The 51,440-nt window shown below is 67.1% G+C and carries 50 protein-coding genes and 1 pseudogene (1 of these 51 cut by a window edge); 32 read left to right on the top strand and 19 right to left on the bottom strand.

Going from position 1 to position 51,440, the window contains the following annotated elements; all coding sequences use genetic code 11:
• A partial coding sequence (locus NX1_RS14875) for an acyl-CoA dehydrogenase C-terminal domain-containing protein (protein ID WP_169812235.1) occupies positions 1 to 407 on the top strand: 407 nt, incomplete at its 5' end.
• Positions 408 to 890: 483 nt separating this feature from the next.
• Positions 891 to 1,295 carry a hypothetical protein gene (locus NX1_RS14870; RefSeq protein WP_068058767.1) on the top strand — a complete coding sequence of 135 codons (405 nt, stop codon included), beginning with the start codon at positions 891 to 893 and terminating at the stop codon, positions 1,293 to 1,295.
• A gap of 206 nt (positions 1,296 to 1,501) precedes the next feature.
• Here NX1_RS14870 and lipP1 read toward each other — a convergent pair whose 3' ends face one another.
• The gene (lipP1, locus tag NX1_RS14865; protein ID WP_218024131.1) at positions 1,502 to 2,455 is read right to left on the bottom strand and encodes a LipP1 family hormone-sensitive lipase; all 954 of its coding nucleotides are present in this window, start codon (positions 2,453 to 2,455) and stop codon (positions 1,502 to 1,504) included.
• Positions 2,456 to 2,505: 50 nt separating this feature from the next.
• Here lipP1 and NX1_RS14860 point away from each other — a divergent pair, with 50 nt between their 5' ends.
• Entirely contained in the window at positions 2,506 to 2,916 is a 411-nt protein-coding gene (locus tag NX1_RS14860; protein ID WP_068058765.1) for a MerR family transcriptional regulator, read from the top strand.
• A 54-nt stretch (positions 2,917 to 2,970) separates the two neighbouring features.
• Here NX1_RS14860 and NX1_RS14855 read toward each other — a convergent pair whose 3' ends face one another.
• Positions 2,971 to 3,330 carry a chorismate mutase gene (locus NX1_RS14855; protein ID WP_218024130.1) on the bottom strand — a complete coding sequence of 120 codons (360 nt, stop codon included), beginning with the start codon at positions 3,328 to 3,330 and terminating at the stop codon, positions 2,971 to 2,973.
• Between the two features lie 62 nt (positions 3,331 to 3,392).
• Here NX1_RS14855 and NX1_RS14850 point away from each other — a divergent pair, with 62 nt between their 5' ends.
• Both NX1_RS14850 and NX1_RS14845 read left to right on the top strand, forming a co-directional pair.
• Positions 3,393 to 3,986, top strand: coding sequence for a hypothetical protein (locus NX1_RS14850; RefSeq protein ID WP_068058761.1), 594 nt, complete (start codon positions 3,393 to 3,395; stop codon positions 3,984 to 3,986).
• A 221-nt stretch (positions 3,987 to 4,207) separates the two neighbouring features.
• A complete protein-coding gene (locus NX1_RS14845) occupies positions 4,208 to 4,570 on the top strand; it encodes a fucose-binding lectin II (protein WP_068058759.1) in 363 nt (120 codons plus the stop codon).
• Positions 4,571 to 4,637: 67 nt separating this feature from the next.
• Here the strand turns inward: NX1_RS14845 and mftR are convergent, their stop codons facing one another.
• On the bottom strand, positions 4,638 to 5,252 hold the full coding sequence (mftR, locus tag NX1_RS14840) for a mycofactocin system transcriptional regulator MftR (protein WP_068058799.1): 615 nt from the start codon (positions 5,250 to 5,252) through the stop codon (positions 4,638 to 4,640).
• Positions 5,253 to 5,324: 72 nt separating this feature from the next.
• On the opposite strand from mftR, the gene mftA reads away from it, so the two are divergent.
• From mftA to mftF, 4 genes are read left to right on the top strand one after another with little or no spacing between them, the layout of a single operon-like run.
• Positions 5,325 to 5,435: a mycofactocin precursor MftA gene (mftA, locus tag NX1_RS14835; protein WP_068058757.1), complete on the top strand. Its 111-nt coding sequence runs from the start codon at positions 5,325 to 5,327 to the stop codon at positions 5,433 to 5,435.
• On the top strand, positions 5,425 to 5,715 hold the full coding sequence (mftB, locus tag NX1_RS14830; protein ID WP_068058755.1) for a mycofactocin biosynthesis chaperone MftB: 291 nt from the start codon (positions 5,425 to 5,427) through the stop codon (positions 5,713 to 5,715). Before mftA ends, mftB begins: the two co-directional genes overlap by 11 nt.
• A 19-nt stretch (positions 5,716 to 5,734) precedes the next feature.
• A complete protein-coding gene (gene mftC, locus NX1_RS14825; RefSeq protein WP_068058753.1) occupies positions 5,735 to 6,931 on the top strand; it encodes a mycofactocin radical SAM maturase in 1,197 nt (398 codons plus the stop codon).
• 27 nt (positions 6,932 to 6,958) lie between these two features.
• The gene (gene mftF / locus NX1_RS14820) at positions 6,959 to 8,356 is read left to right on the top strand and encodes a mycofactocin biosynthesis glycosyltransferase MftF (protein ID WP_068058751.1); all 1,398 of its coding nucleotides are present in this window, start codon (positions 6,959 to 6,961) and stop codon (positions 8,354 to 8,356) included.
• Between the two features lie 262 nt (positions 8,357 to 8,618).
• Here the strand turns inward: mftF and NX1_RS36265 are convergent, their stop codons facing one another.
• On the bottom strand, positions 8,619 to 8,759 hold the full coding sequence (locus tag NX1_RS36265; RefSeq protein WP_157119751.1) for a hypothetical protein: 141 nt from the start codon (positions 8,757 to 8,759) through the stop codon (positions 8,619 to 8,621).
• Positions 8,760 to 9,062: 303 nt separating this feature from the next.
• Between NX1_RS36265 and NX1_RS14815 the strand changes: the two genes are divergently transcribed.
• From NX1_RS14815 to NX1_RS14805, 3 genes are read left to right on the top strand one after another with little or no spacing between them, the layout of a single operon-like run.
• Positions 9,063 to 10,304, top strand: coding sequence for an oxygenase MpaB family protein (locus tag NX1_RS14815; RefSeq protein WP_068058749.1), 1,242 nt, complete (start codon positions 9,063 to 9,065; stop codon positions 10,302 to 10,304).
• Between the two features lie 22 nt (positions 10,305 to 10,326).
• Positions 10,327 to 10,767 (top strand): group I truncated hemoglobin, encoded by a 441-nt coding sequence (locus tag NX1_RS14810; RefSeq protein ID WP_068058748.1) that lies wholly within the window; start codon positions 10,327 to 10,329, stop codon positions 10,765 to 10,767.
• Positions 10,767 to 11,087, top strand: coding sequence for a hypothetical protein (locus tag NX1_RS14805; RefSeq protein WP_157119750.1), 321 nt, complete (start codon positions 10,767 to 10,769; stop codon positions 11,085 to 11,087). Before NX1_RS14810 ends, NX1_RS14805 begins: the two co-directional genes overlap by 1 nt.
• A 76-nt stretch (positions 11,088 to 11,163) precedes the next feature.
• Here NX1_RS14805 and NX1_RS14800 read toward each other — a convergent pair whose 3' ends face one another.
• From NX1_RS14800 to NX1_RS37985, 3 genes are read right to left on the bottom strand one after another with little or no spacing between them, the layout of a single operon-like run.
• Complete coding sequence (locus NX1_RS14800; protein WP_068058744.1) at positions 11,164 to 11,598, bottom strand: nitroreductase family deazaflavin-dependent oxidoreductase; 435 nt, start codon at positions 11,596 to 11,598, stop codon at positions 11,164 to 11,166.
• A gap of 5 nt (positions 11,599 to 11,603) precedes the next feature.
• Positions 11,604 to 11,783 carry a hypothetical protein gene (locus tag NX1_RS37990; protein ID WP_245668510.1) on the bottom strand — a complete coding sequence of 60 codons (180 nt, stop codon included), beginning with the start codon at positions 11,781 to 11,783 and terminating at the stop codon, positions 11,604 to 11,606.
• A complete protein-coding gene (locus NX1_RS37985; protein WP_245668509.1) occupies positions 11,780 to 12,034 on the bottom strand; it encodes a hypothetical protein in 255 nt (84 codons plus the stop codon). Before NX1_RS37985 ends, NX1_RS37990 begins: the two co-directional genes overlap by 4 nt.
• Before the next feature lie 115 nt (positions 12,035 to 12,149).
• On the opposite strand from NX1_RS37985, the gene NX1_RS14790 reads away from it, so the two are divergent.
• Positions 12,150 to 12,956 (top strand): TetR/AcrR family transcriptional regulator, encoded by an 807-nt coding sequence (locus tag NX1_RS14790; protein ID WP_068058742.1) that lies wholly within the window; start codon positions 12,150 to 12,152, stop codon positions 12,954 to 12,956.
• 76 nt (positions 12,957 to 13,032) lie between these two features.
• Here the strand turns inward: NX1_RS14790 and NX1_RS14785 are convergent, their stop codons facing one another.
• From NX1_RS14785 to NX1_RS14770, 4 genes are all read right to left on the bottom strand, one after another.
• Positions 13,033 to 14,442 carry a nitrilase-related carbon-nitrogen hydrolase gene (locus NX1_RS14785; protein WP_068058740.1) on the bottom strand — a complete coding sequence of 470 codons (1,410 nt, stop codon included), beginning with the start codon at positions 14,440 to 14,442 and terminating at the stop codon, positions 13,033 to 13,035.
• A 147-nt stretch (positions 14,443 to 14,589) separates the two neighbouring features.
• A complete protein-coding gene (locus tag NX1_RS14780; RefSeq protein WP_218024129.1) occupies positions 14,590 to 15,252 on the bottom strand; it encodes a response regulator in 663 nt (220 codons plus the stop codon).
• Entirely contained in the window at positions 15,249 to 16,415 is a 1,167-nt protein-coding gene (locus NX1_RS14775) for a sensor histidine kinase (protein WP_084501437.1), read from the bottom strand. The genes NX1_RS14780 and NX1_RS14775 overlap by 4 nt, the downstream gene beginning before the upstream one ends.
• 158 nt (positions 16,416 to 16,573) lie before the next feature.
• Positions 16,574 to 17,482: an alpha/beta hydrolase family protein gene (locus NX1_RS14770; RefSeq protein WP_068058736.1), complete on the bottom strand. Its 909-nt coding sequence runs from the start codon at positions 17,480 to 17,482 to the stop codon at positions 16,574 to 16,576.
• A gap of 100 nt (positions 17,483 to 17,582) precedes the next feature.
• Here NX1_RS14770 and NX1_RS14765 point away from each other — a divergent pair, with 100 nt between their 5' ends.
• Positions 17,583 to 18,170, top strand: coding sequence for a TetR/AcrR family transcriptional regulator (locus tag NX1_RS14765; protein WP_068058734.1), 588 nt, complete (start codon positions 17,583 to 17,585; stop codon positions 18,168 to 18,170).
• Between the two features lie 19 nt (positions 18,171 to 18,189).
• Here NX1_RS14765 and NX1_RS14760 read toward each other — a convergent pair whose 3' ends face one another.
• On the bottom strand, positions 18,190 to 19,071 hold the full coding sequence (locus tag NX1_RS14760; RefSeq protein WP_068058732.1) for an SDR family NAD(P)-dependent oxidoreductase: 882 nt from the start codon (positions 19,069 to 19,071) through the stop codon (positions 18,190 to 18,192).
• A 62-nt stretch (positions 19,072 to 19,133) separates the two neighbouring features.
• Between NX1_RS14760 and NX1_RS14755 the strand changes: the two genes are divergently transcribed.
• The 5 genes from NX1_RS14755 (at position 19,134) to NX1_RS14735 (ending at position 22,932) form a co-directional block, all read left to right on the top strand.
• The gene (locus tag NX1_RS14755) at positions 19,134 to 19,751 is read left to right on the top strand and encodes a TetR/AcrR family transcriptional regulator (RefSeq protein WP_068058730.1); all 618 of its coding nucleotides are present in this window, start codon (positions 19,134 to 19,136) and stop codon (positions 19,749 to 19,751) included.
• 223 nt (positions 19,752 to 19,974) lie between these two features.
• On the top strand, positions 19,975 to 20,259 hold the full coding sequence (locus tag NX1_RS14750; RefSeq protein WP_157119748.1) for a hypothetical protein: 285 nt from the start codon (positions 19,975 to 19,977) through the stop codon (positions 20,257 to 20,259).
• Positions 20,247 to 20,696 (top strand): hypothetical protein, encoded by a 450-nt coding sequence (locus NX1_RS14745; protein WP_068058726.1) that lies wholly within the window; start codon positions 20,247 to 20,249, stop codon positions 20,694 to 20,696. Before NX1_RS14750 ends, NX1_RS14745 begins: the two co-directional genes overlap by 13 nt.
• Complete coding sequence (locus NX1_RS14740; protein WP_174555484.1) at positions 20,693 to 21,532, top strand: SRPBCC family protein; 840 nt, start codon at positions 20,693 to 20,695, stop codon at positions 21,530 to 21,532. The genes NX1_RS14745 and NX1_RS14740 overlap by 4 nt, the downstream gene beginning before the upstream one ends.
• Before the next feature lie 380 nt (positions 21,533 to 21,912).
• The gene (locus tag NX1_RS14735) at positions 21,913 to 22,932 is read left to right on the top strand and encodes a magnesium transporter (protein WP_307650744.1); all 1,020 of its coding nucleotides are present in this window, start codon (positions 21,913 to 21,915) and stop codon (positions 22,930 to 22,932) included.
• Between the two features lie 241 nt (positions 22,933 to 23,173).
• Here the strand turns inward: NX1_RS14735 and NX1_RS14730 are convergent, their stop codons facing one another.
• A complete protein-coding gene (locus NX1_RS14730; protein ID WP_068058722.1) occupies positions 23,174 to 23,809 on the bottom strand; it encodes an Rv1733c family protein in 636 nt (211 codons plus the stop codon).
• 348 nt (positions 23,810 to 24,157) lie between these two features.
• On the opposite strand from NX1_RS14730, the gene NX1_RS14725 reads away from it, so the two are divergent.
• Both NX1_RS14725 and NX1_RS14715 read left to right on the top strand, forming a co-directional pair.
• Complete coding sequence (locus tag NX1_RS14725; RefSeq protein ID WP_068058720.1) at positions 24,158 to 24,700, top strand: flavodoxin family protein; 543 nt, start codon at positions 24,158 to 24,160, stop codon at positions 24,698 to 24,700.
• A 593-nt stretch (positions 24,701 to 25,293) separates the two neighbouring features.
• Entirely contained in the window at positions 25,294 to 26,160 is an 867-nt protein-coding gene (locus NX1_RS14715) for a nitroreductase family protein (RefSeq protein WP_068058716.1), read from the top strand.
• Between the two features lie 233 nt (positions 26,161 to 26,393).
• On the opposite strand, the gene NX1_RS14710 is transcribed toward NX1_RS14715, so the two are convergent.
• The gene (locus NX1_RS14710; protein ID WP_068058794.1) at positions 26,394 to 27,041 is read right to left on the bottom strand and encodes a response regulator transcription factor; all 648 of its coding nucleotides are present in this window, start codon (positions 27,039 to 27,041) and stop codon (positions 26,394 to 26,396) included.
• A gap of 60 nt (positions 27,042 to 27,101) precedes the next feature.
• On the opposite strand from NX1_RS14710, the gene NX1_RS14705 reads away from it, so the two are divergent.
• Entirely contained in the window at positions 27,102 to 28,175 is a 1,074-nt protein-coding gene (locus NX1_RS14705; protein WP_245668508.1) for a ribosome hibernation promotion factor, read from the top strand.
• 319 nt (positions 28,176 to 28,494) lie between these two features.
• Here NX1_RS14705 and NX1_RS14700 read toward each other — a convergent pair whose 3' ends face one another.
• A complete protein-coding gene (locus NX1_RS14700) occupies positions 28,495 to 30,309 on the bottom strand; it encodes a GAF domain-containing sensor histidine kinase (protein WP_157119753.1) in 1,815 nt (604 codons plus the stop codon).
• A 169-nt stretch (positions 30,310 to 30,478) separates the two neighbouring features.
• Here NX1_RS14700 and NX1_RS35400 point away from each other — a divergent pair, with 169 nt between their 5' ends.
• The 4 genes from NX1_RS35400 to NX1_RS14680 all read left to right on the top strand — a co-directional run bounded on the left by NX1_RS35400 (position 30,479) and on the right by NX1_RS14680 (position 35,725).
• Positions 30,479 to 31,522, top strand: coding sequence for a hypothetical protein (locus NX1_RS35400; protein WP_084501434.1), 1,044 nt, complete (start codon positions 30,479 to 30,481; stop codon positions 31,520 to 31,522).
• A gap of 347 nt (positions 31,523 to 31,869) precedes the next feature.
• Positions 31,870 to 32,328, top strand: coding sequence for a pyridoxamine 5'-phosphate oxidase family protein (locus NX1_RS14690; RefSeq protein WP_068058714.1), 459 nt, complete (start codon positions 31,870 to 31,872; stop codon positions 32,326 to 32,328).
• A gap of 245 nt (positions 32,329 to 32,573) precedes the next feature.
• Positions 32,574 to 33,185, top strand: coding sequence for a phosphatase PAP2 family protein (locus NX1_RS14685; RefSeq protein WP_245668507.1), 612 nt, complete (start codon positions 32,574 to 32,576; stop codon positions 33,183 to 33,185).
• Between the two features lie 137 nt (positions 33,186 to 33,322).
• Positions 33,323 to 35,725 (top strand): lysylphosphatidylglycerol synthase domain-containing protein, encoded by a 2,403-nt coding sequence (locus tag NX1_RS14680; protein WP_068058709.1) that lies wholly within the window; start codon positions 33,323 to 33,325, stop codon positions 35,723 to 35,725.
• A 308-nt stretch (positions 35,726 to 36,033) separates the two neighbouring features.
• Here the strand turns inward: NX1_RS14680 and NX1_RS14670 are convergent, their stop codons facing one another.
• Both NX1_RS14670 and NX1_RS14665 read right to left on the bottom strand, forming a co-directional pair.
• Positions 36,034 to 37,728 (bottom strand): SulP family inorganic anion transporter, encoded by a 1,695-nt coding sequence (locus tag NX1_RS14670; protein ID WP_068058705.1) that lies wholly within the window; start codon positions 37,726 to 37,728, stop codon positions 36,034 to 36,036.
• 87 nt (positions 37,729 to 37,815) lie between these two features.
• Positions 37,816 to 38,472 (bottom strand): annotated as a pseudogene (locus NX1_RS14665) (DUF4389 domain-containing protein); the annotation flags it as partial.
• 1,077 nt (positions 38,473 to 39,549) lie between these two features.
• Between NX1_RS14665 and NX1_RS14660 the strand changes: the two are divergent.
• The 3 genes from NX1_RS14660 to NX1_RS14650 all read left to right on the top strand — a co-directional run bounded on the left by NX1_RS14660 (position 39,550) and on the right by NX1_RS14650 (position 43,454).
• Positions 39,550 to 39,879, top strand: coding sequence for an ArsR/SmtB family transcription factor (locus NX1_RS14660; protein ID WP_068058702.1), 330 nt, complete (start codon positions 39,550 to 39,552; stop codon positions 39,877 to 39,879).
• A gap of 117 nt (positions 39,880 to 39,996) precedes the next feature.
• Positions 39,997 to 41,799 carry a phosphoenolpyruvate carboxykinase (GTP) gene (locus NX1_RS14655; RefSeq protein WP_068058783.1) on the top strand — a complete coding sequence of 601 codons (1,803 nt, stop codon included), beginning with the start codon at positions 39,997 to 39,999 and terminating at the stop codon, positions 41,797 to 41,799.
• A 2-nt stretch (positions 41,800 to 41,801) separates the two neighbouring features.
• Positions 41,802 to 43,454, top strand: coding sequence for a SulP family inorganic anion transporter (locus tag NX1_RS14650; protein WP_084501440.1), 1,653 nt, complete (start codon positions 41,802 to 41,804; stop codon positions 43,452 to 43,454).
• A 271-nt stretch (positions 43,455 to 43,725) separates the two neighbouring features.
• On the opposite strand, the gene NX1_RS14645 is transcribed toward NX1_RS14650, so the two are convergent.
• Positions 43,726 to 44,421: a TetR/AcrR family transcriptional regulator gene (locus NX1_RS14645; protein ID WP_218024128.1), complete on the bottom strand. Its 696-nt coding sequence runs from the start codon at positions 44,419 to 44,421 to the stop codon at positions 43,726 to 43,728.
• A gap of 747 nt (positions 44,422 to 45,168) precedes the next feature.
• On the opposite strand from NX1_RS14645, the gene NX1_RS14640 reads away from it, so the two are divergent.
• The 3 genes from NX1_RS14640 to NX1_RS14630 all read left to right on the top strand — a co-directional run bounded on the left by NX1_RS14640 (position 45,169) and on the right by NX1_RS14630 (position 48,394).
• Positions 45,169 to 45,759, top strand: coding sequence for a hypothetical protein (locus tag NX1_RS14640; RefSeq protein ID WP_068058698.1), 591 nt, complete (start codon positions 45,169 to 45,171; stop codon positions 45,757 to 45,759).
• Positions 45,760 to 46,200: 441 nt separating this feature from the next.
• Positions 46,201 to 46,893, top strand: coding sequence for a class I SAM-dependent methyltransferase (locus NX1_RS14635; RefSeq protein ID WP_068058696.1), 693 nt, complete (start codon positions 46,201 to 46,203; stop codon positions 46,891 to 46,893).
• Between the two features lie 316 nt (positions 46,894 to 47,209).
• Entirely contained in the window at positions 47,210 to 48,394 is a 1,185-nt protein-coding gene (locus NX1_RS14630; protein WP_068058694.1) for a L,D-transpeptidase, read from the top strand.
• 353 nt (positions 48,395 to 48,747) lie between these two features.
• Here NX1_RS14630 and NX1_RS14625 read toward each other — a convergent pair whose 3' ends face one another.
• Positions 48,748 to 51,440 carry the final stretch of an ATP-binding protein gene (locus NX1_RS14625; protein WP_068058692.1) on the bottom strand. Its footprint extends 2,770 nt past the window's final position, so the window shows 2,693 of its 5,463 coding nt (coding positions 2,771-5,463); its start codon lies beyond the right edge, outside the window — the gene reads right to left on this strand; the stop codon is at positions 48,748 to 48,750.

Genomic DNA, 51,440 nt, shown 5'->3' with positions numbered 1-51,440 from the left:
TCAGGGAAACAGCCCAATCCAGCGTCGACAACGACCGGCTCAAGGCCGAGAAGATCTTGCTCGCCACCGCACTGGAGGACGTGCAGGACATGACGGGCCGGCTAACCCAGCACCTGCTCGACGCGCAGGAGAACCCCGCCGAGCTGTACAAGATCGGCCTGGAGTCGGTGCGTTTCCTCCTCGCCGTCGGCGACCTGCTGGTCGGCTGGCGTCTGCTCGTCGCCGCCGAGATCGCGATCACCGTGCTCGATTCCAGCGACGGCGGCGCCGACCGCGCCTTCTACGAAGGCAAGATCGCCGTCGCATCCTTCTTCGCCAGGACAGTGCTGCCGCGCCTGAGCGCCGACTGGGCCGTCCTGTCCGAGATCGACACCTCGATCATGGACCTCGACGAAGCGGCCTTCTGAAGCGTCGATGCCCGGCCCGGCCGACCCTTCGGGCTTCCCCGTCGGCCGGGTCGCGAGGGTGCGGATTTCGCCGATGTCCAGGGCGCTGAGCGTTCCGATGACCGGCGACGGCGACGCTTCCCTCACCGGGCAAGTGCCGCAAGGGGTGCAAGAGTGCCTTCGAACGCCGCGATAGCGGCTAGGCGCGGTTGTGCTCCGAGACCACGTGCTGCCCAACGGTATTCGCTATTCCCGAGAACTCCGTGGCATGCGAGCCGTTACAGGATGGCCTGGGCCACACCGGTCTCAGGCCGGGTGATCGCCAGCGGAGAAAGCTGATGCGTTCGAAGGCCGATCGCGGTGTCAGTGCAGGTGTCAGCAGAAGTGTCAGGCCTGTGTCAGCTCGGTGTCAGCCAACCCGGCGACAGTGTGCACATCGAAGAAAACGACCGGCACCGACCCGATTCGGGTCAGTGCCACAACCGATTTCGAGGAGTACACGATATGTCCATCACCATCACCCTGAGCGACCACGACAAGGGAACCCTGCGCACCGCCGCCTACGGCGCGGTATCGCTGATGGCCGCCTCCGGCGCGCCGCACAAGTCCATCGCGCAGGGCTCCACCGCCCTGACCTCGGCGACCGGGCTGGTCGGGCACGTACTCGCCGCCAAGACCAGAGACATCCACCTGCCAGGCAAGTCCGTCGCCGAACTCGCCGACCAAGTACTGCCCGCCCTGACCACCGCCATGACCCTGCTCCGCGACCAGCATCCCGGCGAGGCCGACAACTTCCGCGACACCGTCCTGATCGCCATCGAAGCCGCCGTCCAGGCCCGCAAGGGCGAGCCCAGCCCCGCGGTGGCCGCGATGGCCCGCAAGATCACCGCGGCCCTCGACGGCCTCTGATTTCTCGAATCGGCTCGAATCAGCTGCCCGGCAACCCAGCCGGGTCGGCATGTCACCGGCCTGACGTGACAGGTATCGGCGTCCCGCCACCAGCCGGACGCCGATACCGCTACGGCTGATCCAAGATCTCGATCGGTCCAGCGGTCGGTTCCTGCGGGACCGCTCGACGAGAAGAGCCCCCGATTCTTGTTCGCGAGCGGTGACAGTCAGCGGATGAACGCCTTCCGCAGCGCTGTCGCTGCTTCGGTTCGCGCTTTCTCGCTGTCGTCGAAGGTGTGCCGGACGAATTCGTGGATCATTCCGGCATAGCGACTGACGGTGACCGGGACGCCGGCCGCCTCTAGCCGCTCCCCGTACTGTTCGCCCTCGTCCCGCAGCGCGTCGTACTCAGCGGTGATGATGAGCGCTGGCGGGAGCCCAGCCAAGTCGGGGGCGAGCAGGGGCGAGACTCGGGGATCGAGTTTCTCCTCTTCGGTGGTCAGGTAGTTATCCATGAACCAGTGCTGGGTGGCCCTGCCGATATTGCCGTACTTACCCGCGTACTCGCGGATGGAGTAATTCGTTCGCCGGAAATCGAGGTCGGGGTAGATCAGCAGCTGGAAGACCAGGGCGGGCCCGCCGTGATCGCGCGCCATCTGCGCGACAACCGCCGCCAGGTTGCCTCCGGCACTGTCGCCGCCGACAGCGATCCGAGCGGGATCTCCGCCTATGCCGGCCGCGTTGTCGGCAACCCACTGCGTCGCGGCGTAGCAGGCATCGGGTGCCGCCGGGAATCTGTGCTCCGGCGCCCGCGGGTAGTCGACGGAAACCACGATCGACTCGGCCCCGTTCGCGAGACTCCGGCACAGACCATCGTGGGTGTCCAGATCGCCGAGCATGAACCCGCCACCGTGGAAGAACACCAGCAACGGGAAGGAGCCCTCACCCATGGGAGTGTAGATCCGGACCCGAATATCCCCATTCGCCGCGGGAATGATGCGGTCCTCGACGTCGGCGACAGCTTCGGGCTCGCCCAGTAGCGCGATCCCCCTGCGCACCCCTTCGCGCGCCTGCTCGACGGGGAACGTGTGCAGCTCACCGAAATTGAATCGGGCGAGTCGATCCAGATACGCCTCGACCTGCGGATGGAGCGAGATCTGTTCTTCTATTTCTTCGGTCATGCGACTATCGTGCAACTTAAAGCGCGGTTCAAGTCAAGGAGTAATCGGGCATGACATCGTTGGATATCGCCGAAGTCGCCGAGCAGGCCGGGCTGACCCCGTCCGCGTTGCGGTTCTACGAGAAGCGGGGCCTCATCGAGCCCGACGGCCGCAACGGTTTACGCCGCACCTATCACCCGGATGTGCTCGCACGGCTGGCTCTGGTGACCTGCGCCCGCTCGGCCGGGTTCACCATCGCGCAGATCGCCCGGTTCCTGACAGCCACCCCTCAGGACGCCGAACTCAGAGCCCACTTGGTCGACAGAGCAAAGCAACTGGACGAGGACATCGCCCGCCTGACCAGAATGCGGGACGGCCTGCGCCACACCGCGACCTGCACCCACGAACCATTGGTCGACTGCCCCGAATTCAAAAGCATCCTCGCCACTCCGGAAGCCAAGGCGGTGAACACCGCCGCATAGCCGAACCTTCCGGAACGACCTTCGCCACCCCGGCGAAGAAGGCGGTGAGCTGAGCTACTTGCCCGTTTGGAGCGACTCGTGTTCGGCTAGCTCCAGTTCGATGAACGCGCCGATCATCGAACGCCAAATCGCCTCCGCGACATCGGCCGACAAACCCGCCGCGTCCGCGCGCTGCCGCACCGACGCGATCACCTGCGCGAAGCGGTCGGGGGCGCGGACGGCGTGCTCGTCGCGTTTGAACGTCGCCGCCGCGCGCACGAGTTCCTGCCTGGTCGTGAGGAGTTCGATCATCGTGCTGTCGATCGCATCGATCTCGGCGCGGACCTCGGCAAGGGAGGACGGAGTTTTCACGAATGGCGACACTAACAGTCGAATCGGCTTGCTGTGGAGCGCTTTTGTCGCCGATCCGCGCAAGGCCACTCCTCGCCCCGGTCGGCTCCGATATGGACGTCGGTCCTGAATGGCAGGATGCGGCTATGGGTGACTATTTCGAACGAATCGTCGACCTCGACGTGGCCTCGGCCGACGCGAGCACGCTGGCCGGGCACATGGTGGACTGGATGGTGTCGCGGCGATGGCTGCTTCGGGAGACTTCCCGCGACGCTATGTACAGCCTTCAGGTCGACGAAGGCTATGTGCCAGGCCCCGACTGGCAGCAGATCACCCAGGAATGGGGCGCCGACTGGATTCCCGGCCCCGTCGCCGTCATCGGCGGCCGCCACGACCACCATCCCGGACAGGGCGCCATCGAACCGGCCTCCGCGGTATGCCCACGCTGCCAGGCCACCACCGTGATCATCGACTACCCGCAGCAATGGGAAGCCGATCCCGCCGCATGGCAGCCGTTCTCGGACGCGATCGACACCTGGAAACGAACAGGCACCGGCGCGGCGATCTGCCCCTCCTGCACCACACCGAGCTCCATCACCAGCTGGCACTGGGCAGGCGGCTTCGCTCTAGGCGCCCTCGCCTTCGACTTCTGGGGGTGGCCGCCCCTAACCGAGGACTTCATCACCGAATTCGCCGCCCGACTCGGGCACCGAATCGAACACCACACCGGCAAGTTCTGAACCGAGGCTTGCACTGGCCGGCCGCTCTCTGGCATCCGACCGCGAGACCGACTCGCTTCGAGTCCGCCGAGGCGATTCACCTTGCCCGCAGCTGCCGGGCGGTAGGATTCTTTGTGCCGCACGGGTGTTCAGTCCCTTGTTCGCCAGACCCTGCGGGGCGCTTGTGCTGTCCCGGGTCGTGTTGCCGGGGGCGTCGCGAACGTGACCGGAGAGGCGTGGCGATGGCGGAAACGATCACCGAACTCCCCGCGGGGGCGCTTGTCACCGTGAAGGTGAGGACGAACTCCAGGCACCCGCAGAAGGTGCGGTTCTGGGACGATTTGGGCGGCGTAGACTACGTGTTCTCCGGCGCCGGGCCAGCCAACACCGAGATCGGCCGGGCGAGTTTGCGGGCAACGGGTCAGCCCTACTCGGTCGATTTCGCATACTCGGGAGACAGGGACGAGTGGCAGCAGTCCATCGTGAAGCGAGGCGGCCCATACGACATCGGGACCTATCACCTGCTCGTCCTTGTAGCCGAGAACGGCGACGACGCCGACTACAACGACGCCATCGTCGAGTTCAGCTGGTATGACCCGAACTGAGAGCTCGGGTAGCTTGGACGCCACGTGATGGGACACGCTTTTCGATCACGTGGCGTACCGGCGCACGCTACCGTCGATCCGTCACGAACCCCGTGGCGAGACTGCGCAGCGCCCTGTCGAGCACCTCGGCGAGGTCGGTCCCTTCTTCGGCCAACCAATGCTCGTAGGCCGCGATGGCGACGCCCAGTGTCGAGTATCCGACTGCCTGCGGCACGAGATCATGTGCGGGGAGGCCGAGCCGACCCCCGACGAATTCGGCGACGACCTCGCGCCAATCGCGATAGCGCAGTGTCGAATGGGCTTGCAGGGCAGGCACTTTCAAAATGAGTTCCATACGCTTGCGATGCCGGGGCTCCTGGTCGGCGTCGAAGCGGTTGAAGTCCACCACCACCGTTCGCACCGCGTCCATGATCGGCTGGTCCGCCGGACAGCGAGCGAAGTTCTCGCGCATGCGCTGCAACCCCTCGCCGAAGTTTCCCCAGACGACATCGTTCTTGGAATCGAAGTAGCGGAAGAACGAACGTTTGCTGATACCGACCGCCGCGGCGATGTCCTCGACCGTCGTGGCGTCGAATCCGTCGCGCTCGAAGAGGTCGAACGCGGCTCGTTCCAGCTCGCCCGCGGTGGTGGCCCGGCGTCGTCCGCGCCTGCTGACGTGCCCTTCGGAGGATTGCGTCGCCATCGCCTCTTCCATTTTGTCACCTGATGTCATTATGCTCGGGGTCACATCCTCACCGACCGGAAGGAGTCCGCCTTGAGCGAGCCCGCGACCAACCCGACCGTATCCCGCGCCGACGACGCCCTCATCGAAGAGGATCTGCTCGTCGAGGACGTCTCGATCGACGGTATGTGCGGTGTCTACTGAGTTCGAGGTCTTCGACCCGGCTCGGCCTTACGCGCTCGCGGCGTCGGTGACCCTACGCCCCGAGCCGTTCGGCGCTCTGGTCTACGACTACGCGACGCGCCGGCTTTCGTTCCTCAAGACACCGCTGCTTGTGGCGCTCGTCAAGGAACTCGCGGACAGCCCGAACGTGACCGCCGCCCTGGAGGCGGCCGCGGTCCCGGCCGACGAGCACCACCCCTATCTGCGCGCCCTTGCCGGCTTGGCCGAAGCAGGCACCATCCGGCAGCGAACCACCGAGTGACCCGCGAACAGGAATCCCGATGAAACTGGTCGAACATTTCAAACACGGCTTGGACGCGCCGATCTGCCTGACATGGGAGCTGACCTACGCCTGCAACCTCGCCTGCGAGCACTGCCTGTCGTCGTCCGGCCGACGGGATCCCCGCGAGTTGAGCACCGCCGAATGCAAGGCGGTCATCGATGAGCTGCAACGCATGCAGGTGTTCTACGTCAATATCGGCGGCGGCGAACCCACTGTTCGATCCGATTTCTGGGAACTGCTCGACTACTCCGTCGACCACAACGTCGGAGTGAAGTTCTCCACCAACGGCGTCCGGCTCACCCCGGAGCGGGCGCGACGTCTGGCCGCCACCGACTACGTGGACGTGCAGATCTCCATCGACGGCGCGACCGCCGACGTCAACGATGCCGTGCGAGGTCCGGGTTCGTTCGCGATGGCCTACCGGGCGATGGAGAACCTGGCAGAAGCCGGCTTCGAGAACTTCAAGATCTCCGTGGTGATGACCCGCCACAACGTCGGCCAACTCGACGAATTCAAAGCCATCGCCGATCGATTCGGCGCACAGCTGCGCATCACGCGACTGCGGCCGTCCGGACGCGGCGCCGACGTATGGAACGATCTACACCCCACCACCGATCAGCAGCTGCAAATCTACGACTGGCTGGTCGCCAACGGAGAACGGGTGCTGACCGGAGATTCGTTCTTCCACCTCAACGCCCTCGGCTCGACCCCGCTTCCCGGGTTGAATCTGTGCGGCGCGGGACGGGTGGTGTGCCTCATCGACCCGGTCGGCGACGTCTACGCCTGCCCGTTCGCCATCCACGACCAGTTCCTCGCGGGCAATATCCGAAACCCCGGCGGGTTCGAATCCGTCTGGCGCACATCGGAATTGTTCACCGAGCTGCGGCAACCGCAAAGCGCGGGCGCGTGCAGTTCCTGCTCGGCGTACGACGCTTGCCAGGGCGGCTGCATGGCGGCCAAGTTCTTCACCGGTCTTCCCCTGGACGGACCCGACCCCGAATGCGTGCGCGGCAATGCCGAACTCGCCTTGGCGGCCGTCGGAACCCAGGGCGCGCGACCCGCGCCGGACAAAGACCATTCCCGGCGCAGCGGCAAGCCCAACCGTGCCGTCGGACTGGGGATGCCGTCCACACTCAAAATCGCTACCGCATCGAGTCGCGCCTGTGACACCAGCCCGCTGGCGGATCTGCGCTGATCCGAACCCCGCCGGCTGCTGTTCCCCATGGACTCGGGACCGTCTCCCGCGGTGATCGCCACCGTGCAACTCGACCGCCGCACGCGACTGTTTCGCGGCGGGCGAGTCGTGCTCGGCGGAGCGCCGCTCCAACTGCTGGTCCTCGGCCCCGGCGGAGCGGACCGCTTCGGTGCGTGGCTGTCCGGAGCACCGGTGGGAGGCGGTCCCGGGGAGCAAGCGCTGGCTCGGCGGATGCTGGACGCGGGAATCGTGCACCCGGTGCCCGGCCCCGGCGGGTTCACGAATGATGATGTGACACTTGTCGTTCCGGTGAAGGACAACGCGGCGGGCATCGGTCGCCTGCTCGCCGCGTCCGGCGGCATCCCCGAGCGCATCGTTGTCGACGATGGCTCCTCTCCCCCGCTCGCGACGGCAACCATCCGCCACGATCACCCTCGCGGTCCCGCCGCCGCACGAAACAGTGGCTGGCGGCACGCCTGTACTCCCCTGGTGGCATTCCTCGACTCCGATACCGTCCCCGCGGCCGGTTGGTTGAGCTCCGTACTGCCGCTGTTCGACGACCCTGCGATCGCAGCGGTCGCGCCTCGCGTCCGGTCGCTCGTCACCGGCCCCCTCGGTCGATACGAAGCCGAACGATCCAGCCTGGATATGGGACCCGAGGAGGCCATCGTGCGGCCGGACGGGCGCGTGCGGTACGTACCCACCGCAGCCCTCGTCGTCCGACGAGACGTTCTGGAAGCCGTGGGCGGATTCGACGAAACGATGCGTTACGGCGAAGACGTCGACCTCGTGTGGCGGCTGCTCGACGCCGGGCACACCATTCGCTACCAACCCAATTCGATAGTCGAGCACGAGCCCCGTCACACCGTTTCGGCGTGGTTACGTCAACGATTCGACTACGGCACCTCCGCCGCCCCTCTCGCACAACGACATCCACGGCTACTGCACTGTGCCTATCTGCCGGCTTCCGCCGTCCCGCAATACGTTGCCGCCGCCACGGGGCATCCGCTGGTCGCGACAGCGTTCACCCTCCTCGCGACGGCCCGGACAGCGCAGCGCCTACACCGGCGCGGCGTGCCCGCGGGTGTCGCGTTGAGTGTCGCGGCATCCGGCCAATACGCACAGGCCCGTCAACTCGCCGACGCGACCCGGCGAGTGTGGTGGCCGGCAGCACTGCTCAGCCGCCGAGGCCGGGTGATGCTCGCGGCCACCTACCTTCCGCCCATCGTGGCCATCCTTCGCGGCGGCCAAGGCCCCCGCGGGGTGCTGCTGTACATCCTGGACCAGCTGGCCTATGGCCTCGGTGTCTGGAAAGGATGCGTCCGGCATCGAACACCGGATCCGCTACTGCCGCGAATGAATCGAAGTCGTAAGACGGGCACAGATGCCGCTCGCCGAACCACGGCCGGCACCTCCGGCAATTGAATTTTCCAGTCATCGCAGGTGCACTGGATGTAGCCGTTCGCGTGCATCCGTAACAGTGCGGCCGTGCCGCCTGCCAGTTGCCGGTTTCGACGAATCCTGACCCGCGGTGGATCGTCCTGGTAGCCGGAGCGTGGCGTACGCGTGGCCAGGCCCGGGGCCGACGTGGCCGCATCCCTGTTCCGTAAGGCCATGCGTACAAGTCCAATTCCGATGCCCGAACCGTTGCCGTCGCCACCTGGCCTCGATATCCGGGACGCGCTGTTCACGCCGTCGAGGACGCCGCGGAGCCCTTGGCGGGTGCGGGCGTGGCGAAGTCGCCGATGCGGAGCGCCCACAGTGGCGGGGCGAGCCGACCAGTGCAGGCGGCGACCTCGTCGCCAAGCAGCAAGAAGTTACTCTTCATTATCTGTAGATTGCTCAATGCACGCGCCGAGGCCACCCTTCGTCAGGCGGCACCGTTGCGCCATCACCGAGTGCGGCGAAGCCGTCGGTGACGCGCTAGGACCGGGGAATACAACCAGATACAACGCGGTCGAACCCACTTACGTCGGGTCGAACAGCACACATGGAACGCACGTTGAGCAAAACGCGGACAGTGCGCTCTCGAGGTGTTAAGTTACTAATCATTCCTCAATCCTCGCGACCTGGCGCATCGGCCGCTCGCCGCGGGATCGGGGTGTGCTCGTACTCGATGAGGAGTGACGTCATGGATGGACTCAACAGGCGTAATGCGTTGAAAACCAGCGGGATCCTGGGGGCGCTCGGCGCCTTGGCGATCGTTTCGCCCGCGCGGGCGGAGCCGTGGACCTGGTCACCGCAGGGCTCGGTGGCGGGATACGGTGCCGGCGCCGACCCGATGACGGTGTGGGATCCCGAGGCCGACGAGTTGGTCGCCGGATTGATCGACAGGGGCGAAGTCCCCCGGGTCAACGAGTTGTTGCGGACGTGGACCAGGAACGGGCAGCCTTTGCCCGACGGATTGCCGCCGGAGCTGCGGGATTTCATGGAGTACGCGCGTCAGCTACCGCAGTGGACCGATCGAGCCAAGCTGGGTACCGCGATCGAGTTCAACAAGAAGCGGGGACTGTATCTCGGCGTGCTCTACGGGTTCGCCAGCGGCATGATGAGTACCGTCATTCCCAAGGAGGCGCGAGCGGTCTACTACTCCAAAGGCGGTCAAGACCTCAAGGACCGCATCTCCAAAACCGCCAAACTCGGGTATGACATCGGCAGCGCGAACGCCTACGCCCCCGATGGGGAGATGGTCGTCACCTGCGTCAAAACGCGGCTCGTCCATGCGGCGGTGCGGCATCTGCTGCCGCAGTCCCCGCACTGGGTGCACTCCGCCGAGGAAGAAATTCCGATCAGCCAGAACGACATCATGGTCACCTGGCACAGCCTGCCCACGACCGTCATGAAGCACCTAACCGCCTGGAAGGTGCCGATCCCGCCGCACGAATCGGAGGCGTTCCTGCACTCATGGCAGGTGGCCGCGCACATGCTCGGTGTCCGCGACGAATACATCCCCAATTCGTGGCCCGAAGCCAATTCCCAAGCGGCGCAGGTCCTCGATCCCATCATCGCGCCGACGCCCGAGGGCGCCAAGCTCGCCGACCGGCTGCTCGGACTCGGCGCCAACATCGATTTCGCACTCCTCAGCAAACCTGTCCTCGGCGCGTTCACCCGATTCTTGCTCGGCGACAAGGTCGCCGACGGGCTGTCCATCCCGAGGGAGCCGATCTGGGACCCGCTGCTCCGGTTCAGCTGGGGCCCCTTCATCGCCGTGCGTGAGGGCCTGCTCACCGCTGTCCCGCCGGCAGCGGATCCCTACTGGCTCCTCGACGAATTCCTCCGCAAAGCCGCCCTGGTCTATCTGGCCGAACTGCGGATGCCGATCAGCATCGAACTTCCGATGATGAACCGCGACATGAACCTGCCGCCGCGCTGAACGCCGAGCACGTACTCGAACCATGTCTGCACCATCATCTTTCGAGCCCACGCCGGAAACGTCCGAGGCCGCGTCGATCTATGAGCGGATCGGCGGCCGAGAAGCCTTGGAGACGGTCGTCGAAGACCTCTACGCGCGCGTCCTGGCCGACGAGGCGCTGAGCCCGTTCTTCACCGGCACGAACATGTCCCGCATGAAAGGCCGGCAGGTCGAGTTCTTCACTGCCGCCCTCGGCGGACCCGACCCCTACACCGGCGCCTCGATGAAACAGGTCCATCAAGGCCGCGGCATCACCCGGCATCACTTCGGCCTCGTCGCGGGCCACCTGACCGATGCCATGACTGCCGCGGGAGTGTCGCCGGAACTGGTGGCCCAGATCATTGCGGCAGTGTCGCCGCTGGCCGACGACATCGCCGCGAACCCGATGACCGAAAGTCCAATCACCAACAAAGGAGCGCGATGATGCGCACTACCCTTCGCCTTGCCTCCGCCTCGATCGCGGTGGCAAGCCTGGTCGGCACCGCGGCCGCTGCGACGGCCGAACCCAGCTCTGCTCCGGCCTTCGCGCCGGTGGCCGCCGACGCCGGAACCGGCTCGTCGGCGGTGGACTCCGGATCCGCGGCGGCGCGCTCGGCCGTGGAATTCCTCGGGCGTGGCGACCTCATCGGAATCATCGTGCTCCTCGGCGTCACCCCGTTTCAGATGCTGACCGGCGGCATCTGCGATCTGGCCACGATGTCGGCCCTCCCGAATCCCTGCGCCCCGAGGAGGTTGCCGTACTGACGGTTCAGAACGGGAGTTCGCGCCCCCTCGGAGTCTCCGTGGCCGCAGCTGCGGCCACGGACAGAGCGCAGATTCGCTAGCGCGGGGTCAGGACGATGACCGGGATCTGGCGTGTGGTTTTGCGCTGGTAGTCGGCATAGTTGGGGAAGGCGGCGATGGCGCGCTCCCACCACAACGCCTTTTCCTCGCCGAAGACCTCGCGTGCGGTGTAGTCGTTGGCGACGGTGCCGTCCTGCAACTCGACGTGCGGGTTGGCGATGACGTTGTAGTACCAGACCGGATGATTGGGCGCCCCGGCCAGCGAGGCGACCAGAGCGTATTCGCCATTGTGCTCAACTCGCATCAACGGGGTCTTGCGGAGTTTTCCCGTTTTGTTGCCGATGGTCGTCAACAGAACCACCGGCATGCCCATGATCGTCGTGCCTTGCGCGCCACCTGATTCCATGATCCGTTCGGCTTGGTCCGCGGCCCACCCAGCGGTGCCGCGCTGGTATTCTCCGCTCAATGGCACGGTGATCAGTCCTCCTGCTCGGGTCGCGCGGGGCGGTCGGCGCCCGCGCTGTCCAGCGGTGACACTCCCACGGGAGTGTTCTGCGCCGCCGCCAGCCACCACCGGCCGTCACGCTCGGCCAGCACGTACATCGCCATTTCGGAGAACCCGTCACCGTCGGCGGCCTGCCTGCGAATCTGCGTCACCACCACGCCGCGGGAGCGAGAGCGGCGACCACCTCGAACCGTGACGGCGGCGCCACCTTTGCCGCCATCAGGCGGTGATGGATCGCGTTCAGCTCGGCGAATCTGGTCACGCTTGCACCGAAAGGGCTGCCCCACAGGACATCCGCCGCGAAAGCGGAGTCGTATTCGTCGGCGTCGCTCGCTCGCTGTAGCCCTTTGGCGAACTCGGTCGCCACCTGGTGAGCCCGGTCGGCGCGCTCGGGGTCGCTCACTGTAGGTCGAGCATTCATCTCTGGTCCTATCGTCTCCAGTGGAGTATTTCGAGTACAACGTACTCGAAATACTGTCCCGAACTCAAGTACGATGTACGCGAGAACGAGGAGGTCCATGTCGAGCCAGCACAACACGACGATCTGGATGCGCCCGGAGGAATTGGAACGCACAGGGCGCGGGCGGCGGCCCGGCTACAACCGGGCCCAGATCACGCAAGCCGCGGTCGCCGTCGCTGACGAGGAGGGCTTGGATGCCGTGACGATGCGGCGGATCGCCGCCGGGCTCGGCACCGGGGCGATGTCGCTGTACCGGTACGTGGCAGGCAGGGACGACCTGATCGACCTCATGATCGACGCCGTCGTGGGTGAGATCGCCCTTCCCGCGCAGCCGAGTGGGAACTGGCGCGAAGACTTGACGCTCGTCGCCGAGCAAACACGCGCGGTTGGTTTGCGTCACCCCTGGCAGATCGCCCTGGCGAACAGACGACCGACCCTGGGCCCGAACTCCCTGCGCGTGCAAGAGTTCGCCATGTCCGCGCTCGACGGCTTCGGACTGGACATCGACGAAATCGCCAGCCTGATAGGGATGTTGAGCGACTACGCGCACAGCGCCGTCCATCGGGAGATCGGATGGCTGGAACAGGCCAGGCGCACCGGGATGGACATGGCCCAATGGATGAGTGGTTACGTCGGGCCATATGTCGCCGAGGTCGTCGTTTCCGGGCGGTATCCGATGTTCACGCGTTCGATCGAGCAGGCTCGAGTGCCGCATCTGCCACCCGAGCAACGCTTCCGATATGGGCTCGCCCACGTGCTCAACGGCATCGCGGCCGGTCTTCCCGCCGAAAGCGGGCGGGCGGTCGCTGTCCCCGACGGGCCGATACCCGGCTGCCCACAGGATCGACCAGCCGATCCGTCCTGACCACCGATCGCTCGTCGAGGACTCAGCACGAAACCAGCCATAGCCCAGGTCTTTCGGATCGCGGGCCGCACCAGCATCAGCTGCTGGATCGGCGAGTCAGGACTCCGGCCACCGCCACCGCGCACAGCACCGCCGAAGTCCACGCGAACCAATCGCCGCAGCGCGCGTAGAGCGTGCGTCCCGCAGGCCGGGGAATAGACGCGACGACCGAGCGGGTCACGGTGACGCCGGTGCGCTCCGTGCCCAGCACGCGACCGCGGTCGTCGCTGGCAACCAGCTGACCCAACTGCGGCGCCCGCGCAACCCCGACACCCGATTCGACACCACGCAGCACCGCCATCCTGCTGTGCAGCCAGGCATCGTCGGTGAAATCGAGGGCGGGCACGAGCAGCAGTTCGGCACCGCGGCGGACGTTCTCCCGGACCAGGCTCGGGCGGTCGAGGTCGAAGCAGACCGCGAGGGCCCACGGCGTGCCCGGCACCCGCCGCCACTCGGTGCCCGGACGCAGTTCGTCCTCCAGCCCCGGGATCAGGTAGTGCTTGGCATAGACCACGCCCGACGGGTATTCGACCGCGGCGTTCACACTGTCGCCGGCACGGGTGAACACCAGTCCGGCGATGATGTGAATGCCGCGGCGGTGCGCCAGTTCCGCGAGTGGCTCGGCCAGCAGCGGTAGCGTGTGTTCGTCGGCACGCCAAGCTTTCTCGGGCAGCACGACGATCTGCGCGCCATGATCGGCGAGACGTTCGATCTCCCGTGCCACGCGCTCGATCATGTCGCGGCCGTCCGGAGTATCGACCGGCACATAGTCTTCCGGTTGCGACACGGCGAGCAGTCCGACCCGCGTCGAATCCGGACCGTGCGGAGCGACCAAGCGCGACCACCCGAATGCGGCGACCGCGATGAGCAGCACCGCGACCCCGCCGCCGACCCGCAGCCGCTGCACCCGGGTCGCCCGCGGGGCGGTCAACCCTCCGATGGTTGCGGGCACCAGCAGGATCAGGAAGGTGATGCCCCACGGACCGGTCAACGCCGCCGTCTGGATCAGCGGCAGCACATCGGCCTGGGTATAGGCGATACTCCACCACGCGCCGAACGGTCCGAGAACCGCCAGCAGGTATTCCAGAACAACCCATACCGCCGGAAGCGCCAACGCCGCCAACGTTATTCGCCCGCGCACCAGCAGCGCCCCGGTCAATGCCACTGCCGCGCCGAACGCTACCGCGGTGCCGCCGAGCAGTAGCGCTGTCACCGGCGCCGGCTGCTCGAGGGTGTCGACGAAATACGACCACAGTTGCAGTTCACCGCCCAGGCGCGACAGCGCCCCGGCGAGGAAGGCGGTACCCGCCGACACTCGAGGCGCGATCAGCAGCACCGGTATCGGCGCCAGCACCACCAACCCCGCCAACGGATGGAGGCCGGTGCCGAAATGCCATAGCACCGCTGACGACACTGTGGCCGCGGCGACGATCGCCCAAGACTTCACGCGTGGATCCTTTCGAGTGATCGATTCGAACCGGTCCGATGTTCGTCGTCCGGTCGAAGAACCACATCGCCGTCGGGAGCGAAGTCGATGTCACTCCCGCGGAGGCCCAAGCCCTCCCGACCGGGCGCTCGATGGCCGGCCGGTCACTCAGTCCGGTCGACCGGGAACGACCAGTCCGGCCTCGTAAGCGAAGACCACCGCCTGCACGCGATCACGCAAGCGGAGCTTCGAAAGCACCGAGCTCACATGGGTTTTCACCGTGTGCTCACTGACCACCAGGGCGGCGGCGAGCTCGGCATTGGACTGGCCGCGGGCGAGGTGGCGCAGCGTATCGCGTTCGCGCTCGGTCAATTCCGCCAATCGCCCCGCCAATTCGGGGCGCGCGTGGCCGCGCTGAGCCAGGTCCGAGATGAGGCGGCGGGTCACCGTCGGTGCGAGCAACGCCTCACCCGCGGCGACGACGCGCACCGCGTCGACCAACTCGTCGCGGCGCAGGTCCTTGAGCAGGAATCCGCTGGCACCGGCACGCAGTGCGGCGTAGACGTATTCGTCGAGGTCGAACATGGTCATCACCAAGACCCTCGCCGAGGTCTCCGCGCAGATCCGGGCGGTCGCGGCCACCCCGTCGACGCGGGGCATTCGCACATCCATGACCACCACGTCCGGCGCGAGCTCGATGGCGAGGTCGACGGCCTGCCCGCCATCGACCGCCTCGCCCACCACGGTGATGTCCGGCTGGGCCTCGAGGATGAGCCGAAATCCGGCGCGGAACAGATCCTGGTCGTCGACCACCAACACGCGCATCGTCAAACACCCTCTCCCAGTGGCAGTTCGGCATTCACAACGAATCCGTCGGGCACGGGCCCGTGCCACAGTGTTCCGCCGCAGCCGACCACCCGCTCCCGCATGCCGATCAGTCCTCGTCCCTCGAATCGACCGATGCCGACGCGCACTTCGCTGTGCCGACCCGCGTCGCCGCTGATCCCGTAGTCGGCCACCCGGATCCGGAGATGCTCGTCGCCCCAGTGCAGCGACACCCGCACACTGTCGGCGCGGGCATGCTTCATGGTGTTCGTCAGCGCCTCCTGCACCACGCGATACGCGGTGACCGCGATCTCGCCGCGCACCGCGCGCCGCGCACCGCGCTCGTCGAACGACGCGGTGAGTCCGCCGCGCCGGGCCAGCTCGACCAGATCGGGTATCGCCTCGATGCCGGGTTGGTGTGGCGGATCGGCGGCTTCGCCGCGTAGCGCACCGAGACTGTGCCGAAGCTGGTGCAGCGCAGTCCGGCCCGCCTCCGCGATGCCGTCGAAGATCGCGTCCGCGCGGGCCGGATCGGCGCGGGTGAACAGCGATCCGGTCTCGGCTTGCAGAATCATCACGCCCACCGAATGGGTGACGATGTCGTGCATATCTCGGGCGATGCGCAACCGCTCCCGGTCGACCGCCGCGATCCGCTCCTCCTCCAGCCGCCGCGCCCGCTCCTCCAGCATCGCGATCCGGTCCCGCCTGGCCCGCACTCCGGTGCCGAGCGCCCACGCGGTCACGAACGACATCGCCGCGTACCCATACGAATCCGGGCTCTCCTTCGGCAGCACCAGCGAGACCAGCACGCCGATCCCGACGGCGGTCAGCGCACCGCGCCGGAGCCGTGACGGGCTGTAGGCCGCGATGGCGTAGACGCAGACTATGGTGCCGTACGGCAGCGCGGGCATGGCATGCGCGCAGGCCAGCACCGTAATCGCCGGGCCGATCAGGCACAGCGCGAGAATCGGGGCGCGACGTCGCCACCACACCGGCGCCGACGCCAGCACCGAAAGCGCCACAATCCACCACGGCGCCCGCGCGACCACCGCGGGCCCGACGCTGGCCACGGTCACCACCACCGTCAGCACCGCATCGACGGCCCACGACGGGCAGCGCCGCGCCCTCCCGATCACCGCGTCGACATGACCCGCCGCGGCCGCACCCACCTCACACAACCTCACCGGGCCAGTCTTCCGCGCCGCCCGACCCACCACCTCACTCCCGGGGACGATGGCCCGCTCCCCCGCGAGAGTGAGTTACCCCCGCGCCTCCGGCGCACCAGAACGCGGCTCATGGCGAGACCGTTTCTGCAGCAATGAATCTCTTACTTGCTCTGCAGCTTCCCGAGCGGGTGGGGGTCTGTCTCCATGGCCGTGGCCGCCGACTTCCAGCTGGTGTCGCCGGGGAAGAGAGCGCTACGCAGGTACGCGGTGGTGAGCTGTCGCAGCAGGCCGACACGGGCGGGATTCTCGTCGGTGGTCTCAGTGACCTGGTGCCCGGCGATGCCGCCGAGTGAGTGCTCTGCGCCGAACAGGGTGAGCAGGCTCTTGTTTCCCGGGCTGTAGACGTAGGAGTCGGTGAACCAGTCCGGTCCGCGCGTGGACAAATGGGACTGGTCGTGGTCTCCGGCAACGATGAGGGCCTGCGTGGTCATGGCGTCGAATGACGGCTTCATGAAGGGGAAGTGCTGGGCGGCGAACGGGGTCAGATCCTCGCCCAGCCCGGGCAGGGAGAGCAGCACGCCCGCCTTGACGCGTGGGTCGGACATGTCTTCTCCTGGCACGCCGTCGGAATCGAGGACCCGCGCGCCGAGCAGCGTGCTCGCCGTCTGGGCTCCCCAGGAGTGGCCTGCCACGGCGATGCGGTCGCGGTCGAGGCGCCCGTGCAGGCCCGGCACGGTTGCTTCCAGCGTGTCGAGTCCGTCCAGCACGCGCGTGAGGTCCTCGATGCGATAGCGCCAAATCCGTGGCGTACGAGGATCTTCGGCGGCGAGCGCGAGCGTCCTGGAGTCCAGGTGAGTCGGCTGAACGACCACGAAGCCGTGCGCGGCCCAGAAATCCGCCAGCGGGGCGTAGCCGTCCATCGACCATCCGAAACCGTGCGAGAAGACGACGACAGGCAGATCGCCAACGGCCGCGGGAGCGGACACACGGACCTGAAGATCCGCCCCGCGCCCTGGCGCGGGCAGGACAACCGGCTTCGCGGAGATCACCGTGATGTTCGCAGCGAACATGGAAGGCCTCCCGATATGGCATTGTGAATGAAACGGAACGTGGTTCCGATACAATACGGAACACGGTTCCGGTTTGCAATGACCCGGAAGGAGAGCCCCGGTGGACGACAGCAGCTCGCGCGACAGCGCGGCCGGACCCAAACGCAAGGACGCCCGCCGCAACCAGCAGACCCTGCTGGACGCGGCCGCGGCGCTCTTCGTCACCTCGGGCGTCGACGTGCCAGTCCGCGACATCGCCGCCGAAGCCGGTGTCGGGGTGGGCACGATCTACCGCCATTTCCCTACCCGGGCGGATCTCGTCATCGCCGTCTACCGCCACCAGGTCGACGCCTGTGCCGAAGCCGGCCCGGAACTGCTGGCGACCTGCCCGACCGCCCACGCCGCCCTCGCACGGTGGGTCGAACTCTTCGTCGATTTCCTGGTCACCAAGCACGGCCTCGCGGCCGCACTCCAGGCCGACAGCACCGGCTTCGAGGCGTTGCACGACTACTTCCTCGACCGCCTCTTGCCGGTATGCGCCCAGCTTCTCGACGCCGCCGCCGCGTGCGGCGAGATCCGCTCGGGGCTCGATGCCTACCAGCTCATGCGCGGCATCGGAAACCTCTGCATCGGCGCCGAAAGCGACCCCCGCTACGACGCGCGCGCACTGGTGAAGCTTCTTGTCGCGGGATTACATCAACCGCGCTGATCGTCGCGCCAGATTCGCTCTAGCCGCTCAGGAAACGCTGGGTGGCGTCGTAGACGTCGCGTTGGTAGGCGCGATCGCGAGAGCGGGCCGAGGACAGCTTCGGGCGTCCGGTGTCCACGGCGCGGACCGCACGGATATAGCTGCCGCTCGAGTGGGCGGGTCGGGTGGCCGTCGCGACCACCGTGCGCGCGGGCCGCTCCGGCGAGGTCATCAACGGTGCGCCGAGGAGGCCGATCAGGTGCAGCGGACCGCCCGCGCTGCGTTGGAATCCCGTGCGCACCGCCCCCGGATCCACCGCGTATACCTCGATCCGGTCACGCCACCTCTCGGCCAGCGCGTAGGTATAGGCGAGGTTGGCGAGTTTGCTCGACGCGTACGCGCGCATCTGCGTCCACTCCCCCGGCAATGCCCAGTCCTCGATCGGGCGGGCCCGCGCTTCCAGATATGAGGTCATCATGATCAACCGTGGTAGTGAATGACGCTGTCCGCCAATCGGTTTCAGGATCGATTCCAGGCCGTGGGCAAGTCCTGCGGCCGCCAGGTGATTGACGGCCACGGTCCGTTCGACGCCGTCCGCGGTGAGGCCGCGCCGATCGAACGCGGCGCCCGCGTTGTTGACCAGGACGCCGAGACCGTCCGGTGCGGCGCGGTGCACCTGATCGATTAGTCGCCGCACCCCCGACCGTGTTTCGAGGTCGGCATCGACGGGAATCAGACCGCCGGGCACGTCGCCCATGCGCGCTGCCGCCTCCCCCGCACGCTCCGCGCTGCGCCCGTGCACCAGTACGGTCCAGCCGAGCCCCGCCAGCGCGCGACCGACCGAGAACCCGATACCGCTCGTCGCTCCGGTGACCAGCGCGGTCGAAGCCGGCGGGACCGCCAATGGATTCGTTGTGTCCATTACTCTCATTCTCAGAGCGCAGAATGGAATGGCAATACCAAAATCGAGTCCGGAGAACCCCGATGCCCGCGTCCGCCGACACCCTGACCGCCAAAGGACTGCGTAGCCGCGCCCGGATCGTCGACGCCGCCGCACGCCTGATGCTCGCGAACGGCACGCACGGCACCACGATGGAGGCGATCCAGCACGAGGCGGGCGTCAGCGCCTCGCAGCTCTATCACTACTTCGACAACAAACGGGACCTGCTGGCGGCGGTCATTCAATCCAGTACGGAGGTCGTTGTCGCCAACAAGTGGCTGCTCGAGATGCGCTCGCTGCACGATCTGCGCGCATGGCGGGATGCGGTGGTCGCGGCGGCGCGCGCGACCGGCTGTCGCACCGGGTGTCCGCTGGCCTCGTTCGCCGAGGACATCCCCGATACCGATCCGGAACTCCTCGAACTGGTGGCCGCCGGATTACGCCGCCTCACCGCCGCCGTGGCCGATGGCCTCACCGCGATGCGCGATGCGGGAGAACTGCGCGAGGACACCGATATCGAGCGCTTGGCGCTCGTCGTCGTCACCGCCTACGAGGGCGGCATGCTCGTCTCCCGGGCTCAGCGCGAACCCGCACCGCTGGAGGCGGCGCTCGACGCCGCCGTCGCCTGTGTCGAGACGCAGGCCGCCTCCGCGGATCGGTGATCACCGGCGTCAGCGGTCGCGGACCACGCGCAAGGGTGTCGACCGCGCGGCAAGCCACTGCGTAAGGAAGCCGACGCACTGAGCGTGAGCGCTGTTCGATCGGAGTGTGGGCAGCCGGCGTCACATGATCGCCCCCGGTCCTTCCGAGCGGTGTACGTTGGTCCCGCCGGGAAGGGCAGTGCGGCCCTCACGGGGATGCGTGTGCTTTCGCGAGACTCGATGCATGCCCCTGCATCGTCACCGCCCAGCATTCGATCCGGTCGCCGCAGCATTGGCTCATCCGTCCATCGCGGGGGGATGTGTCTTGCTGGCCGCCGCCGTGGTCGAACTTCCTCGATTGCCGCTGTGGACGCGTGATTACGGCAACGTGCTGGTCTATATGGCGCTCGCGCTCTACTGCGCCGGCGCCGTCGCACTGCTGCGCACGGGATGGCACACCCATAGGCTGCTCGCCGAGAAGACCCTTGGGGCGAACGCCGATCGGTGGGAGCAAGCATGTCTTCGCTGAGTGAACGTCAGACCGATCGCGCCTTGAGGGCATCACTGGTCGGCGCGACGGCGTATGCCGCATTTTGCGCTTTCGCAGGAGCGATCGGTCTTGTCGGTGGTGGCGCCGGCCTCGGGAACGAGGCCGGCGTCCGTCTCCTGTTCGCGAGTCCCGCCTTCGCCGCGGCCATGCTGACGCTGCTGGTCGGCGTGCCGATGTCGACTACCGCCGCACTGACGCTGCGATGCGACTCCCGTGCCACACCGGTCGGCATCGGCGGCGGTCTGCTGCTCGTGAGTTGGATCGTGGTCCAACCCTTCGTCATCGGCCAGTTTCACTGGCTGCAGCCGGTCTTCGGGGCGCTCGGAGTCGCCGTCTGCGTCCTGGCCTATCGGCTGCACCGGCATAGGGCCCGCCACAGCGCGCCTGGTTCGACTGGCCTCGCGGTCCCCGCGTGACACACCTGGCAACGGAAAGGAACAACCATGACTTGGCCTGTCGCGGCGGTGATCATCGCCGTTGTTTTCGCGCTGATGGTCGTGATCACGACCTATCTGACGAGCCGCAAACCGTGATGGCGGCGCGAAAGACCGCGGCCGCGGCGGGGGCGGCCGCCGCGGTCATGACCGTACTGGCGACCGGGTATCTCCGGCTCTGGCGAAGTAAATGCCTGAACTGGGGTGCCACAGCCGAAGAAGTTGCGCGGCCCATGCCCGGCGACGAATTCCTCCCACATCCGGAACTCCTCGCGACCAGAGCCGTGACCGTCGCGGCCGAACCCGCCGCAGTCTGGCCATGGCTGATACAGATCGGGCCGGGACGCGGGGGCGCTTACACGTACGACTGGATCGAGAACCTGCTCGGCCTCGATATGCACAGTGCGAATACGATTTTGCCGCAATTCCAAGATCTTTCCGTGGGAGACACGCTCGCGCTCGGCAGCACCGGTCCACGGATGCGCGCACAAATCATCGAGCCCAACCGCGCATTGGTGTTCGCCTCCGACGACGGCGATTGGATCTGGTCGTTCGGCCTGTACCGGACCCCGGAGGGCACCCGGTTGGTCAGCCGGAACCGCATCCGACGTCCTGCCGCTTCACCACTCGGCAAATTCCTCTACGCTCTCGTCATGGAACCAGGCAGCCTGGTGATGGAGCGGAAGATGTTGCACGGCATCAAGCAACGCGCCGAGCGCACACCTGTCATGCCGGGCCGGGCCGGCGATATCACCCAGCCGTCGCCGACCGACGACTGGTCGACGCCTACCGATCCAGCTCGAGACGTTCGTCGGTGATCCTGCGCTCGAAGCGCCCGATCGGCGTCGACGACTCCACTTGGCCGCAATGCGATGGGCCGCGCACAAAGCCGCGCGCCGGCTGGTGCCCGCGGACGACCTACGGCGCCGGAATGGGCGGCCCGGTGCCCGCACCCGGCCTCGATCAGCCCGTACCGCGAGCGCAGATACTCGAATCAAGACATCGGAACCGAGCCAACCAGCAGGATTCATGAATACGCTTCGCGGACCTCGTCCCCAGTCATCCTTCACCGACCTCACCGACCGGCCGTCGGTGCCTCCCGCCGTGGAAAAGCCGCGCCCACTCGTCGAGACAAGGCCCGTCGAGCGGCGAGCGGTCACTACCCGCCGTCCGGTCGTGGATTCGCTGTCTGCCCCCGATGCGGACTGACGGCGCGGCAATGGTCAGGCGCGGCATGCCGGTGGGCCGGAGAAAAGATGCGGCAGCGCTGCTGACGACGGCTGCCGCGCACGCCTGTCGCGATGTCCCGACCGCCGCGCCCAGCGACACTGTCGAGCAAGTACTCACCGGAATGCAGGGTCGTCGGTTCGCCAGCGTCGCGGTTGTCGCGGTCTGCGATGGTCCTCGGCTGGAAGGCATCATCACCCTCGAGAACCTGCTCGCCGCCGACCCGCGTTGCCGAGTCGCGGCGGTGATGGATGCCGACCCACCCACCGTGGCCGGCCACCAGGATCAGGAGCAGGCGGTATGGAAAGCACTGCGCCACAACGAAGCCGGGCTGGCCGTCGTGGACGCAGACCGACGGTGGCTCGGGGTCATTCCCCCCCAACGGCTGCTTTCGGTGTTGCTGGAGGAGCACGATGAAGACATCGCGCGCCTGTCGGGCTACTTGACCTCGACAGCGGGTGCGCGGAAGGCAAGTACCGAACCGATCGGACGTCGACTGTGGCATCGCCTGCCGTGGCTGCTGGTCGGTTTGGCCGGTGCGATGCTAGCGGCCGGGATGGTGGACGCGTTCCAAGCCCAACTGGAAAGACAGGTCCTGGTCGCGTTCTTCATTCCCGGCATCGTCTACCTCGCCGACGCTGTCGGAACCCAGACCGAGTCGCTGGTCATCCGCGGGCTCTCGGTCGGGGTCGGCATCGAGAAGATCCTCTGGCGGGAAGCGGTGACGGGCTTGATGATCGGATGTCTGATCGCGGCGGTCACCTACCCGGTGACGCTACTGATCTGGCACGATGCATCGGTGTCGCTGGCGGTCTCGTTGTCGCTGTTGGCCGCGTGCTCGGCGGCGGCTGTGGTGGCGATGGTTTTGCCCTGGTCATTCGCCAAATTCGGTATCGACCCCGCCTTCGGATCAGGGCCGCTGGCAACGATCGTGCAGGACTTGTTGTCGATTCTGGTCTACCTGGCCGTGAGTACGGCCGTGGTCGCCTGAGCGGTACGGGCCGGTCACGCCAGTCGCGCAGTGCATCGGACGCATCGAGGGCGGCGAAAACAGCACGCCCACCGTGGAATACGCGCGACCTCGTTGGGCGGATCCTCATCGGGTGTCCGACGATTGCACGGGCCGGTCGCAGTCACGACACGATGGACCTTCACCTTGGGCTAGCGTTCGCTGGTGTCGCCCAGGCTCAGTGCCGGCATCGACCACTGCCGCCCACCGTCACTGCACTGCGTCACCGGCGATCCTTCCTGACCGGATGGTTGATTTGCCGCCATCGCGTATCCCAATGGCGGCTGTGGCGTCGCGCCACCAGCCATCCGGTGCCCGCGGCCAGTCCCCAGACCCCCAGCCAGGCACCGGCCAGCACACCCGCGCCGACACCGATCCCGGCCACCGCTGCGGCCTCGGGGCTGCGCGGTTCCGACGTGGGGGCGCCGTCGCTGCCCAGCCAGACGGCGCAGTGATCACCGCGTGACATGCTGCGCGGCACCACGATTCGGGCGTTCGCCGCCGTGCCGTTGGCGACCCATTGCACGCTCGCCTCCGAACGGAAAGGCCCGGTCTGCACCGGCTCGGTGATGACCAGGGCCTCGACGCGCGAGACAACTTCGCGCTCCGCCACGATCTGACGAGCATTATCGGAGTAGGTGGTGGTGGCCAGCGCGCCTGCGATCGGTACGGCGAGCAATCCGGCGAGTACCGCGAAGACCCGGATCGTGATGTCGAGCCGGTCGCCGGGACGCAGCAACGGGCTGGGGTTCCATGGCCGTCGCACCCACAGGCGCGCCACGCCGGTCCAACAGCGGTCCCAGGCAAATGACTCGAACTGCGTCACCGTCGTCCGCTTGTCCCTGGTGCTGTGGCCCATGGATCGAGCATCACCCGCGGGAGGATCCATGAGCAGAGAAGAAGGTCCTCGGCGCGGGGGCCTAGCGACCCTGCCCTCGGCGCCATGGCCGGGACGACAGGTTGCTCGCTGGGCGCCGACTGGACGCGGAACGAGGCGCACGGCCTTTGGGATGGGCTTCCGATGCCCCGCGGTGATTTCGCGGACACCAAGTGCCTGGACCCGCGGGCGCGGCATCGTAGTGCACCGCTGGATCGGCGACGAAAGTCCTTTGCCGGGTGGCGGTTCGGCACTGCCGAGGCGGGCAGCACCCGCCGTAGCGTCCTGTTCTGGTAAAGCCGCGAAACCCGAGGCGTGAAGGAGACACCGATGAGAGCGCGCGTCGTCTACGAGTCGATGTTCGGCAACACCGCGACGATCGCCGAAGCGATCGCCCAAGGACTAGGCATCCACGCGACCGTGGAGGTGGTCGACGTCACCACTGCGGCCCAATTGCCCGAGCCGACAGTCGATCTGCTTGTGGTCGGCGGCCCGACCCACGCGTTCGGGCTCAGCCGGCCCCGCACCCGCCGCGACGCCGCCACCCGCACCAGCGCCCCCGTCGCAGTGGAAACCGGGATCCGCGAATGGCTCGAGAGCGCACTACCGGTTCCCGAGGGTGCCCGCGCGGCGGCGTTCGGCACCAAAGCCGCCCACCCACGCCGGCTGCCCGGCTCGGCGGCGCGCGGCATCGGACGACGCCTGCGCGGCCTGGGCTACCAGCTCATCGGTGAGCCCACCGACTTCCTGGTCGACGCGATGACCGGTCCGCTCACCGCGGGCGAACTCGACCGCGCTCGCCGCTGGGGCGAACAGCTCGCCCACATCGAACTCGAGCGCGACGCTTCCCATATCTGCCGTCGCCGCGAGTGATCGACCACCAGATGCTCACGATCCCGAGGAGATCGGGAGTGTCGGAACTACGGCGGCTCTGATCTCGGTCCGGCGCCTGTGGGCGCCCAGGCCGATCAGCATAGCGCGCTGGCGGAGTTCGGCGCTCGCGGTGCTCGCGAAGTCGATTCGGCGGCGGGCGTTGAAGAGTGTGGTCACCACGCACGTGCCGACCGGGCCGGTCGGTCGGTCGGTCGGTCGGTCGGTCGTAGAGCGTGGCGCTGCCAATGGAGATGCCAGCAGCGGCGATGGCGCCGTCGGCGCGCATGCCGGGTTCTGCGGCGCCGAGGCGATCACGCCGACTCGCCGCCGACCGCTACGGCAGCCGGTGAGCATGACCACCTCGACGGCCGACCGCGCCCTGATCACGGCCGATGGGGAGACGGGAAGTGGCCACGGTCACACGCTGCGGCGGGCGTGAATTCGGCCGGCGAATGCCGCCTGTATGCACGTGTCGAGTCCCGGTCGAATCAGCATCGGAAGTCCGCTGATCAGGGGTCCTCATGCCCTGCCTTCCCCGACCGCGGCGCGGCATCGTGGAGGAAAGCAATCGACTACGAAGGGCAACGACACCGATGGACGACCGCGCACCGGACGACGACACCGTCGCCACCGCCTTGGCGCTGGCGCTGCGCGCACCGTCGAGGTACAACCTCCAGCCATGGCGCTGGCGGATCGCCGCGGACGGCCTGCACCTGTACCTGGATCGGACACGATCACTGCCGGTGACCGGCGGCGGACAACGTGATGAGCTGCTCGGCTGCGGGGCGGCACTGCACCATTTGTCGGTGGCCTTCGCCGCACTGGGTTGGGCCACGATCGTGCATCGGATGCCAAGTTCGGACAATCCGGACCATTTGGCCGCCGTTACCGCAGTGGCGCGGCGGCCTACCAAGCAAGACATCGCGATGAGCGCCGCGATCACCCGCAGGCACAGCGACCGCAGGAACTACAGCGACTGGATCGCCCCACCGGGATACCTCGGGCTGTTGACCGAACGCGCCTCGGCCATGGGTGCACTGATTCGCCCGCTCCGCGACCATAGCGGCGACCGGCGGGCTTTCGAACCACGCGCGGCAACCCAGCGCTGGGCGGGCGGCTATGCGGTTGATGGCCCAGGACCCGACGTGACCGCGGGGCCCGACCACGCCGACGTGCTGGTACTCGCCACACCCGGCGATGACCGCTTGGCGCAACTTCGGGCTGGCGAGGCGATGAGCGCGGTGCTGCTGACCGCGGCCAACATCGGACTGGCCACTTGCCCGCTTTCGGCGCCGCTCGACAGCGCCGATAGACGCCTTCAGCTGCGACACGATGTCTTCGACGACTCCGCGCACCCCCAGATCGTCCTGCGAGTCGGTCAGGCTCCCGACGGCGCGGACCTGCCGACGATCACCACACGCCGATCACTCGCGGAGGCGCTTTTCCCGGTCCATGCGTGATGTCACGGGCCTTCCAAGCGCATTACCAATGACGGGGCAAACCCGTCCGGAGCTGTAACCCGGCTCTGCGGCGGAGACTTTGCGAGTCACCTGGACGTCAGGGAACTTCTCCTGCCAGCCCGCCAGCTGTTCGGCGACAGGTCGTGCATGCCGGAAACTGCCTGAGCCGTTCGACCCTCCGCAACAACAACATTCCCCCGTGCACAGGTCGACGGCGGGCGCGCTTTCTGGTCTCACTCCCGGTTGTCGGAGGTATTCAGTTTGGAAGCCAGCACGGCGGCCTGGGTGCGCCGTTCCACGCCGAGTTTCGTCAGCAGCCGGGACACGTAGTTCTTCACTGTCTTCTCCGCCAAGAACATTCGCTGTGCGATTTGCCGGTTCGTCAGTCCCTCACCGAGCAGACCCAGCAGGACACGTTCCTGGTCGGTGAGCCCAGCCAGCGGCCCCGTCTTGGCTTCGGCCTCTTCACGCAATTTCGCCATCAACGCGGCCGCGGCCCGGTTGTCCAGCAGCGACTTACCCGACCCGACATCCCGGATCGCGTCGACGAGATCGGTCGTTCCGATGTCCTTGACGACATAACCGCTGGCCCCGGCGAGGATCGCATCCAGCATGGCTTGCTCGTCGGTGAACGAAGTGAGAATCAGGCAGCGCAGCTCCGGCCGCTGGTCCAGCAACTCCCGGCACAACTCGATGCCGTTGCCGTCGGGCAACCGCACGTCCAGCACCGCAACATCCGGTTGCAGCGCGGGGATACGAGCCATCGCCTGCGACACGCTGCCTGCTTCACCGACGACGTCGATATCGGGCTCGGCGTCGATCAGGTCGGCCACGCCACGCCGCACGATGTGGTGGTCGTCTACCAGGAACACCTTGATCATGTCCATACACCTCCGTCAGCCATCTTCTCAGCGTACGAAGATACGCGCCGGATGAGGCCGATGAACAAACCAACACCGAAATCGAAAACGGCTGCCTCTATAGCGATGACGACAAGGCTGCCGGGACATGCCGAGGACACGCCCGACCGCCAAGGCGTCCGGAATGCCCAGAGCGTGGTGGCCGGCGGTGCACGGATGACGAGCGAAACCGCAGTGCCAGAAGCCCTTCGGGCGGGTCCTCCGGACGCACCGACAATGGGGCCATCGGCGGACGCTGGACGGGACTTTCGGCCCTCTCCCCGCTTCGGGATCGGTGCCAGAGTCGTTCACATGAGCAAAGGCACCGCAACGGACGCGGCACTACGGATATCGATCGGGCACCATGTCTCGGCTGCAGCGGCCGACTACGCACGTGAGAAGATCAGCGCCGCTTTGGATTACGCACCCGAGCCGCTGCTCGGAATGCGGGTGCGAATCACCGGGCACGCCGACCCTGCGGTGGCCCGCCCGATCGTCGCGCAGGCGAATGTGAACATGAACGGCCGACCGGTACGGGTCCAGGTCGCTGCCGCGACCACCAGAGAAGCGATCGATCTGCTCGCTGCCCGGTTGAGAACACGCCTCGAGCGGTTGGCTCGGCACGGAGGAGCAGTGCACGGGGAACTGTCCCGTTCGCGATCGGTCGAATGTCGACACGGTGGCACCGTAGGCGGCTTGTTGCCACGCGCTCGGGACACCGCTGAGCCGCGCCGGATCGTGCGGCGCAAATCGTATGCGCTGCTCGGCGAGACCTGCGACGAGGCCGTGTTCGACATGGAGATCATGGACTACGACTTCCACCTGTTCACCGAATCCGGCACCGACGCCGACAGCGTGTTGTATCGCGGCGAAGACAGAAGTTACCGCCTTGCGCAGGTGGATCCGCGTCCCGCATCCGTGACTCGGAGCGCTGTGTCGTTCACAGTCAGTCCGACGCCCGCACCGGCGCTCGATGTCGAGGACGCCGTCGCGCGTCTGGAGCTGACCGGCCTGCCGTTCGTGTTCTTCCGCGACCGGGCGTCGAACCGGGGCAGCGTGCTCTACCACCGCTACGACGGCGACTACGGCCTGATCACACCACCGACACAGCAGTGAGAAACCGCCCCGAGGAAGCACGATGAACATCCGTCACGCACCCATATATGCACTCGCAGTGGCCGTTGTGATCACCGCACTGGTCCTGGCCGGCTTGCCTGCCGCCAGCCTCCTGCTGCTCCAGGCCGCAGCGGCCTGCCCGCTGCTGGCGCTGGTGCTGACCGGCGGCACGAACAAGTCCGCGCAGCAAGGCGGGTGCCGGGGTCAGCACCCGCAGGGCCGGGAGACCACCGCTGCACTGCGACTCCGCCTCCCACCATCGACCTCGCGCGAACATCTCGTAGCGAGGTCGACGAAACCCTTGGCGGACTCGTCGGATTCACCGATCGGCTGGGTTGTCCGGGATCGCATGGCGGGTACGGGTGCCGTTTGCCGATACAGAGGGCATCGGAACCGACCAACGGAGAACCGTGCCACCGCCGGAAGCTCGACCGGCGCTGAAGTTGCCGCCGGCGTCGTAGGTGCGCGCGGCCATGTTGGCCAGCCCACTACGGCGAGTGAGCTCCTCGGGCAGACCGATACCGTTGTCGGCGATTTCGAGGATGACGTCGTCGCCGATGGTGAGTTTGACCGAGACGGTGCTGGCATGGGCGTGCCGGACCACGTTGCTGAGCGCTTCCCGCAGCACTGCTTCGACGTGGTCGAACATGGTGGGGGTCAGTACCGAGACCGGTCCGGCCAGGCGGATCGACGTGCGAAGGTCGGTGTCGGCGGTCATCTCGGCCACCACAGCGTGCAAGCGTTTGCGCAAGACCGGCGCTTCGGCGGAGGTGCTCGAATGCAGATCGAAGATCGAGTGCCGGATGTCTTGGACGATCGTTTGCACGTCGTTGATGGTCTCGGTGAGCCGGGATTTGACCTCTGGAGCTCGTGCGCGCTGCGCTGTTCCCTGCAGTGACAATCCGACCGCGAACAACCGCTGGATGACATGGTCGTGGAGGTCGCGGGCGATGCGGTCGCGTTCCGAGACGACGTCGAGTTCGCGCATTCGGCGCTGGGTATTCGACAACTGCAGCGCCAGCGCCGCCTGGTTGGCGAAACCCGTGATCATCATTTGCCCTGCGGCATTCATCGGGGGCGTTTCGGCCGAGCGCACCGTGGCCAGCACGCCGATGACCGACTGCCCCGCCCGCAGCGGCAAGGTCAGAGCTCGACCGTACTCGACAAGCGGATCCAGCTCCGGCGCAGTGCCCGGTTCATCGGCGGACACGTACTGCTCGTCCCGGAATGCCGCACCGGTATAGGATCCGTGCACCGGGATCCGCTGTCCGACGAGCTCACGGGCGTCGAGTCCGGCCGCCGAGACCACCACGAGTTCGCCGACTTCCTCCGACGGCGTATCGGGATCCTCGGGCAAGGCGAGATAAGCGCAGGCCGACCCGGTCAAAGTCAACGCACGTGCCGTGATCAGCTCGAGTACTTCGGCCGAGTCTCCGCCGGCCAGTACGATTGTCGCGACATCTTGATTGGCTTCCAGCCATTGCTGGCGGATTCGGGATTCCTCGTAGAGGCGCGCATTGGCGATGGCGATGCCGGCGGCCGCGGCCAATGCCTGCACGACGACTTCGTCGTCTTCGGTGAATTCCTGACCGCCGGACTTCTCGGTCAGGTACAGGTTCCCGAAGATCTCCTCGCGTACCTGGACCGGCACACCGAGGAAAGTCTTCATCGGCGGATGATCGGCGGGGAAACCGACCGAGGACGGGTGCGCCGACAAGTCCGGAAGCCGGATCGGTTTGGGCTGCTCGAACAGAAGCCCGAGCACACCGTGCCCACTAGGCAGATCGCCGATCATCACCCGAGTACGGTCGTCGATACCCTCGTAGACGAACTCTGCCAACCGCTTGGAAGCCTCGTCGGTTTCGCGGACACCGAGCGCACCATAGCGGGCATCGACCAGCTCGATCGCCGTGTGAACGATCGTCCGCAGCGTGTTGTCCAGATCCAGACCCGCGGTGATCACCAACATCGCTTCGATGAGCCGATCCATCTGATCACGCACACCGACGATCTCCGCGATGCGATCTTGAACCTCGACCAGCAGCTCGCGTAGGCGGGACTGGGCAAGCGTTCCGATCACTGGAGACCGCTCGTCTGGTCCGAAGTCGGACGTTGGACCTTGCATACCCAGCATTCTGGCATCACCGAACCGCTCCGGCCGCGCGAGACCCACGAAGCACGGATCGGCGCTGGTCAGTTGACCGCCCTCACCAGGGGTGCGCTGGTCGGTGGCCGAAAGTCCTGCACAGGTGGGTGCTTTGGGATCTGCCGCGGCGCGCCGGTCGAAGGGAGCATTGGTAACCATGGTCCACGACATCGATTACCGGACGCCGAGTTGGAGTGCCTCGGCGACGCTGACGGCGCTGCGTTCCCCGCTCGCGAGTCGGCTGACAGGCAGCATGACCGAACTGCGTTATCACGGGCACCGTACAGGACGGCCGATCGCGTTGCCGGTCGCCTATGCCCGCGACGGCGATCGGGTACTGGTGCGGGTGGGCCGCGCGAACGGCAAGACATGGTGGCGCAATTTCACCGCGCCCGCCCCGCTGTCGGTGTGGATCGACCAACACTGGGTGCTCGGTACCGGCCATGTCCTCTCCCCCGGAGACACCGATTACGGCGCGGCGTGGAGCCGTTACCGCGCCAAGTTCCCTCGCACCCCCGCCGAAGGCAGCGACCCGATGGTCGTCATCACCCTGGGGCAAACCACCGATCCGCAACCGGGCGCATCGGCGGCGGGCAGAGGTGTGTGGTGGCGCTGGTTCAGGAGGGTGACCACCGGTGAACTCCTGGGATTCGCGGTGCCCGCCGTCGCCGGCGCCGCGACCGCACAGAGCAGCACAGCGGCCGCGGCCGCTGTGCTGCTCGCCGCGGGGGCAACCGAAGGCGCGGTTCTCGGCTGGTTCCAGGCCCATGTGCTACGGACGGTGATCACCGGGTTCGTGCGGCGGGACTGGGTCGTCGCGACCATGCTCGGCGCGGTGACGGCCTGGATGCTGGGGCTGGTGCCGGTCCTCACCGACGGCCTGGCGGGTTGGCCCCCGCTGCTGGTCGTGCCCGCGATCGCAGCGGGTGCGGCGGTCATGGTGTCATCGTTGGGACTGACCCAGTGGATAGTCTTGCGTCGCTACTTATCCGGCGCAGGCGGCTGGATCGCGGCCACGGCACTGGCCTGGATCGCCGGACTCTCGGTCATGGCAGCGGTGACCACACCGCTGTGGCAGCCCGGGCAGCCGCTTGCCCTCACCGTCGCCATCGGCGTCCTCGGCGGACTGGGCATGGCCGCGGCCATGGCCGCGGTCACCGGAACCTTCCTGGTGTGGCTGTTGCGCGCTCAACCACACTGACCGGCCTCGACCGGCGCGCCTCATCCGCGCAGGCGGATAGGTCACTACCAAGCCGATCCGGCGACATCCCGCTCCTGGACAGCGTTATGACCGGCACCGAAAGGCTTGGGTGGCGTTCCGAACGACCAACCCGTGCCGGTGGTACGGCCTTTGGTCCTCGATGCCGACGACCTTCGGCCCTGACGAGCAGCTCAGCGAAGTTGGTGACATGGAGCGATCGAGCACACGCGCGAACGGATAGGGCATCACGTGGGACCTTGTGAACCGATTGAGGGGGTGGCGTTCGCCGACTGTGTGCGGTGTTCACGCCGTGCTGATCGCCGCGGCGTCGGACGGGGCGCACGACGGTGAGCGGCTCCTCTATTGTGGGCCAGACCGACAGCAATGTCATCGAATTGGATCGCGAAGATGCCTTGGCACTGCTGGCGCAAGCACCGTTCGGTCGTGTGGTGTACACGCGTGACGCGCTGCCCGCGATCCGTCCGGTCAACCATCTGGTCGACAACGGCTCGATCATCGTGCGCACCAGGCTCGCCTCCCAGTTCTCCGCGGCCGTGCGGGGCCGCTCGGGCGTCGTGGTGGCTTACCAAGCCGATGACCTCGATATAGACCGCCGCACCGGTTGGTCGGTGGTGGTGACCGGGATAGCGCGTCCGGTAACCGATCCCGCGCGGATCGACCGCTATCAGCGGCTTCTGCGACCGTGGATCGGTTCACCGATGGACGGTGTGATCGAGATCGAGCCCACGATCGTCTCCGGCATCGAACTCATCGACAACCAGGCCGCCGGCACCCACGGCACGTAGTCGCGCTTACCAGGGAAACTTATTGCCGCAGTGCGGCATTCGCCGCTTCGCGGAGGCTCCTCGGCTCGACGCCGCGGTGATCGCCGTGCATAGCTGGTCGGAGTTCAATAGCTGCCGGTCCCGCACCACCAGCCACATGACAGCCGGAGTCGATCATGCGCCCTTCATTCCGTACCGGCCATCGGCGTGGTTCGACCGGCCCGCGGATCCCGATCGGCGGACCTGAGTGCGGGACCGCGGTGATGGTGACGAGCCCGGTTCGGCGACGTGGCGCGGACCTACAGCTCGCGGTCGCTGGTGTGGCGGTGTGCGCGGCTCTCGCGTGGGCGTGCGGCTCAGGGGTCGTCGACCGTGCCGATCACGCGCTGTTCCGGATGATCAACACACTGCCCGACGGGCTCTTTCGGCCTTTCTGGCTGATCCAGTTGGCGGGAGTGCTCGGCGCTCCCGCCGTTGTCGCGGCAATCGCGCTGGGAGCGCGCAGATTTCGCCTCGCCGCCGGTCTACTGTTGTTGATCCCGGTGAAACTCGTTGTGGAGCGAGACATCTTGAAGTCGCTCGTAGTCCATCGACGTCCTGGCGCCATCATGGCGGACGCGGTCCTGCGCGATGTGCCGACCGTCGGTTCGGCGTTCCCGTCCGGTCACGCGCTGCTGCTCTTCGGGATGGTGACGCTGTTGATCCCCTATTCGAGCCGCGGCCAGCGGTCTGTGACGCTGGCGATCGCGATCCTGGCCGCCGTCGCACGTATCTATCTCGGTGCCCATACCCCGCTCGACGTGATGGGCGGTGCCGCCGCGGGAATCGCCGTCGGCGCACTACTCAATCTGATTGTGGGCGTGCGGAATCCACGGTGACCGAGGCGAGTACCGCCCTGCGGGGCACTTCGACCCCGAACTGGGAGCCGATGTCCCCTCCCTCTCGGGCACGGCCGCCTGACACGGTTACACACGGATCCTCCGCGAAGGAGGCCACCGCACGAAAGATGAGGGCGATGACCACCGAGGTTGTCCGGGATTCGACACCAATAGCCGGCACGACCGGTGATCAGACATATCCGATCGTACTGGGGCGGCACGCCGCTGATGTGATCCGGCTGGTGCTGGGGCTTGTGACTCTTGGTGTTTCGGCACTGGTGGCCCGCCGCACCGAGGTCCCGCGGCTCGAGGTGGACCTGTTCCGGGTGATCAACGACCTGCCGTCCTGGGTGGCGCCGGTCGTGCTGGTGGTGATGCAGCTCGGCACGATCGGCGCGGTCGGCGTCGTCGCCGGTCTCGCGCTGGTCACCAGGCGTTTCGGGCTGGCCCGCGATGTCGCGGCGGCAGGCGTACTGGCCTACCTGCTGGCCATCGAGGTGAAATCCCTGGTGGGACGGGCGCGCCCGGATGTCCTGCTGAACGAGCTGATGCTGCGGACTCATCAAGGCGGGCTCGGCTTCGTCTCGGGACACGCCGCGGTCGCCGCGGCAATGGCGGCGGCCGCCGCGCCGTGGTTGCCGCGTCCGTGGCGGCGAATCGCCTGGGCGACCGCGGGCGTGGTAGCCGCGTCACGGGTCTTCGTCGGGGCGCATATGGTGCTCGATGTCGTCGGCGGAGCGGCTCTGGGTTGGACGGTTGCCGCCGCGCTGCACCTGATCTGGGGTGCCCCCGTACACCGCGCCGAGGCTCCCGTGCTCCGCGCGGCGCTCGCCGCGGCCGGTTGGAACCCGATCCGGGTGGAGCCCGCTGTACTGGACGCACGCGGTTCGCGGCCGTTCCTGGTGAGCGCGGATATCTCCGGACTTCGCACCGAACTGTTCGTCAAAGTGATCGGGTACCACGAACGCAATTCCGATATCTTGTTCAAGCTGTTCCGCCACCTCGTCTTTCGCGAAGTAGAAGACGAATATCCGTTCGCGACACCGAAGCAACAGGCCGAGCACGAGGCGTTCATCGCCCTGCTGGCCCAGCGAGCTGGTGTGCGCACGCCGACGGTCGTTTCGGTCGGTGTAGCCGACAACGGTGACGCGTGGCTCGCCGAAACGCGCATCCCGGGGCGTGATCTCGCTCGTTGCTCCGAACCCGTCTCCGACGAGGTGCTGTGCGAAGTCTGGGCCCAGATCGCGCGGCTGCGGGCCGCTCGCATCGCACATCGCGACCTGCGGCTGGCCAACATCCTGCTCGACGAGAGCCAGACGCCGTGGATCATCGACTTCGGCTTCGGCGAATCCGCCGCCTCCGACCACCGGCTCGACGCCGATGTCGCCGAGGCGCTGGCGTCGATGAGCCTGAAGGTCGGCACCCAGCGTGCGGTAGCGACCGCGCACCGGATTCTCGGCCCCGACGCGTTGAAAGGGGCTGCGCCGCTGCTGCAACCGCTCGCGTTGGCATCGGCGACCCGCAGCGCCGCCCGGCATCGGCGCGGCCTGCTCGACGAGCTGCGTGCTGCGGTCGGCGACGCCATCGGCGCCGAACCCGCCCGGCCGGAGGTGCTGTTGCGGTTTCGCTGGCGCACTCTGGGCTGGATCGCGGCCACCGCGTTCGCGACCTATGTGCTGCTGCCACAGATCGGTCAGCTCGGCCAACTGGTCACCACTTTGGACGACGCCCGGTGGCAGTGGCTCGTGGGAGCACTCGCGATGTCGGCGGCGACCTATGCCGCGGCGGCGCTGACGTTCATGGGCGCCAGCCCCCGCGCCCTCGCCTTCGGCCGCACCATGAACGTCCAGCTGGCGACCTCGTTCGCCAACCGGTTGGCACCCTATGGCCTCGGCGGAACCGCAGTCAACGAACGATACCTTGAGCGCTGTGGTCTGCCGCGGACCACCGCGATCGCCGTCATCGCGCTGACGGCGACCTCGGGCGCTGTGCTGCATGTCCTCGAATTGGGTGGCGTAGGACTGTGGCTCGGCAGCTCTCGGTCGCTGCTGTCCTCCGCACTGCCCAGCCGCTGGAGCCTGCTCATCGGATTCGTCGCCGTGATGACCGCGCTCGGCATCGCCATCGCCGTACTGCTGCGCCGCCCGGGCTGGCTCACCGAGATCCGCAGCACCGCCCGCTCGATGGCGGACATCCTCCGCACGCCGAAACGCGCGGCACTCCTCATCGGCGGCCAAGTGGGCGCCAACATCGCCTACATCGCGGCCCTGGGCTTCTCGGTACACGCCTTCGGCGGAACTCCATCAGCCGCCCTGGTCGCCGCGGTATTCCTCGGCGGCCAAGCTCTCGGCGCGGCGAGCCCGACCCCCGCCGGCCTCGGCGTCGTCGAGGCATCCCTGGTTGCCGGGCTCATGGTCGGCGGCGTGACAAGCGCGCCCGCCGTCGCTGGCGTGCTCGCCTACCGGCTGGCGACTTTCTGGATTCCAGCCGCCGTCGGCTTCTTCTCCTTCCGCGCCCTGCAGCGTCATCACATCCTGTGACGTCGGCATACCGGCCCTGGCCTCACACTCAGCACCATCGGTTTTCTCAGGCAGCAGGTTGCGTCGGCACGACCGGACGGAATACCCGCGACGGGTTGCTCGACACGGCCGATCCGCAGGGACGCGCAGCGCGGGAGTACATTTCGCTCCGCTCCGGTGAGGGCGCTCTGGTGTCGAGCGTCTGCGCGGGTGCGAAACTCGCCGCGGCCGGTGGTCTGGGTGATCGCACCGCGCCCGCGTTCTGGGGCGCGAGCGACGGCCGCGCAGGAGCTGGGAACCGCACGGGTCGAGGACACGTGGATTTGTGATCACGTCGACGCCACCGTGGCCTGATAGGCCGCGATCGCGGTAGGCAGCGTCGGATACAGGTGCTCGACGCCGATGCGACCGGTCAGGCCGGCGGCGTCGAGATTCGCGCGCAGGTCTTGCTTGACCCGCGCCATCGCGAAAGTAATTCCCCGGGTGGTCAATTCGCCGCGCAATTGTTCGAGCGCGTCGAGCGCGGTGAGGTCGACCTCGACGTTGGCTTCGGCGTTGAGCACGAACCAGCGAACCGCCACCCCATCGCGGTCGGTCTGCTGGTCGACCGCGGCGAGCGCGCGGCGGCGGAAGTCGTCGGCGTTGGCGAAGCACAGAGGCGCGTCGTAGCGGTAGATCACGAGTCCGGCAACGGGTTCGGCTTGTGGATAGTCATCGAGGTCGTGCATCCCCGCTATCCCGGGCACGAATCCAAGGATGGCGTCGTGGGCGCGCGCTACCCGGCGCAGCAGATCCAAGATCGACAACCCGACCGCGATCAACACCCCGTAGAGCACGCCGAAAACCAGCACCGCGACCAGAGTGGCCAACGCCAGCAGCAGCTCACTGCGCCGGAATCGAGCGATACGCACGAACTCCGGCCATTCGATCAGTCGCAGCGCGGCATAGATCACCAGCGCGCCCAGCGCCGCTGTGGGAAACGCCGCCAGCACTGTCGTTGCGCCGAACAACACCGCCAGCACGACCGCCAGCGCGGTCAGCGAGTACATCTGGGTGCGCGCGTGCATGGCGTCGGCGATGGTGGTCCGGCTACCGCTGCAGCTGACCGGGAATCCATGCAATACCCCCGCGGCCAGATTCGTCGCACCCAGGGCCGCCAGCTCGGTGTTGGCCTCGATATGGCGGCCGTGACGTGTCGCGAAGGCCCGCGCCGTCAAAGCGTTGTCGGAGAACCCCACCACCGCGATACCGATCGCGGGCAATATCAGCTGCCCCACGTCGCCCCATGCCACTCCCGACAGAGCTGGAGTCGGGATACCGGCCGGAATCGGGCCGACGGTGGCGATGCCATGCCGCTGCAGCGAAAACGCCGCGACCACCGCGGTCGCGGCCAGCACAGCAAGCAGCGGTGCGGGCAGGCGCGGCGTCCGCCACACCGCCAACCCAAGCGCGGCCAGCACACCGGCTGCCAGCGCGGCGGTCGGCCACTGCCACTGCTCGAGGTTCTCGACGAAGGAGCGCAACTGGTCAGGGATCGTCTGGCCCTCCACCGGCACACCGCTGATTCTGCCCAGCTGGCCGACGATCATGATGCCCGCGGTCCCAGCCAGATATCCGACGAGAACGGGTTTGGACAACAGATCCGCCAGGACGCCCAACCGGATCAGCGCACCGACCAGGCACACGCACCCCACCAGCACCGCCAGGATCGCGGCCAGTGCCGCATACCGCCCCGGATATCCCTCGGCCAGCGGAGCCAAGGCGACCGCGGTCATCAGCGCGGTCGTCGATTCCGGCCCTACCGAGAGCTGGCGCGAGGTACCGACCACCACATACACCGCCAATGGACCCAGCACCGCCCACAGGCCGACAACCGGCGGCAACCCTGCCACCGTCGCATACGCCATCACCTGGGGCACCAGATACGCCGCCACGGTCACCCCCGCCAGCACATCCGCACCCAACCAGCCACGCCGATAGTCACGGAACTGGCTCAAACCCGGAAACACCTGCGCGACTCTCATCTTCGATATTGTGCGTTTCATCGGACTCGCCCGCGCCGTCGCCTGGGTCCCGCTCCGCGCCGCCGAGCCAGCGCCGCGACTCTCCTCTCATCCTGTGGTGGTCGCCGGTTCTTCCCGCGGTCCTTGGTCGAGCCGGAACGGGGGGTACTCGTCACGCATGAGCGCGACGTAGGCGATCACGCGGTAGAGCCAGCGGTTGACGCCCATGACGAAATCGAACAACGGGCGCGGGTAGCGGCCGGTAGACAGCAAGGTCACCGCGGCGATAAGGACCAACACACCCAGCAGGCCGATGGTGCCCCCGCCGGTGGAGGATTGGCTGGTCTCCAGATTCGGTCCGGCCGTGGTCATCGCCGCGATCACCAGGTAGTGCGGGATCGCCAGCAACCACCACTTCACCAGCGGTTGCCAACGTGAGGACCGCTCCGGGTATTCGACCTGCAGATCGGCCGGATAGTCGGCGGGTCCGAGGGTGAACGGCGGATATCGGTCGGTGCCCAATGCCGCGTACGTGTAGAACTGGACCCGCCAATTCCAGCGCAGCACCCCGACATTGAAGTCGAACAACGAGCGCGGATACCGGCCCGTGCACACGATGGCGATACCCGCCGCCAGCGTCGCCGCCACGAACCCGATCCACAACACGATCAGAACAAGGTAATGCGGGATCGCCAGCAACCACTTCACCAGCCACCGCCACCGCGATAGCGACCCGTCCAAATCACCGCGCAGCGCCACTGGATACCTTGGCTTGTCAACGGCATTCATGCACACCACTCCTCATCCTTTCGAGCGTGCACCGTGCGGAGTATCGACCGCAGGCGTGCCCAGCATCGCCAGTCGCGACCGCTGACGCCCAGGCCCGAAAGGACTGCCCTGCCCCGACCAAGGACCTTCGAATCGGTGACCACCGACTGTTCTGCGCGGCCGCCCGCCCACAGAGCCCTGCCGCGATGCAGCACATCGGTGGCCGCGGCAGCCGTTGGACACGAACGTCCCAGGCGCTGCGGCCGATTCGGCAAGCCAGCGCCAGTTCTTGCACAGCCTGGTCACTCTGCAACCCGGGCGGTCGCCCGTCAGCGGCCTCGCTGCCCCGCACCGGAGTCAGAGCCTTGGTGTCGTGGACCGGCTTCGTCGCTGCCCGGGTTCTTCGAGTTCGGCCGCGAGGACCGAAATACCCAGCGCTGTAGGCAGTTCGGTCGGCCGCCGGAACCGGTCACAACTTGTCGAGTCGCCATCTGACGACGATTCGCCCGGCAGCTCGAAATCGGCAATCACCGCCAAGCGTTGTCGACCACGGATGTCTGGATGTTCAGCGTCGGCGGCGGCCCGGCGCTGCGTGGTCCGATCGGCCCGCCTCGCACGCACGGTGCCCGACGAGATCGCCGCACCGCGGGATGCGATCTCGCCTCGCGACTACATCGGTTTCGCCGGGAAATACGAACGCGCCGACGTTTCGTGGAAGACGCGCACCCTGTTCCGTCTCATCGGCGGCACCCGCTACGGCGACCTGCGCGACTGGAGCGCCATCCGCGCCTGGTCGGACACCATCGCTCGAGCCCTGGACCTGGCAGCGGCGTCAACCACCGCAATCGACCCTAGCGACTCCCCGCGACCGACCGAACAACCTCCAACCTCTTGTGCAGCGTCAGCGCCAGCTCCCCGGTGTCGCGTGCCGGGTCCACCAGCAGCTCGCCGGATCGCGGGGCGACAATCCTCAGCCATGCTAGAGTCTCTATGTTGTTTGCTAAACTATGCAAACAGTCCGGGCAGGGACGTCACCACTGCCCGTCAGGTGGAGCGGAAGGGAGTGACTCGTCGATGCCAGGACCGCAACGGCCGCTCTACCAGATGAAAGCCGACTTCTTCAAAACACTCGGACATCCCGTGCGGGTGCGGGTGCTCGAACTGCTCAGCCAGCGTGAGCACGCCGTTTCGGAGATGCTGACCGAGATCGGCATCGAGGCGGCCAACTTGTCTCAGCAGTTGTCGATCCTGCGGCGCGCCGGCCTGGTGACCGCTCGCCGCGAAGGGCTCTCGGTGACCTACGAACTGACCACCACCGAGGTCGCCGAGCTGTTGGCCGTTGCGCGGGCCATCCTCACCGGCGTCGTCGCCGGTCAGGTCGAAGCCCTCGAACAACCCGCCTGACCGTGGCTACCGGGGGGTGTGCGCTCGGTCACTGATTGCAGTTTTTCTAAACTAAATACCTAGCAGTTTTCGAAGGAGAGATTAGTCGTGACGGATCATCCCGGCACTGCCGCGACCATGGAGGCACCGACCGACCACGAAGGCATGCTCGCGTGGGTCGCCGAAATCGCGGAGCTGACCGCGCCGGATCGCATCGTCTTCTGTGACGGCTCGCGAGCCGAGTGGGACCGGCTCACCGGGCTGCTGGTCGAGAAGGGCACCTTCGTACCCCTCGAGGCGAAGCCGAACTCCTTCTGGTGTGTGTCGGATCCCGACGACGTGGCGCGGGTGGAGGACCGCACCTTCATCTGCTGCGAGAGTCGCGAGGACGCGGGCCCGACCAACAACTGGGTCGACCCGCTGGACATGCGCACGCTGATGACCGAGCACTACCGCGGGGCCATGGCGGGGCGAACGATGTATGTGATCGCCTTCTGCATGGGGCCGCTGGACGCCGAAGACCCGAAATACGGTGTGCAGATCACCGATTCGGAGTATGTGGCGGTGTCGATGCAGATCATGACCCGCTCGGGCACACCGGTGTGGGAGCAGCTCACCGATGGAACCGACTTCGTGAAGTGCCTGCATTCGGTCGGCGCACCGCTGGGCGCGGGCCAAGCCGATGTGGCGTGGCCGTGTGATACGACCAAGTACATCTCGCATTTTCCCGAGCGCCGGGAGATCTGGAGCTACGGCTCGGGTTACGGCGGGAACGCGCTGCTGGGGAAGAAATGTTTCGCGCTGCGGATCGCCTCGGTACTCGGCCGCGACGAGGGGTGGCTGGCCGAGCACATGCTGATCCTCAAACTCACCTCCCCGCAAGGCAAGACCCACTACATCGCGGCGGCGTTCCCGTCCTCGTGCGGCAAGACCAACCTCGCCATGCTCGAGCCCGCCTTGCCGGGCTGGCGCGCGGAGACGATCGGTGACGACATCGCCTGGATGCGGTTCGGCGCCGACGGCCGGTTGTGGGCGGTGAACCCGGAGGCCGGATTCTTCGGTGTCGCGCCCGGTACGGGGGCACGCACCAATCCGAACGCGATCGCCACACTCGATGCCGGAAATTCGATCTTCACCAACACCGCCCGCACCGATGACGGCGACGTGTGGTGGGAAGGCTTGACCGACACCCCGCCCGCGCACCTGATCGACTGGCACGGCCGAGACTGGACCCCGCGGTCGGAAAACCCTGCCGCCCATCCGAATTCCCGCTACTGCACCCCGATCGAACAGTGCCCGTCCGTGGCGCCGGAGTGGAACGACCCGACCGGGGTACCGATCTCGGCGATCTTCTTCGGCGGCCGCCGCAAGACGACGGTGCCGCTGGTGGCCGAGACCCTCGACTGGGAACACGGGGTGTTCACCGCGTCGGTGCTTTCGTCGGAAACCACCGCGGCAGCGGCAGGAGCGGTGGGAGTGGTGCGGCGGGATCCGATGGCGATGCTGCCGTTCCTGGGCTACCACGTCGGCGACTACTTCGCGCACTGGCTGCGACTCGGCGCCGCCGCCGATCCGGCGAAGCTCCCCAAGATCTTCCAGGTCAATTGGTTCCGCCGCGGTCCGGAGGGCGAGTTTCTGTGGCCCGGCTTCGGTGACAACGTGCGCGTGTTGAAGTGGGCGCTGGATCGCCTGGACGGCACCGCCGAAGCCGTCGAGACGCCTATCGGGTACGTGCCGACCGTTGACTCGCTGGATATGTCCGGCCTCGACGAGAATGACCGGAAGTCGGTCGCACAGGCGCTGGCCGTCGATCTCGAGGAGTGGGTCCGGGAAGTCCAATCGATCGACGAGTGGTACGCCACTATCGGCGGCAACCGGCTGCCCGAACAGCTGCGCGAGCAGCTCGCGGGGTTGAAACTGCGTCTGGCCGCCGCCTGGTGAGCGTGCGCGCACTCCTGCCGTCTCGGTCGGACTGGAGCCCGGCGGTCCGTGCACCCGGCGCGGACCTGCTATCAGGGCTCATGGTCGCGTTGGTCGCGCTCCCGCTGGCGCTCGGGTTCGGCATCAGCTCCGGCCTGGGTGCGGCTGCCGGTCTGGCGACCGCGGTCATCGCGGGCGCGGTGGCGGCGGTCTTCGGCGGGTCCCGGTTGCAGGTGTCCGGGCCGACCGGGGCGATGACCGTGGTCTTGGTACCGATCTTTCATCAGTATGGCGGGGGCGGAGTGCTGGCCGTGGGGCTGATGGCCGGCCTCGTGCTGGTGGTGCTCGCGGTCGCCGGGGTCGGCAGGGCAGTGCGCTACATGCCGGCCCCGGTGATCGAGGGCTTCACCGCCGGGATCGCCGTCGTCATCGCCCTGCAACAGTTCCCCTCCGCTCTCGGTATCGCCCACGCCGAGGGCGAGAAGGTGTGGCAGACGGCGTTCGAGGCGGTGCGGCAATACGTTGCGCACCCCCACCCGGTGACCCTCGCGACGGCGCTGCTGGTGGCGGCGGCCGTGCTGGCGGGAGGCCGGTACCTGCCGAAGCTGCCCATCGCGCTGGTCGCGGTGGCCGCAGCCACCGTCGCGGCGCAAGCACTGGACCTCGACCTCGCCCCGATCGGCGAGATCCCCTCCGGACTGGCCGCTCCCACGCTCGGATTCGTGCACCTCGATCAGCTCGGCTCCCTGATCGGGCCCGCGCTGGCGGTCGCCGCGCTCGCCGCGCTGGAGTCGCTGCTGTCGGCGACCGCGGCAGACGCGATGGCCGTCGGCACCCGCCACAACCCCGACCGGGAACTGTTCGGACAAGGCCTGGCCAACATCGTCGCGCCGATGTTCGGTGGTGTGCCGGCCACGGGTGCGATCGCCCGCACCGCGGTGAACGCTCGTTCCGGCGCCCGCACCCGCCTGGCCGCGCTCACCCACGCCGTCGTGCTGGCCGCGATCATCTACACCGCCGCCGGCGTGGTTGCCGACATCCCGCTGGCCGCGCTGGCCGGGGTGCTGCTCGCCACCACCGTACGGATGGTCGAAACCGCGTCTCTGGCGGCGATCGCCCGCGCCTCGAAAGGCGACGCCGCGATCATGACCATCACCTTCGGCGTCACCGTCGTGATGGACCTGGTCGCCGCTGTCGCCATCGGCGTCGGCATCGCCGTCGTGCTCGCCCTGCGGGCCGTCGCCAAAGAAGCCCGCCTGCAGCAGATCCCACTCGACACCCCGGCCGAGGACGCCACGCACCTGGCCGAAGAGCATCGACTGCTGCACGACCACATCGTGGCCTACCGCATCGACGGACCGCTGTTCTTCGCGGCAGCCCACCGATTCCTCCTCGAACTGGCCGAGGTATCCGACGTCCGCGTCGTCATCCTGCGCATGTCCCACATCACCGCCCTCGACACCACCGGCGCCCTCGTGCTCAAAGACGCTATCGGCAAACTCGACCACCACCACATCACTGTGCTCATGTCCGGCCTACGCGACGACCACCGCCGGCGCCTTGCCGCGATCGGCGCCCTCCCGCCGGGAGGTGACTCCCAGATCTTCGAACACACCCCCGAGGCCATCGCCTATGCCCGCACGCACTTGCTCGACCCGGCGAAGCAATCCCGCTGAGCACCGAACGCACTCCACGATGCCAACGCGTCGTCACCGAACTGGACGGTGCCGAACGGTTCGCTCTCCACCCGCGGTCGGTGGCCGGCTCCACCCACAGACGGTGGTTCGGTAGCCGCCCGGCGATCCGACGAACGCCCAGATTTGGTCCGCGCCCGCCTCATCGATCTGGCGGCAGACACGACATAACGCCGTGACGGGGTTCGATGCGTGCTATCGCCGGAGACGAGCGGTGGCGAGGTGGGCACGCCGCAGCCGATCGCGGGAATGGTCATCGGTCCGGCAGTTCTTTCGGCGGCCCCGCTGCCGCAGTGATGATCTTGATCACCGTGGCGACGAGCGGGCCGCCGGGATCGCTGAGACGTGGCAGCGATGTCCGATCTATCAGCAGAGATCCAAGAGTGAGATCTACCAGTTCGGCACCGACCCGCTCGGCGGCCCCACGCCCCTCCGGCTCGAACCACGTCCACGCCCATTGCGCGGCGCCGAAGATGAGCAGGCTCCGGATACTGATATCGATGGGCCGGAACTCACCCGCGGCAATGCCCGCGTCGAGCAAGCCGTGCAGCATTCCGATGTAATGCCTGCGCAGCTTGCGTCCCTCGGAGTTCTCCTCCTGCTGTGCGAACCGCGCGACCTCACGCTGGAATGCGACGGTCCGGTTTCGGTCGACCACCTGGTAGAGGATGGACGCGTGCAACAGCGCGGCGAGCTGTTCGCTCGGCGTAGGAAACGCCGACATGATGCGCTCCGCCTCATCGATCCGCTGCCGCATGTAGGAAATGTGCAGCGCTTCCAGCAAGCGAGCCTTCGTGCCGTAGTGGTGCACGATCAAGCCCTGGGAGATGCCCAGCTCATTCGCGACGCCACTGAAACTGGTCCCGTCGTACCCTTTCTCGGCAACATGGCGCGTAAAAGTATCCAGAATCGCACCCGACTTGCCAGGCTCCGCCGCACGCCTACCCACCGACACCACCCCTCGTCGTCCCATTTCAGGCACACTCCAGCGTCCACTACCCGCTCGTTGACTGAGTGCGCAGTCAGTATTAGCATTATGCGCCGAGTCACAGCGGTGCACTTGGTGCATCAACTTCCACTACATCTGAGCAATCGAATATGCGACAGCACGCCTATCCAACCGAGGCCGCGAGCGAACGACGTGCCTCCCAACTCCACATCCGACCCCACTTCCGCGGCCCGCGGGATCTGCGCACCACGTCTAGCGGTCGCGGCGCCGACCAGGGGTTCGCACCGCCGACGGCAATCACCGTGAGCAGCCGTTGCTTGCTCCCGGAACTGGCGATGTGGAACGGCTCGTGCGGTCCGGCACCTGTGACAATCAGTGAGCACCGCTCACGTATGGACTCGACGGCATCCTCGGATCCGCGCTTGACATGACCGATCGCTTTGGCCATGGCATCTCGACCCGCGTCGCCCGAGGCGGCGACCACAAGGTCGCCACCAGCCGCAGCGGGCGGTCGCCCCACGCCATGAGCCCTCGCTGCCAGATGGTCACCATCCACCGCGTCACCGCCCCTGAGTCCGAGCAGCCAGCCCCCACGACGTCCCCCACACTCCCGTCGCCGGCAACGAACTTCGCTGCCACACAACATCATTCGCTAGCGACCTCGCTCCTCGACTGCGACAGCCTGGAAACGAAGGGCCATTTGGCGTGCCCGAATCGTCGGCCTGCGGTGAAGGACTCGTAATCGCCATGGACGCGAGCATGGCGGCGGCACCGGACGAGCGGGAGACGGATGCGGGATCTCTGCTGTCGCCGGACCAGCTGTTGGCCGCGATCGGCGGCCGTCTCGCCGAGCCGTTGCCGCTGATCGCGTGGGCGAGAGAACTCGGCGATTTACACGCCGCCTTGATTTCGGCGGTTCTGAATCCTCGGCATTCACCCGACACCACCGAGGCCGCCCTCCACGCGGAAATCGGGAAGGTCATCGACAAGATCAACTCTTGGGCGGCGTTCTACGTCCGCCACAGCCGCTGCGCCCGCCGCCACACGCACTCCTTCGGCGAGGTGATCAGTCACGTCGCGAAGACCTACGCCGAGGCGTGGTGGACGGTGCTGCACGCCGACTGCGAGGAGCTTCGGCACTCGGCGTGGGTCCACCTCGGCGAGGTTCGTGAAGGCTACGCGCAACTCATCGGCGATATCCGGGCCGGCCGCGTCCAACTCCCACTGGGATGGCGAGGCATCGGACATACCCGCCGAAATGGCAGCCCTTTCCCCGAACAGGAAACCGACGGGTCGGACGCGCCGGATCAGGGCCTGCACCAGCAGCCGCATCTGTAGCCACAACCCGCGCGGTCGCGGCGGTCACCACCTCGCACGTTTCGATGCCGGTGAACGAGGCGTAGTGATGACACGCCCTCTCAGCGGAATTCGAGCACCGCTTTGCCGTGCAAGCGGCGTTCGAGCAATCGGCGGCAGATCCCCTGATCGGTGAGCTGCGGCGTGCATTCGCGGCGACCCCCGACGCGATGACCGTGACGGCTGAACTCAGAGCCGGGGCAGATCGACCGAAAACCATCGTCGACGAATTGCCGCCCCCTCCGAGAGTCTTGTTGCGGTTCTCAGCTCACGGACGAACGAGATGTGTTGGCACACTGCGACACTGAGCGAACTGACGGAGGGAGGATTCGGCCGGGAAGGCTTGGCCGGCCGAGCGCTTCGGGCGAGCGCGTCGCGCGCCACTTCCCGGACATCTACCAGGTTCTCTGATATTCGTGGGCTATGACCAACCCTCATGATTTCGAATTCGAAGAAGTCTACCGAGGTACAGGCGGCCCGTTCGGGCCGGGCGTCAAGCCGCCGTGGAGTATCGGCGAACCCCAGCCGGAACTCGCCGCGCTGATCGAACAGGGCAGGTTCCACGGCGATGTTCTCGATGTCGGATGCGGGGAGGCGGCGATCTCGCTGTATCTCGCCGAGCGGGGTTTCACCACCGTCGGCCTGGATCTGTCGCCGACCGCGGTCGAGCTGGCCCGCGCCGAGGCCGCACGGCGTGGCCTGGCCAACGCCTCGTTCGAGGTCGCCGACATCGCCTCCTTCACCGGCTACGACGGCCGCTTCGGCACCATCGTCGACAGCACGTTGTTCCATTCGATCCCGGTCGAGTCGCGGCAGGGCTATCAGCAGTCGATCGTGCGCGCCGCCGCACCGGGCGCGTCGTATTTCGTGCTGGTTTTCGACAGGGCCGCCATGCCCGAAGCACCCGAACCGGGGCCATCGCCGGTCACCGCCGACGAGCTCCGCGAGGTGGTGTCGCAGTACTGGGTGATCGATGAGATCAGGCCGGCACGAATCCACGGCAATATGCCCGCGATATTGCCGGCGGACGCGGGTTTCCAGTTCGAGGGCATGCGCGACGAGCCCAGTGGCCGCAAGTCGGTTCCGGCCTGGTTGCTGTCGGCTCATCTGGCCTGAAGATTCGCCGCGCCCTACGCGCCCGCAGTGACGCGAGAGTCCCCTTTCGCAAGACAATTCAGAGAGCGAATCGCTCCCGGCCGACCGCTCGTATTCGACGCCATCGTCTCGCTCAGCGCCCGGCAGCCGAGTCGCGATCGAGCCGATACCTTCCATCTCATGACCGTTTTGTCCGAAAACGGACAATCGCGGAACGGTGTCGGTTGTGCGACGGATCGGTGGAGATACCGCTCGTTGGGGTCTCGGCAGGCGCGAAGCTGCCACATGCTGGCGGACAGAGGTCGGCCCTGCTGCACCCAGCGAAGGGAGATATGCGGTGGCATTGGGACGTCGTCGGCTCCTGATCGGCTTCGCCGGTGCTGGTGGCCTCGCCATGGCGGGATGCGCAGGAGAACCCGCACCCCCCAAACCCGCGACGATCCGATTCGATCCTCCACCGGGCGCCCGCGACGTCGATGCGCGCAGCCCCGGGACGGTCACGGTCACCGACGGGACACTGCGGTCGGTCGAATGGATCGACGAAACGGGCAGGTCACTGCCCGGCGCACCGGCACCCGATCATCGAACCTGGACCAGTGCCGAACCGCTCGGCTACGGACACACCTACACCGCGAGAGCCGTGGCGCAAGGCGAAGCAGGCGACGTCACCGGGACGACGACATGCACCACGGTGAGACCCCAACAGCTCATCGACGTCTCCCTGCGCTCGGCCAATCTCGTCGAGCTGGCCGAAAACGACACCTACGGAGTGGGTTTCGTGCTCGTCGCCCAATTCGACGAACCCGTCGACCGGGCCGCCGCGGAACGCCACCTGAAAGTCACCACCCAGCCCGCCGTCACCGGTGCCTGGTACTGGCTCGACGATCACAACGCGCACTGGCGGCCGGAGCAGTATCACGCGCCGGGAACCAGGATCACGATCGAGGCCGACCTCTTCGGAGTCGCGCTCGGCGAGGGCCGCTACGGCCTGCGCAACCAACAGGTGTCGGTGGTCATCGGCCCCGCGCACGTCGCGATCGCCGACGACGACACCAAACAGATCGAGGTCTACGACAACGGGAACCTGGTGCGCACCATGCCCACATCGATGGGCAAGGGCGGCACCTCGGTAGTCGGCGGCAGATACCTGTCGTTCTGGACCCGCCCCGGCATCTACACCGTGCTGGACCAGAACAACCCGGTGATCATGGACTCGGCCACCTACGGCCTGCCCACCAACTCCGGCGGCTACCGCACGAGCATCAACCACGCGGTCCGCATCAGCCACGACGGAATCTTCGTCCACGAACTCGCCTCGACCATGTGGGCCCAAGGCAACACCAACGTCTCACATGGCTGCCTGAACATCTCCCCCAACGATGCCGCGTGGTTCTACGACTTCGTGATCCCCGGCGACGTCGTCGAGGTCCGCAACACAGGCGGCGACCCCCTCGACATCTGGCAGAACGGCGACTGGAGCATCCCCTGGTCCGACTGGCTTCGCGGCGGCACCCCCACCTGACACGAAAGCAGGTCACCGGTCTCTTTGCCGCAGTGCGGGATTCGGACGCGGTGGTGCCGCAGGTTCCTCCGACAAAGCAGGCCAAGCACAAGCGTCGATCACGAAGCACCTGACAGTCGCCCTCCGCGCACTCTTCCGCGGCGGCGGGTCCGGCTGAGCCTGCTACCGCGGCGCGTCCCTGGCCGACTACGTCAGCACCTTCGCCGCCGCCGACCTCAGGCAACCGGTCGCGCGGCGCTCCCCGGCTGCACGCGCATCCGACGGCATAGGAAGATCCGCGGAAAGCGGTTATCTCGCCGCCCCTCGATTGCTCACCGCCGACCGGCAGCGAGCAATCGAGAGGGCATGTGGGATCACCCAGGCAGGCCTGCCTCGATGGCGGCGATGATGCGGGGGCGCATGTCGGAGGCGCTGATGATGGCGTCGACCGAACCGACCTCGACAGCGCGCTGGATATTGTGCACGCGATCGAATTCCGCCGCGACATCACCGAGCTTCTCGGCGCGCACCGACGATCGGATCTCGTCGAGCTCTGCGGCCAGGGCCATGCGGTCGGCGCCGATCGCGTCCGCCGCGCGCGCCTCCAGGTCCCGCACTCGTGGATCCGCTGCGGTTCGAGTGTCGACCTCACCGGAGAACACGACTGCCGCGGCCGGCGCGCCGCCGAGCACCGAGGCGAACGAACCTTCCACCGCCAACACGGTCATATTCGGGTTCAGCGCCTTCGAGAACACCACGAACGCGCCGCCGTGGTAGCGCGAGATCACGCAGAACACGATGGGCCCTTGGAAGTTCACGATCGCACGACCGATTTCGGCGCCGTACTCGAGCTGCAGCTTCCGCATCGATTCGGGTGAGCCGTCGAAGCCCGACAGGTTCGCCAATACCACCAGTGGCCGGTTGCCACTGGCCGCATTGATGGCTCGCGCGGCCTTCTTCGACGACTGCGGGAACAGCGTGCCCGCCGTGTAGGTGTCCGGGCCGTCGGTGGACGGGAAGCCGCGCCTCGGAACGCCTCGGGACTCGATGCCGAGCAAGCACACCGGGATGCCGCCGAGCCGCGCGTCCTGCACCACCGCGGTCTCGGCGTCGGCCATGCCCGCCCAGCGTTCCAGCACCGGGTGGTCCTGGTCGGACAGCGCCCGCATCACGGTCCGGATGTCGAAGGGCTTCTTGCGGTCCGGGTTGGCGGTGGCGGAGAAGATCTCGCCGACGGTCGTGAAGTCGCTGTCCGCCAGGACATGCGGGAAGTCGGAGATGTCGCGATCGATGGGGTCGTCGGTCCGCGACCGCCGCGGCGCCTGCTCACCGGGCACCACATAGGTGTGGTCGTAGTGCGACATCAGCACGTCTCGTGCGGCGAGCAGGTTCGGCGCCCAGTACTGAGCCTGCCCGTTGGGGCCCATCACCCGGTCGTAACCGCCGATGCCGAAGTTGTCCTCGGCCGACACACCGCCGGAGAAGTCCAGCGCCTGCTTGCCGGTGAGCACCATAGCGGAGTCCGGTGTCATCACCAGGATGCCCTTGGTGTGCATGAGCATGGTCGCCTCGGCGTTCCAGTACGGCTGGGCGCCGACATTGATGCCCGCGACCACAATGTTGATCTCGCCGCCGTCCTGGGTGAACTCGACGATCCGCTTGAGCGCCGCCGCCACCCAGTCCATGTTCTCGGTGCCCGACTCCATCGAGATCCGGGCGCCCGAGGACAGCGCGTACCACTCCAGCGGTACCCGCATCCGCTCGGCGAGATCCAGTGCGGCGATCACCCGGCGGCATTCCGGTTCGGACAGTGCGCCAAGCGATTTCGTCGGGTCACCGAGCAAAACCACCCTGGTGACGCCTTCCGCGTGCCGCTCGGTCGGCGTGGTTACCACGCCGGCGACGATCGCGGCCGTGTTGCGTCCCTTGGGCCGGTCGACCGGCACGAGCGTGTGGTCGTCATCGAGATCGTATTCGGCGAATTCACCGAGCAGCCCGGTCAGTTCGTAGGGGTACACGGTGTTGCGGCTGCCGGCTCGCAGCACCTTTTGCCGGTACGCGTCGAGCGGCTCGATCACCTCGTCGATCCGTTCCCCGACGGTCACCGTGGTGCCGCCGGTGACGTCGAAGCCGACTCGCACGGCGATCTTGACCAACTCACCGGTCTCCGGATCGGGCTGGCGCGCGATGAGGAGGAGCTCCTCCAGCCCTGCGCCCACGGCCGTGGCTTCCACGCGCTCGATGATCGACTCCAACTCGGCACGGGTGAGGTCGAGCGGCGGCCAGACGTACATCACGATCCGATTGGTGTGCAGGCGTTTGCCCGACGGCCGCCGGGACTGTGCTCGCCGAATCGCGTCGACGCACGCGGTGATGGTGCTCTCGGCGGTCGGCAGCGCGAGCAGCCTGCCATCCTGCTCCCGCAGTGCGGCCAGGTCACGGACCTGCGTGAACGCGACGAGTCGCTCGTCCGACGGATTCTCTTTCGCGACGCACCGGAACAGGTAGACCTCTTCGTCCGAGGAAGGCAGGCGGGTGAGGTCGAACTTGCGCAGCCGCTTCAACTGCATCCGCTCCGCGATGTACGGGTGCAGGCCACGAATCAATCGCTCCTCGGCCAATCCGGTGGCCGATGGGCGGAAGGTGAAATGGTGGTGCATGACCGCACCGCCGCTACCCGCGACCGTCGCGGTGATTCGGCACACCTGATTCGGCAGCGGTTGTGCGCTGAGCACTTCCCGCAAAGCCTCGGCCATCGCATCGAAGTCTTCCGGCTGCTTCTCCCAGCCGAGGTAGATGTCGGCCTCGATGGACGCGGCGCCGCTCGCCAGTTCGGCCAGCCCGCGCAGGACGGTGGCGAGGGCGTCGAAGCTCACCGCGGCAGAGACCAGGGACAGGCCCTTACGCTCGGCGATCACGAACGAGCAGCCGCCGACCTCACGGGTGCGAACGTCGGCAAGGCCCGTGTTGCCGTAGTACCGCCGGGTCAGCACCTCCAGCATGACCGTGTTGTCGGCGCTGCCGCGCGCCAGCCGCTGGCCGAGCAGCCGCACCAGCGGCTCGGTGC

This window comes from Nocardia xishanensis NBRC 101358 (assembly GCF_001613365.1).
GTDB lineage: Bacteria > Actinomycetota > Actinomycetes > Mycobacteriales > Mycobacteriaceae > Nocardia > Nocardia xishanensis.
This window is presented reverse-complemented; position numbering and strand designations above follow the sequence as displayed.

Excerpts from the sequence above, each read along its gene's own strand:
- NX1_RS14735 (WP_307650744.1), top strand. The coding sequence starts at position 21,913 with ATGCGGACTGACGGCGCGGCAATGGTCAGGCGCGGCATGCCGGTGGGC.
- NX1_RS14860 (WP_068058765.1), top strand. The coding sequence starts at position 2,506 with ATGACATCGTTGGATATCGCCGAAGTCGCCGAGCAGGCCGGGCTGACC.
- NX1_RS14845 (WP_068058759.1), top strand. The coding sequence starts at position 4,208 with ATGGCGGAAACGATCACCGAACTCCCCGCGGGGGCGCTTGTCACCGTG.
- mftC (WP_068058753.1), top strand. The coding sequence starts at position 5,735 with ATGAAACTGGTCGAACATTTCAAACACGGCTTGGACGCGCCGATCTGC.
- NX1_RS14725 (WP_068058720.1), top strand. The coding sequence starts at position 24,158 with ATGAGAGCGCGCGTCGTCTACGAGTCGATGTTCGGCAACACCGCGACG.
- NX1_RS14815 (WP_068058749.1), top strand. The coding sequence starts at position 9,063 with ATGGATGGACTCAACAGGCGTAATGCGTTGAAAACCAGCGGGATCCTG.
- mftR (WP_068058799.1), bottom strand. The coding sequence starts at position 5,252 with ATGGCGACGCAATCCTCCGAAGGGCACGTCAGCAGGCGCGGACGACGC.
- NX1_RS14870 (WP_068058767.1), top strand. The coding sequence starts at position 891 with ATGTCCATCACCATCACCCTGAGCGACCACGACAAGGGAACCCTGCGC.
- NX1_RS14755 (WP_068058730.1), top strand. The coding sequence starts at position 19,134 with ATGCCCGCGTCCGCCGACACCCTGACCGCCAAAGGACTGCGTAGCCGC.
- NX1_RS14770 (WP_068058736.1), bottom strand. The coding sequence starts at position 17,482 with ATGTTCGCTGCGAACATCACGGTGATCTCCGCGAAGCCGGTTGTCCTG.
- NX1_RS14790 (WP_068058742.1), top strand. The coding sequence starts at position 12,150 with ATGTCGAGCCAGCACAACACGACGATCTGGATGCGCCCGGAGGAATTG.
- mftF (WP_068058751.1), top strand. The coding sequence starts at position 6,959 with ATGGACTCGGGACCGTCTCCCGCGGTGATCGCCACCGTGCAACTCGAC.
- NX1_RS14850 (WP_068058761.1), top strand. The coding sequence starts at position 3,393 with ATGGGTGACTATTTCGAACGAATCGTCGACCTCGACGTGGCCTCGGCC.
- NX1_RS14660 (WP_068058702.1), top strand. The coding sequence starts at position 39,550 with ATGCCAGGACCGCAACGGCCGCTCTACCAGATGAAAGCCGACTTCTTC.
- NX1_RS14710 (WP_068058794.1), bottom strand. The coding sequence starts at position 27,041 with ATGATCAAGGTGTTCCTGGTAGACGACCACCACATCGTGCGGCGTGGC.
- NX1_RS14715 (WP_068058716.1), top strand. The coding sequence starts at position 25,294 with ATGGACGACCGCGCACCGGACGACGACACCGTCGCCACCGCCTTGGCG.
- NX1_RS35400 (WP_084501434.1), top strand. The coding sequence starts at position 30,479 with ATGGTCCACGACATCGATTACCGGACGCCGAGTTGGAGTGCCTCGGCG.
- NX1_RS14805 (WP_157119750.1), top strand. The coding sequence starts at position 10,767 with ATGCGCACTACCCTTCGCCTTGCCTCCGCCTCGATCGCGGTGGCAAGC.
- NX1_RS14640 (WP_068058698.1), top strand. The coding sequence starts at position 45,169 with ATGGACGCGAGCATGGCGGCGGCACCGGACGAGCGGGAGACGGATGCG.
- NX1_RS14750 (WP_157119748.1), top strand. The coding sequence starts at position 19,975 with ATGCCCCTGCATCGTCACCGCCCAGCATTCGATCCGGTCGCCGCAGCA.
- NX1_RS14760 (WP_068058732.1), bottom strand. The coding sequence starts at position 19,071 with ATGGACACAACGAATCCATTGGCGGTCCCGCCGGCTTCGACCGCGCTG.
- NX1_RS14680 (WP_068058709.1), top strand. The coding sequence starts at position 33,323 with ATGACCACCGAGGTTGTCCGGGATTCGACACCAATAGCCGGCACGACC.
- NX1_RS14670 (WP_068058705.1), bottom strand. The coding sequence starts at position 37,728 with ATGAGAGTCGCGCAGGTGTTTCCGGGTTTGAGCCAGTTCCGTGACTAT.
- NX1_RS14655 (WP_068058783.1), top strand. The coding sequence starts at position 39,997 with ATGGAGGCACCGACCGACCACGAAGGCATGCTCGCGTGGGTCGCCGAA.
- lipP1 (WP_218024131.1), bottom strand. The coding sequence starts at position 2,455 with ATGACCGAAGAAATAGAAGAACAGATCTCGCTCCATCCGCAGGTCGAG.
- NX1_RS14705 (WP_245668508.1), top strand. The coding sequence starts at position 27,102 with ATGAACAAACCAACACCGAAATCGAAAACGGCTGCCTCTATAGCGATG.
- NX1_RS14810 (WP_068058748.1), top strand. The coding sequence starts at position 10,327 with ATGTCTGCACCATCATCTTTCGAGCCCACGCCGGAAACGTCCGAGGCC.
- NX1_RS14635 (WP_068058696.1), top strand. The coding sequence starts at position 46,201 with ATGACCAACCCTCATGATTTCGAATTCGAAGAAGTCTACCGAGGTACA.
- NX1_RS14730 (WP_068058722.1), bottom strand. The coding sequence starts at position 23,809 with ATGGGCCACAGCACCAGGGACAAGCGGACGACGGTGACGCAGTTCGAG.
- NX1_RS36265 (WP_157119751.1), bottom strand. The coding sequence starts at position 8,759 with ATGAAGAGTAACTTCTTGCTGCTTGGCGACGAGGTCGCCGCCTGCACT.
- NX1_RS14700 (WP_157119753.1), bottom strand. The coding sequence starts at position 30,309 with ATGCTGGGTATGCAAGGTCCAACGTCCGACTTCGGACCAGACGAGCGG.
- NX1_RS14745 (WP_068058726.1), top strand. The coding sequence starts at position 20,247 with ATGTCTTCGCTGAGTGAACGTCAGACCGATCGCGCCTTGAGGGCATCA.